At 67.5% G+C, this 56,730-nt stretch carries 53 protein-coding genes (2 of these 53 cut by a window edge); 26 read left to right on the top strand and 27 right to left on the bottom strand.

The features are described from left to right. A protein-coding gene (locus ACVKN3_RS15300) for a hypothetical protein (protein WP_354516010.1) crosses the window boundary here: on the bottom strand, positions 1-2,706 show its 5' portion. 2,700 nt of this gene lie to the left of the window's left edge; the window shows 2,706 of its 5,406 coding nt (coding positions 1-2,706); its start codon is at positions 2,704-2,706; its stop codon lies off the left edge, out of view. Positions 2,707-3,121: 415 nt separating this feature from the next. On the opposite strand from ACVKN3_RS15300, the gene ACVKN3_RS15295 reads away from it, so the two are divergent. The 3 genes from ACVKN3_RS15295 (at position 3,122) to ppa (ending at position 8,033) form a co-directional block, all read left to right on the top strand. Continuing rightward, positions 3,122-5,170: a sodium-translocating pyrophosphatase gene (locus ACVKN3_RS15295; protein ID WP_036139549.1), complete on the top strand. Its 2,049-nt coding sequence runs from the start codon at positions 3,122-3,124 to the stop codon at positions 5,168-5,170. A gap of 106 nt (positions 5,171-5,276) precedes the next feature. Further along, positions 5,277-7,403 (top strand): prolyl oligopeptidase family serine peptidase, encoded by a 2,127-nt coding sequence (locus tag ACVKN3_RS15290; protein ID WP_354516011.1) that lies wholly within the window; start codon positions 5,277-5,279, stop codon positions 7,401-7,403. A gap of 96 nt (positions 7,404-7,499) precedes the next feature. Continuing rightward, on the top strand, positions 7,500-8,033 hold the full coding sequence (gene ppa, locus ACVKN3_RS15285; RefSeq protein ID WP_285403028.1) for an inorganic diphosphatase: 534 nt from the start codon (positions 7,500-7,502) through the stop codon (positions 8,031-8,033). 215 nt (positions 8,034-8,248) lie between these two features. Here ppa and ACVKN3_RS15280 read toward each other — a convergent pair whose 3' ends face one another. The 3 genes from ACVKN3_RS15280 to ACVKN3_RS15270 all read right to left on the bottom strand — a co-directional run bounded on the left by ACVKN3_RS15280 (position 8,249) and on the right by ACVKN3_RS15270 (position 10,720). Then, complete coding sequence (locus ACVKN3_RS15280) at positions 8,249-9,268, bottom strand: DUF2333 family protein (protein ID WP_285403026.1); 1,020 nt, start codon at positions 9,266-9,268, stop codon at positions 8,249-8,251. A gap of 66 nt (positions 9,269-9,334) precedes the next feature. Next, positions 9,335-9,925: a ferritin-like domain-containing protein gene (locus tag ACVKN3_RS15275; RefSeq protein WP_036139540.1), complete on the bottom strand. Its 591-nt coding sequence runs from the start codon at positions 9,923-9,925 to the stop codon at positions 9,335-9,337. Positions 9,926-10,054: 129 nt separating this feature from the next. After that, a complete protein-coding gene (locus tag ACVKN3_RS15270; RefSeq protein ID WP_285403022.1) occupies positions 10,055-10,720 on the bottom strand; it encodes a TetR/AcrR family transcriptional regulator in 666 nt (221 codons plus the stop codon). 363 nt (positions 10,721-11,083) lie between these two features. On the opposite strand from ACVKN3_RS15270, the gene ACVKN3_RS15265 reads away from it, so the two are divergent. From ACVKN3_RS15265 to ACVKN3_RS15245, 5 genes are all read left to right on the top strand, one after another. Further along, the gene (locus tag ACVKN3_RS15265) at positions 11,084-11,743 is read left to right on the top strand and encodes a protein-L-isoaspartate O-methyltransferase family protein (protein ID WP_354516014.1); all 660 of its coding nucleotides are present in this window, start codon (positions 11,084-11,086) and stop codon (positions 11,741-11,743) included. A gap of 34 nt (positions 11,744-11,777) precedes the next feature. Further along, complete coding sequence (locus tag ACVKN3_RS15260; protein WP_285403018.1) at positions 11,778-13,136, top strand: TolC family outer membrane protein; 1,359 nt, start codon at positions 11,778-11,780, stop codon at positions 13,134-13,136. A gap of 126 nt (positions 13,137-13,262) precedes the next feature. Further along, positions 13,263-13,556 carry a hypothetical protein gene (locus tag ACVKN3_RS15255; protein WP_036139530.1) on the top strand — a complete coding sequence of 98 codons (294 nt, stop codon included), beginning with the start codon at positions 13,263-13,265 and terminating at the stop codon, positions 13,554-13,556. A 511-nt stretch (positions 13,557-14,067) separates the two neighbouring features. After that, positions 14,068-14,670: a hypothetical protein gene (locus tag ACVKN3_RS15250; RefSeq protein ID WP_036139528.1), complete on the top strand. Its 603-nt coding sequence runs from the start codon at positions 14,068-14,070 to the stop codon at positions 14,668-14,670. Between the two features lie 26 nt (positions 14,671-14,696). Further along, positions 14,697-14,972, top strand: a complete 276-nt coding sequence (locus tag ACVKN3_RS15245; protein WP_354516017.1) for a hypothetical protein — start codon at positions 14,697-14,699, stop codon at positions 14,970-14,972. A 63-nt stretch (positions 14,973-15,035) separates the two neighbouring features. On the opposite strand, the gene waaA is transcribed toward ACVKN3_RS15245, so the two are convergent. Further along, complete coding sequence (waaA, locus tag ACVKN3_RS15240) at positions 15,036-16,301, bottom strand: lipid IV(A) 3-deoxy-D-manno-octulosonic acid transferase (RefSeq protein WP_036143834.1); 1,266 nt, start codon at positions 16,299-16,301, stop codon at positions 15,036-15,038. 79 nt (positions 16,302-16,380) lie between these two features. On the opposite strand from waaA, the gene lpxL reads away from it, so the two are divergent. After that, on the top strand, positions 16,381-17,298 hold the full coding sequence (gene lpxL / locus ACVKN3_RS15235; protein ID WP_081916379.1) for an LpxL/LpxP family Kdo(2)-lipid IV(A) lauroyl/palmitoleoyl acyltransferase: 918 nt from the start codon (positions 16,381-16,383) through the stop codon (positions 17,296-17,298). 132 nt (positions 17,299-17,430) lie between these two features. Continuing rightward, a complete protein-coding gene (locus ACVKN3_RS15230; protein ID WP_285403012.1) occupies positions 17,431-18,348 on the top strand; it encodes a VirK/YbjX family protein in 918 nt (305 codons plus the stop codon). Here the strand turns inward: ACVKN3_RS15230 and ACVKN3_RS15225 are convergent. The 6 genes from ACVKN3_RS15225 to ACVKN3_RS15200 form a co-directional block, all read right to left on the bottom strand. After that, positions 18,292-19,089, bottom strand: a complete 798-nt coding sequence (locus ACVKN3_RS15225) for a glycosyltransferase family 2 protein (RefSeq protein WP_354516020.1) — start codon at positions 19,087-19,089, stop codon at positions 18,292-18,294. The genes ACVKN3_RS15230 and ACVKN3_RS15225 overlap by 57 nt on opposite strands. Beyond that, a complete protein-coding gene (locus ACVKN3_RS15220; protein ID WP_354516022.1) occupies positions 19,079-20,368 on the bottom strand; it encodes an O-antigen ligase family protein in 1,290 nt (429 codons plus the stop codon). Before ACVKN3_RS15220 ends, ACVKN3_RS15225 begins: the two co-directional genes overlap by 11 nt. Further along, entirely contained in the window at positions 20,365-21,504 is a 1,140-nt protein-coding gene (locus ACVKN3_RS15215; protein ID WP_036139518.1) for a glycosyltransferase, read from the bottom strand. The genes ACVKN3_RS15220 and ACVKN3_RS15215 overlap by 4 nt, the downstream gene beginning before the upstream one ends. Before the next feature lie 61 nt (positions 21,505-21,565). Continuing rightward, on the bottom strand, positions 21,566-21,772 hold the full coding sequence (locus tag ACVKN3_RS15210; protein WP_036139517.1) for a zinc-finger domain-containing protein: 207 nt from the start codon (positions 21,770-21,772) through the stop codon (positions 21,566-21,568). Positions 21,773-21,881: 109 nt separating this feature from the next. Further along, positions 21,882-22,472 (bottom strand): YceI family protein, encoded by a 591-nt coding sequence (locus tag ACVKN3_RS15205; RefSeq protein WP_036139514.1) that lies wholly within the window; start codon positions 22,470-22,472, stop codon positions 21,882-21,884. Positions 22,473-22,541: 69 nt separating this feature from the next. After that, positions 22,542-23,135: a malonic semialdehyde reductase gene (locus ACVKN3_RS15200; RefSeq protein ID WP_285403003.1), complete on the bottom strand. Its 594-nt coding sequence runs from the start codon at positions 23,133-23,135 to the stop codon at positions 22,542-22,544. Positions 23,136-23,232: 97 nt separating this feature from the next. Between ACVKN3_RS15200 and ACVKN3_RS15195 the strand changes: the two genes are divergently transcribed. Then, positions 23,233-24,231 carry a mitochondrial fission ELM1 family protein gene (locus ACVKN3_RS15195; protein WP_354516025.1) on the top strand — a complete coding sequence of 333 codons (999 nt, stop codon included), beginning with the start codon at positions 23,233-23,235 and terminating at the stop codon, positions 24,229-24,231. On the opposite strand, the gene ACVKN3_RS15190 is transcribed toward ACVKN3_RS15195, so the two are convergent. The 5 genes from ACVKN3_RS15190 to rpoZ form a co-directional block, all read right to left on the bottom strand. Further along, positions 24,228-26,822, bottom strand: a complete 2,595-nt coding sequence (locus tag ACVKN3_RS15190; RefSeq protein WP_354516027.1) for a glycoside hydrolase family 31 protein — start codon at positions 26,820-26,822, stop codon at positions 24,228-24,230. The two genes, ACVKN3_RS15195 and ACVKN3_RS15190, sit on opposite strands and share 4 nt — an antisense overlap. 44 nt (positions 26,823-26,866) lie before the next feature. Further along, entirely contained in the window at positions 26,867-28,987 is a 2,121-nt protein-coding gene (recG, locus tag ACVKN3_RS15185) for an ATP-dependent DNA helicase RecG (RefSeq protein ID WP_354516029.1), read from the bottom strand. Between the two features lie 16 nt (positions 28,988-29,003). Continuing rightward, a complete protein-coding gene (locus ACVKN3_RS15180; RefSeq protein WP_285402994.1) occupies positions 29,004-29,387 on the bottom strand; it encodes a RidA family protein in 384 nt (127 codons plus the stop codon). Between the two features lie 250 nt (positions 29,388-29,637). Beyond that, positions 29,638-31,824, bottom strand: a complete 2,187-nt coding sequence (locus tag ACVKN3_RS15175) for a RelA/SpoT family protein (RefSeq protein ID WP_354516031.1) — start codon at positions 31,822-31,824, stop codon at positions 29,638-29,640. A gap of 111 nt (positions 31,825-31,935) precedes the next feature. Continuing rightward, positions 31,936-32,226, bottom strand: coding sequence for a DNA-directed RNA polymerase subunit omega (gene rpoZ, locus ACVKN3_RS15170; protein ID WP_036139505.1), 291 nt, complete (start codon positions 32,224-32,226; stop codon positions 31,936-31,938). Positions 32,227-32,411: 185 nt separating this feature from the next. Here rpoZ and ACVKN3_RS15165 point away from each other — a divergent pair, with 185 nt between their 5' ends. Further along, on the top strand, positions 32,412-33,233 hold the full coding sequence (locus ACVKN3_RS15165) for an MlaA family lipoprotein (protein WP_285402990.1): 822 nt from the start codon (positions 32,412-32,414) through the stop codon (positions 33,231-33,233). Positions 33,234-33,576: 343 nt separating this feature from the next. Here the strand turns inward: ACVKN3_RS15165 and ACVKN3_RS15160 are convergent, their stop codons facing one another. The 8 genes from ACVKN3_RS15160 to ACVKN3_RS15125 form a co-directional block, all read right to left on the bottom strand. Next, positions 33,577-33,873, bottom strand: coding sequence for an STAS domain-containing protein (locus tag ACVKN3_RS15160; protein ID WP_354516034.1), 297 nt, complete (start codon positions 33,871-33,873; stop codon positions 33,577-33,579). After that, positions 33,870-34,547: an MlaC/ttg2D family ABC transporter substrate-binding protein gene (locus ACVKN3_RS15155; RefSeq protein WP_285402986.1), complete on the bottom strand. Its 678-nt coding sequence runs from the start codon at positions 34,545-34,547 to the stop codon at positions 33,870-33,872. Before ACVKN3_RS15155 ends, ACVKN3_RS15160 begins: the two co-directional genes overlap by 4 nt. 20 nt (positions 34,548-34,567) lie before the next feature. Beyond that, the gene (mlaD, locus tag ACVKN3_RS15150) at positions 34,568-35,443 is read right to left on the bottom strand and encodes an outer membrane lipid asymmetry maintenance protein MlaD (RefSeq protein ID WP_354516036.1); all 876 of its coding nucleotides are present in this window, start codon (positions 35,441-35,443) and stop codon (positions 34,568-34,570) included. A gap of 58 nt (positions 35,444-35,501) precedes the next feature. Beyond that, positions 35,502-36,269, bottom strand: coding sequence for a lipid asymmetry maintenance ABC transporter permease subunit MlaE (gene mlaE, locus ACVKN3_RS15145; RefSeq protein WP_036139495.1), 768 nt, complete (start codon positions 36,267-36,269; stop codon positions 35,502-35,504). Next, positions 36,266-37,078 carry an ABC transporter ATP-binding protein gene (locus ACVKN3_RS15140; RefSeq protein WP_285402983.1) on the bottom strand — a complete coding sequence of 271 codons (813 nt, stop codon included), beginning with the start codon at positions 37,076-37,078 and terminating at the stop codon, positions 36,266-36,268. Before ACVKN3_RS15140 ends, mlaE begins: the two co-directional genes overlap by 4 nt. Then, entirely contained in the window at positions 37,075-37,692 is a 618-nt protein-coding gene (gene gmk / locus ACVKN3_RS15135; RefSeq protein ID WP_285402982.1) for a guanylate kinase, read from the bottom strand. Before gmk ends, ACVKN3_RS15140 begins: the two co-directional genes overlap by 4 nt. A gap of 229 nt (positions 37,693-37,921) precedes the next feature. Beyond that, a complete protein-coding gene (locus ACVKN3_RS15130) occupies positions 37,922-38,842 on the bottom strand; it encodes a M14 family metallopeptidase (protein ID WP_354516039.1) in 921 nt (306 codons plus the stop codon). Positions 38,843-38,917: 75 nt separating this feature from the next. After that, positions 38,918-39,628 carry a 4'-phosphopantetheinyl transferase family protein gene (locus ACVKN3_RS15125; protein ID WP_285402978.1) on the bottom strand — a complete coding sequence of 237 codons (711 nt, stop codon included), beginning with the start codon at positions 39,626-39,628 and terminating at the stop codon, positions 38,918-38,920. A gap of 47 nt (positions 39,629-39,675) precedes the next feature. Between ACVKN3_RS15125 and ACVKN3_RS15120 the strand changes: the two genes are divergently transcribed. Both ACVKN3_RS15120 and ACVKN3_RS15115 read left to right on the top strand, forming a co-directional pair. Further along, complete coding sequence (locus ACVKN3_RS15120) at positions 39,676-41,502, top strand: aminodeoxychorismate synthase component I (RefSeq protein ID WP_354516041.1); 1,827 nt, start codon at positions 39,676-39,678, stop codon at positions 41,500-41,502. A gap of 102 nt (positions 41,503-41,604) precedes the next feature. Further along, positions 41,605-42,498, top strand: coding sequence for an MBL fold metallo-hydrolase (locus ACVKN3_RS15115; protein WP_354516168.1), 894 nt, complete (start codon positions 41,605-41,607; stop codon positions 42,496-42,498). A 95-nt stretch (positions 42,499-42,593) separates the two neighbouring features. Here ACVKN3_RS15115 and ACVKN3_RS15110 read toward each other — a convergent pair whose 3' ends face one another. After that, positions 42,594-43,457, bottom strand: coding sequence for a YicC/YloC family endoribonuclease (locus ACVKN3_RS15110; protein WP_036139473.1), 864 nt, complete (start codon positions 43,455-43,457; stop codon positions 42,594-42,596). 75 nt (positions 43,458-43,532) lie between these two features. On the opposite strand from ACVKN3_RS15110, the gene rph reads away from it, so the two are divergent. From rph to pepQ, 8 genes are all read left to right on the top strand, one after another. Next, positions 43,533-44,264, top strand: coding sequence for a ribonuclease PH (gene rph / locus ACVKN3_RS15105; RefSeq protein ID WP_036139471.1), 732 nt, complete (start codon positions 43,533-43,535; stop codon positions 44,262-44,264). Then, positions 44,261-44,773, top strand: coding sequence for a GNAT family N-acetyltransferase (locus ACVKN3_RS15100; RefSeq protein ID WP_354516044.1), 513 nt, complete (start codon positions 44,261-44,263; stop codon positions 44,771-44,773). Before rph ends, ACVKN3_RS15100 begins: the two co-directional genes overlap by 4 nt. 3 nt (positions 44,774-44,776) lie before the next feature. Further along, the gene (rdgB, locus tag ACVKN3_RS15095) at positions 44,777-45,370 is read left to right on the top strand and encodes an RdgB/HAM1 family non-canonical purine NTP pyrophosphatase (RefSeq protein ID WP_285402958.1); all 594 of its coding nucleotides are present in this window, start codon (positions 44,777-44,779) and stop codon (positions 45,368-45,370) included. Beyond that, positions 45,367-46,524, top strand: a complete 1,158-nt coding sequence (gene hemW / locus ACVKN3_RS15090; RefSeq protein WP_354516046.1) for a radical SAM family heme chaperone HemW — start codon at positions 45,367-45,369, stop codon at positions 46,522-46,524. The genes rdgB and hemW overlap by 4 nt, the downstream gene beginning before the upstream one ends. A 132-nt stretch (positions 46,525-46,656) precedes the next feature. Beyond that, entirely contained in the window at positions 46,657-48,882 is a 2,226-nt protein-coding gene (locus ACVKN3_RS15085; protein WP_354516048.1) for a DUF1631 family protein, read from the top strand. After that, positions 48,879-49,226: a PilZ domain-containing protein gene (locus ACVKN3_RS15080; protein ID WP_285402952.1), complete on the top strand. Its 348-nt coding sequence runs from the start codon at positions 48,879-48,881 to the stop codon at positions 49,224-49,226. The genes ACVKN3_RS15085 and ACVKN3_RS15080 overlap by 4 nt, the downstream gene beginning before the upstream one ends. A 16-nt stretch (positions 49,227-49,242) precedes the next feature. Further along, complete coding sequence (locus tag ACVKN3_RS15075; RefSeq protein ID WP_354516051.1) at positions 49,243-49,899, top strand: hypothetical protein; 657 nt, start codon at positions 49,243-49,245, stop codon at positions 49,897-49,899. Positions 49,900-49,937: 38 nt separating this feature from the next. After that, entirely contained in the window at positions 49,938-51,257 is a 1,320-nt protein-coding gene (gene pepQ / locus ACVKN3_RS15070) for a Xaa-Pro dipeptidase (RefSeq protein WP_354516053.1), read from the top strand. Between the two features lie 3 nt (positions 51,258-51,260). On the opposite strand, the gene ACVKN3_RS15065 is transcribed toward pepQ, so the two are convergent. After that, entirely contained in the window at positions 51,261-52,331 is a 1,071-nt protein-coding gene (locus ACVKN3_RS15065; RefSeq protein WP_285402946.1) for an acyltransferase family protein, read from the bottom strand. A gap of 133 nt (positions 52,332-52,464) precedes the next feature. On the opposite strand from ACVKN3_RS15065, the gene cydP reads away from it, so the two are divergent. From cydP to cydX, 4 genes are read left to right on the top strand one after another with little or no spacing between them, the layout of a single operon-like run. Continuing rightward, positions 52,465-52,683 carry a cytochrome oxidase putative small subunit CydP gene (gene cydP, locus ACVKN3_RS15060; protein ID WP_036139451.1) on the top strand — a complete coding sequence of 73 codons (219 nt, stop codon included), beginning with the start codon at positions 52,465-52,467 and terminating at the stop codon, positions 52,681-52,683. Beyond that, positions 52,683-54,251, top strand: coding sequence for a cytochrome ubiquinol oxidase subunit I (locus ACVKN3_RS15055; RefSeq protein ID WP_221174361.1), 1,569 nt, complete (start codon positions 52,683-52,685; stop codon positions 54,249-54,251). Before cydP ends, ACVKN3_RS15055 begins: the two co-directional genes overlap by 1 nt. Positions 54,252-54,261: 10 nt before the next feature. Beyond that, positions 54,262-55,392, top strand: a complete 1,131-nt coding sequence (gene cydB / locus ACVKN3_RS15050) for a cytochrome d ubiquinol oxidase subunit II (protein ID WP_354516056.1) — start codon at positions 54,262-54,264, stop codon at positions 55,390-55,392. Positions 55,393-55,407: 15 nt separating this feature from the next. After that, positions 55,408-55,545, top strand: coding sequence for a cytochrome bd-I oxidase subunit CydX (cydX, locus tag ACVKN3_RS15045; RefSeq protein ID WP_285402941.1), 138 nt, complete (start codon positions 55,408-55,410; stop codon positions 55,543-55,545). Between the two features lie 18 nt (positions 55,546-55,563). Here the strand turns inward: cydX and ACVKN3_RS15040 are convergent, their stop codons facing one another. Beyond that, positions 55,564-56,730, bottom strand: partial view of an aminopeptidase P N-terminal domain-containing protein gene (locus tag ACVKN3_RS15040; RefSeq protein WP_354516058.1) — the 3' portion only. Its footprint extends 126 nt past the window's final position; the window shows 1,167 of its 1,293 coding nt (coding positions 127-1,293); the start codon falls outside the window, past its right edge; its stop codon occupies positions 55,564-55,566.

Raw genomic sequence — 56,730 nt, 5'->3', positions numbered from 1 at the left:
GGGTGTATCGAACACCTGAAAATGAGTGAACGTCGCGTTGCCCTTGGCATCCGTCACCTGACGTGCCCCGCCGGTCAGGTACAAGGTGGTGGTGACGAGGTTACCGTCCTGGTCGTACTGGGTGCTGGAGGTCGGGCGCCCCAAGGCGTCATAAGCCGTGGTCGTGCCTTGGGTGATGCTATCGCGGTCGGGCGTACCTGCGACCGGATAGGACACAAAGCTCTTGCGTCCCGCATTGTCGTAGCCGGTGCGCGTGGAGACGGCGAGTGCGCCGCTGGTGGCGTCCGACTGGGTCGAGATGACCGGGCGCAGCAGGACGTCAAAATCCGTCCGCTGATTCAGGTTGCCCTGTGTAGTGGTCCGCACCCAGTGGTTGCCACCCATGCCGCGCGCATCGGGGGAGAAGACGTAGCTATAGGTCTTGGGCGCCCACGCCGTACTGTCGCCGGTGGGGTAGTCGATGCGTGCGATGCGACCGATGGCGTCGTAGCCGTAGCTCGTGGTCGCGCCCGCCTGATCGGCGATCGCCGCGATCTGACCCAGGCCATCGACCGTCACCGCCTGGCTCGTTCCGTCCGGGTAGCCGATGCTGGTGGGAATGCCGCGGGTGTAGTTACCCAGTGTGGTGGTCTTGCCGTTACCGTCGGTGAAGCTGGCCAGTTGGCCTTGTGCGCTGAAGGTATAACCCATCACCTTCACCCCGAACCGGTCGCGCTCGGTCGGGGTGGCGGTGGCGCTGTCGTAGAGCATCTGGCTGACCGTCTCGCCGGTGCTCAGATTGATCGACTGGGCCGGCAGACCGATCACCCAGAGGCCGGCGTTGTCGGTGTAGGTAGACCGATCACTGACGCTGTAGCCGAAGTTGTTGGAACGGGTGACATCCTGCGGCCGCGCAAAGGCATCGAACGCGGTGGCGTTCCAGGTATACACGTCCGGCGTGGTGCTGGCCGCGGGGTCCATCGTGATCTGCTGCGTGGCCTTGGGCAGCTGCTCCTGCAGCTGCGCCGTGTTGATGCGTTCCTGTGGCGCATACCCCCACGGATGGGCATAGGCGCCGGACCGCGCGTCCTGGGCCGGCGTCGGATTGACGTAGGCGTAGGCGGTCGAGCGGCGTATCGCGGACGAGGCGCCACTGTCGTAGACGTCTTCCTTCAGCAGCTGGCTCTCGGTCCAGTCGTAGCGGTTGGAGAACGTGCTCCGCTCCAGGTGGCCATCCGGGTAGCTGACGTCGGTAGAGACCTGGGTGGCGCAGGCGGTCGTCGCGCAGTCCTGGGACCAGCTTTCATTCGCGGGCGAGTAGCTGTAGGTCCAGGAGAGGCCATTAGCAGGCAGACCGGTGCCCGAGAGCGTGCGCTGGGTGATCGCCATCCCGTAGGACGCGTTCGGTATCGCTGCCCAGGTGCTGACGCCATTGGGAATGGCGGGCAAGTTGGGGCCCGCCATGCACTCCTGGGGCACATAGGAGCGACCACGCTTGAGCGGCATGACGGTGTAGGACGCCATCAGTCCGGAAGGGTGGGTGACCGTCGCGGTATACGGTGTGTCCGCATTACCGGGTTCGGCGATGGCCGCACAGGTACCCCCGCGTCCACGCGAATCCGGCCACGCACCATTGAACGAATCGAGGTTGTAGCCCCAGCTGCTGCCATCCGGCTGCGTCACGGAGGTCAGCGTGTAGACCAGGTTCGTGGCGGACTTCACATAGCTGTACGTCCATGTCCGATTGCCTGCGTCGCCACCCTGCTCGGTAATCGTGCTCACCCGATGGCTGCTGGCACCCGTGCTGGCATCTGTCTCGTAGGTCAGGGTGACATGACGACCGTCGGACGCCGCAATGTCCGTGACGTCGTCGCCGCTGTAGGTATAGCTCACCGAGTTGCCGAACCGGTCTTCGATGCGGGTGACCAGCATCCGGCCTTCGCGACGCTTGATGAAATCTTCTGCCGAGGCAAACACATGAAACCCCGAGCGCGCGGCGAACGAACTCGATCCTAGGGGCCGGGTCAACGACGGCATGTAGCGATAAGCGATGTGATCAAGCCAGTACTTGGTGCCGTCGGGCGACACCGCGAGGAATCCCTCGATGGTGGTGTCATTGGCGGCATGCGCCAGGCAGCCTACCGCCCAGTTGCCACGGGTCACGATGGGATACGTCAGGCCCGCCACGCCAGGCGTGGTCGTATTGGCGGTGGAACGGCCCAGCAGGTCCTGGCTTCCCTGGCCGGGGATGCGCAACTGGTAGCCCTGCCACCAGGTCGCCGGCTCCCAATCCGAGCGCTTGGAGTCACCGGTCGGCGCGGCCACGCTGGGCGGCGGACCAAAGCTCGAACAAATCGCGCCCGGGCTGCCCGCTGCAACCTGCCAGCCCGTGACGTTGTTCTGCTGGGCTGTGACGGTGGATATCTGCGGCAGGTCGATGTCCCAGTCGCCGAAGGCACGCTCCTGAAGATCGGGCCGATCCTGGACACCGTGGAAGGTAAACGTGCGGCCGAGGGTCAGCGCTGGCCCTGTGCCGCTCAGCGATATATCGGTCTGGGCGAAGGACAGGGAGCCATCGTAGAGGCTGATCTTCTCGCCGAAGGGCGTGTCGCCCAGCGGCTGGATGTCCTCGTTGACCTTGATGAGCTTCTTGTACTCATCTTCAGGCTTGGCCGAGGTCTGTGCGCCTGCCGCGAAGGGCAGCGCCAGCGCGACGACCATCGACATCCCGAACGTCCTACGCGCCCACGAGCACACGACAGGTGCCCTCCCCTGGTTGGACCCTGTCATCGTTCTTCCCTTGGCCTTGAGCCATTACTCAGGGCGGGGACTGTAAGCGTCCGATTTTGTAGAGGTCAACACGACCTGGAGCCGTTACTGTCGTTATATGCACACCATGACGCTGCAGCGCCCCTGTGTGTGCCAACGCCTGTGAGCATAGCTGGGCATTGGTTGTAGTCCTTCCCCTACACAACGTGGCGGCATGGGCCTACACGTGGGCTGCGTTTTTCAGATCAACGCGTTCCCCGTGGCAAAGCCAAAAGCGCATACCCCTCCTTGCGCAGCGCACAACACCTTCCACCGCCTCCGGTGCCTATACTCGGCCCGGGCCCTGCCGGGCTCCCACCATGGGGAGGCTACGATGCTGCAGCAGTACGCTTTGTGGATCGCGCTGGCATGCGCGCTCGTTGCGATCGTGTATGGCGCATTCTCGGTCAGATGGGTATTGGCCCAGTCGCCCGGCAACGCTCGCATGCAGGAGATCGCCGCGGCGATCCAGGAAGGCGCCCGCGCCTATCTCAATCGCCAGTACGCCACCATCGGTGCCGTCGGCATCGTCCTCTTCCTTCTTATCGGCCTCTTCCTCGACTGGGGCACCGCGGTAGGTTTCGCACTCGGTGCCGTGCTTTCCGGGGCGACCGGCTACATCGGCATGAACGTGTCGGTTCGCGCCAACGTCCGCACCGCCGAGGCCGCCCGTAGCGGCCTTTCTTCTGCCCTGGCGGTGGCCTTCCGCGGTGGCGCGGTCACCGGCATGCTGGTGGTCGGCCTGGGCCTGCTCGGCGTGGCCGGCTATTACGGCGTGCTGTTGCATATGGGTTACGAGCGTACGCATGCGCTGCATGCACTGGTCGGCTTTGCCTTCGGCTCCTCGCTGATCTCCATCTTCGCGCGGCTGGGCGGCGGCATCTTCACCAAGGGCGCCGACGTGGGCGCGGACCTGGTCGGCAAGGTGGAAGCCGGCATTCCCGAGGACGACCCGCGCAACCCGGCGGTAATCGCGGACAACGTGGGCGACAACGTCGGCGACTGCGCGGGCATGGCGGCGGACCTGTTCGAGACCTACGCGGTGACGCTGATCGCCACGATGCTGCTGGGCGGGGTGATGGCCACCGAGGTCGGCCCGTCGGGCGTGCTCTATCCGCTGGTGCTCGGCGGTGCGTCGATCGTGGCGTCGGTGATCGGCACGTTCTTCGTCAAGAACCGCGGCGGCAAGATCATGAATGCGCTGTATGCCGGCGTGTTCGTCTCGGCGCTGCTCGCAGCGATCGCGTTCTGGCCGATCACGCAGTCGATGATGGCGGATTCGTCGTTCGGGCCGACCCGGCTGTTCGGCTGCACGATCATCGGGCTGGTGCTCACCGGCGCCATCGTGGTCATCACCGAGTACTACACTGCCACCGAGTACGGACCCGTGCGGCACGTGGCGCAATCGTCCACCACCGGTCATGCGACCAACATCATCGCGGGGCTGGGCGTGTCGATGAAGTCCACCGCGCTGCCCGTACTGGCAGTGTGCGCGGCGATCTGGGGCGCACACACCCTAGCCGGCCTCTACGGCATCGCCATCGCGGCTACCGCCATGCTCAGCATGACCGGCATGGTGGTGGCGCTGGATGCGTACGGCCCCATCACCGACAACGCTGGCGGCATCGCCGAGATGGCCGAACTGCCGGCCGAGGTGCGCGGCGTCACCGACCCGCTGGACGCCGTGGGCAACACCACCAAGGCGGTGACCAAGGGCTATGCGATCGGTTCCGCCGGCCTGGCCGCCCTGGTGCTGTTCGCCGACTACACGCACAACCTCAACCTGCATTTCGGCGGCACGGAGGTGCGCTTCGACCTGTCCAATCACTACGTGATCATTGGCCTGCTGATCGGCGGCCTGATCCCGTATCTTTTTGCGGCCATGGCGATGGAAGCGGTGGGCCGCGCGGCCGGTGCCGTGGTGGAGGAAGTGCGCCGGCAGTTCCGCGAGATCGCCGGGATCATGGAGGGCACCACGCGCCCGGATTACTCGCGGGCCGTGGACATGCTGACCCGCTCGGCGATCCGCGAAATGCTGGTGCCCTCGCTGCTGCCGGTGCTGGTACCCGTGGTGGTGATCTTCGGCTTCAAGTGGCTGGGCGGACCGGAGGCTGGGGCCCAGGCGCTGGGCGGCGTGCTGATCGGCACCATCGTCACCGGCCTGTTCGTGGCCATCTCCATGACGACCGGGGGCGGCGCCTGGGACAACGCCAAGAAGTACATCGAGGACGGCCACTTCGGCGGCAAGGGCTCCGAGGCCCACAAGGCGGCGGTCACCGGGGACACGGTGGGCGACCCTTATAAGGACACGGCAGGGCCGGCGGTCAACCCGCTGATCAAGATCATCAATATCGTGGCCTTGCTGCTGATTCCGTTGTTGTGATCGAGGGGCGAGGGCCACCCAGGCCCTCTAGCCCGAAAGTCATGGGTGGCGGGCCCCTCGGCGTGCGCTAAGGTCGGGGCCCGTTCTGCCTTACGGATACGATCCCATGCAACGACGCTGGATTGCGCTGGCCATCGCCCTTACCTTCATGGGCATGACCCAAGCCCACGATGCCCCGAAGACCCCTTCCGGCCAGGCCGCCCCGGCCGCCGGCGATGACGAAAACCTCTGGCTCGACGACATCGACGGCGCCAAGCCGCTCGCATGGGTCAAGGAGCGCAACGCCGAAACCGTGGCGAAATACGCCAAGAGCGAGACCTTCACCTCGCTGGATGCGCGCCTGCTCGAAGTGCTCGACTCCGAAGCCCGCATTCCGATGGTCTCGAAGATCGGCGATCACTTCTACAACTTCTGGCGCGACAAGGCCCACCCCAAGGGGCTGTGGCGGCGCACCACGCTGGCGGAATACCGCAAGGACAACCCGGCCTGGGAGACTGTGATCGACCTGGACGCGCTGTCCGCTTCCGAGAAGGAAAACTGGGTGTGGCACGGTGCGCAGTGCCTGCGGCCGGCCAATCGCCGCTGCCTGGTCTCGCTGTCGCGCGCCGGCGCCGACGCCGACGTGATCCGTGAGTTCGACCTCACCACGCGCAGCTTCATCAAGGACGGCTTCACCCTGCCCGAAGCCAAGACCCAGGTCGCCTGGATCGATGACGACCACCTGTTCGTCGCCACCGACTTCGGCCCGGGCTCGCTGACCGAGTCCAGTTACCCGCGCATCGTGAAGGAATGGAAGCGCGGCACGCCGCTGTCGTCCGCCACCACGGTGTACGAAGGCACCGCCAAGGACATGTCGATCTCGGCCTATCGTGACCTCACGCCCGGTTTCCAGCGCGATTTCGTGCAGCGGGCGCTGGAGTTCTACAACACCGAGACGTTCCTGCGCGGCAAGGACGGCAAGCTGGTCAAGATCGACGTGCCCAACGACGCCGAGACGGACGTGGAGCGCGAGTGGCTGCTGGTCGAGCCGCGCACGGCGTGGACCGTAGGCGGCACCACCTACCCGTCCGGTTCGCTGGTGGCCACGAAGTTCGACGACTTCATGGCCGGCAAGCGCGAGTTCACCGTGTTGTTCACGCCGGACGAGCACAGCTCGCTGTCGGGCCACTCGTGGACGCGCCATCACCTGATCCTCAACGTGATGCGCGACGTGGTCAGCCAGATCCAGATACTGACCCCGAATGCGAAAGGCCCCTGGACGAGCGAATCGCTGGGCGGCGCGCCGCCGCTGAGCACGATGGACGCCGGTGGGATCGATGCCGACGATTCGGACGAGTACTTCCTCACCGTGTCCGGCTTTCTCCAGCCGACGACGCTCTATTACGGCGTGCTCGGCCAGGGCGAACGCTCGGCCATCAAGCACAGCCCGGCGTTCTTCGACGCGTCGAAGTTCGCGGTCAGCCAGCACTTCGCCACCTCCAAGGACGGCACCAAGGTGCCCTACTTCGAGATCGCCCCGAAGGGCCTGAAAGCCGACGGTAACAACCCGACCCTGGTCTACGGCTACGGCGGTTTCGAGATCCCGCTGCAACCGGCGTATTCCGGCGGCGTCGGGCGCGCCTGGCTGGAAAAGGGCGGCGTGTATGTCATCGCCAACATCCGTGGCGGCGGCGAGTACGGCCCGCGCTGGCACCAGGCGGCCCTCAAGGCCAACCGCCCGCGTGCCTACGAGGACTTCGCGGCGGTGTCGCAGGACCTGATCGACCGCAAGATCACCAGCCCGAAGCACATGGGCATGATGGGCGGCAGCAACGGCGGCCTGCTGGCCGGCAACATGCTGACCCGCTACCCGCAGCTCTACGGTGCCGTGGTCAGCCAGGTCGCCCTGCTCGACATGAAGCGCTATACCCATATGTCGGCAGGCGCCTCGTGGATGGCCGAATTCGGCGACCCGGACAAGCCGGAAGAGTGGAAGTACATCCAGACCTTCTCGCCGTACCACAACCTGCACAAGGGCACCCACTATCCGGCCGTGCTGTTCACCACCTCCACGCGCGACGACCGCGTGGGCCCGGTGCACGCGCGCAAGATGGCCGCCCGCATGCAGGCCATGGGCCTGGATGCCTCGCTGTATGAAAACCTCGAGGGCGGCCATGGCGCGGCGGCGGACAACAAGCAGTCGGCCTTCATGAACGCACTGGCCTATACCTACCTCTGGGACCACCTGAAGTAGCCGGCCGGGGCCGCCTGACGTCGCTTTTGCGGCGCGGGCGGCTAGCCCGTATCCTATTCGGCCGCTTCCCTCCCCCATTACTCGTCAAGGAATCCCATGGGTCTGCATCTCGTTCCCGCCGGCAAGAACGTACCGGACGAAATCAACGTCATCATCGAAATCCCCAAGGATGCCGAGCCGGTCAAGTACGAAGTGGACAAGGAAAGCGGCGCGATCTTCGTCGACCGCATCCTCTCCACGCCCATGCGCTACCCCTGCAACTACGGCTACGTGCCGGGCACGCTCGGTGGCGACGGCGATCCGCTGGACGCCCTGGTGATCCTGCCGCTGTCGCTGGTGCCCGGCTCGGTGATCCGCTGCCATCCGGTCGGCATGCTCAAGATGAGCGACGAGGCAGGCGCCGACGAGAAGCTGGTGGTGGTTCCGGTGGAAAAGGTGTTCGCCGGCTACTCGCACATCAAGGACATCGCCCAGGTCTCCGGCCACTGGCTGGAGCGCATCGGCCACTTCTTCGAGCACTACAAGGACCTGGAGAAGGGCAAGTGGGTCAAGGTCGAGGGCTGGGTTGGCGCGGATGAGGCCAAGGCGGAAATCGTGGCTGGCATGGCTCGGTATAAGGCCGACCATTAAGCTCGCCTAGGCGGCTATCGCGCACATCGTGCGCTTTTGCATGTACGTTTATCGCCCACATCGTGGGCTCCTACAGCGCTCGTGTAGGAGCCCACGATGTGGGCGATAAACGTTTCGTGGCCCGACGTTGTCGCTTGATCTACGTCGACGTACATCGTTTATCGCGCACATCGTGCGCTCCTACATGGGTTTATTCGGGTTAACGGTGTATGCGGTTAGCCGCGGCCTAACAGCGTGCGCAGGTCGATGATGGCGGCGTTGGCGCGGGAGATGTAATTGGCCATCACCAGCGAGTGGTTGGCGAAGAAGCCGAACGGCGCGCCGTTGAGCACCACGGGGCTGCCCAGGTCTTTCTGCGATTCTTCCAGCTCGCGGATCACCTGCTCGAGGCTGGCGTCGGCGTTCTTGCTGCGCAGGATGGGGGCGAAATCGTGGCGGATCGCCTTGAGCTGCTCCAGCAGTGCCCAGGTATAGCCACGCGCCTCGTAGAAGTTGTCGTCGATCTTGTTCCAGGGCGTCTTGACGTACACCGCCCTGGCCGGGCCAGCCTTGCCGCCGACGTCGGCGTTGGGCGCCGCGTCCACCTTCAGCTGGCCTGCGGCGGCGGACAACCGTTGCGACAGTGAGCCGAGACGACCCGAGACCGTCTGCAGGTAATCGGCCAGGTTGTCGGCGCGGGCGTAGAAATGCGCGTTCGCATCCTCGGCGTCGCTCAGGCGGCCCAGGTAGTTTTCAAGGTCATCGACGGCCTTACCGTACTGCGACTCCGAGCTGGGCAGCAGCCAACGATCGTTCGGGCTGTTGAGCAGCGGATCGGCCTCGCCCAGGGACTTGTCTTCCGTGGATTGCGTCTGCGAGCGGCTCAGGTCGTTGCGCAGCGCACGCGAGAGATCGCGCGACGCCGTCAGCGAGCCGAATTCCCAGTTGGGCATGTTGTCCATGAACACGCCGGGCGGCATCTTGTCGTTGCTGAGGTAGCCGCCACGCTTGGTCATCAGCGTGTCGACCGACCGGATCAGCGTGTACGTGGTGACCGCGCCGGTGGCCATGGGTCGGCCGATGTCCTTCATATGGGCCGTGGTGACCGCGACCGGATCGAACTGTTCCGGCTCCTTGTCCCACCACCACATGAAGAACAGCATGACCAGCAGCAGGATCGCCACCAGGGTGGCGACCAGCAGGCCGATCGGGTTTTGCCTTCGCCGGGACGGCGCGGGAGTGGCGGTCGCATTCATGATGTCTTTCCTTATCGTCGCGAACGTGAGCGCCTAGCTTACCTAATCGATGCCGGGAGGACCGGATCAGTGCGAGGATGACTGGGACGGCTCCCAGGCCTGCACCGGCTCGCCCTTCGCGCCCAGGTTCTCCAGCAGGGTCGCCATATCCTCGGCGTGCTCTTCTTCCTGGGCCAGGATGTCTTCCATGATGCGACGCGTGGTCGGATCGTCGTCACCGATGTACTGGACGATCTCGCGGTAGCTGTCGATGGCGATGCGCTCGGCCACCAGGTCTTCCTTGATCATCTCCACCAGCGTGGTGCCTTCCACGTAATCCGCGTGGCTGCGCGAGAGCAAGCCTTCCGGATTGAAATTGGGCGTGCCGTCCAGCTGGGTGATGCGCTCGGCGATGCGGTCGGCGTGCTCCTGCTCCTCGCGCGCGTGCTCCAGGAACTCCGACTTCACGCTCTGGGAATGGATACCCGGCGCCATGTAGTAGTGGTACTTGTAGCGGAGCACGCAGACGATTTCCGTCGCGAGCGCTTCGTTGAGCAGCTTGATCACCGTTTCGCGATCGGCGCGGTAACCCGCGGTCACGGCGCCATCGTCGATGTGCTCGCGGGCGCGCTTGCGGATGTTCTCGATATCGCTGATGAACGGCTTCGTCGTGGCCATGGCCTGGTCTCCTGGGAGAGTGGGTAGGGCCACGACGGTAAGGACGTTGCTGGGAAAGCCGGGTGAAGAATGTGCGGGGTGAGAATCGTCCGCATTACGCGCACTTAGCGTCGTGCGCGCCTCACTGCGCTATGCCTTCGCCGTGCGCGGCTGATAGGCGTTGAGGAACATTTCCACGGCCGCCAATGCATTGGCATTGACCTCCTCGGCAAACTGCACCGCGCAGTCCTCGCAACCGAACAGGCGACGGATCAGCAGGTCGCCCTTAAGGAGCGCGAGGAACTGCGTGCTGGCCCGCGACACATCGGGAATCTCCAGCTGGCCGCGCGCCACGGCGCCCTCGAACAACCGCTGCATCAGCTTGTGCATGCGGGCCGGGCCTTCTTCCCAGACCAGGCGACCGAATCGCGGATTGCCGCCCGACTGGCAGTCCGAGAGGATCGCCCGGAACGTGCCGACGGTTTCGGTGTTGGTTTCCGTCGCCGCGTGCCGGCTGGCGATGTTGGTCAACGTGACGCGTATATCGGCGCCCTGGCTGAAATCGAACAGGTCGTCCGGGAGGCGTTCCTGCACGTGCGCACGGATCACTTCACGGAACAGGTTGTCCTTGTCGCCGAAGTGGCTGTACACGGTCAGCTTGGACACACCCGCCGCTGCAGCCACGGCATCCATGCTCGTGCCGGCGAAGCCACCCTGTGTGAACAGTGCCTTGGCCGCCTCGAGAATGGCCGCGCGCTTTTCCATGTCCTTGGGACGACCAGGGCCCTGCGGCTTCATTTTCGGGCTGGCGTTCATGGCTGCACCTTCACAAACTGAAAATATGACTTTATTATACGCAGCGGTTCAGTTATTTCCACTTTTCCTGCGGCGCATGCCGACAGGGGTGGAGACGACGGAAAGGCTGTCCTTCGTGTCTCGGAATGAAATGGGGTCGCCCTCGGGCGAAACCCAAGGCGTTCAGGGGCTTGCGGTCGCGGTTGTTCAGGCAGGAGCGAGCGAAGGCGCCCATGGGGGGTGACTTCCGTCAGCCCCATCCGGTGACTTCCGGCACTTAGTCGGGACACCACCGTAGCCGCAGCCTTCGATCCATTGGGAAAACGGGCGCTAAGCGCTTATCCTTTCGAACCTTTTTCAGCTTTTTGTACGGGACCCGACACCATGGCGATGAATTTCGAACAGGCACGGCAGAACATGGTCGAGAACCAGGTCCGCCCCTGGGAAGTGCTCGACGCCGACGTCCTGGAGACGCTCAAGGGCGTTCGCCGCGAGGATTTCGTCGCGCCGGCCCACCGTAACGTGGCCTTTGCCGACCTCACCCTGCCCCTGGGCCATGGCGAGGTCATGATGAAACCCGTCGTGGAAGGCCGCGTGCTGCAGGCCCTGGAACTGAAGAAGACCGACGAGGTGCTGGAAATCGGCACCGGCTCCGGCTTCCTCACCGCCTGCCTGGCCCGTCTTGCCGGCAAGGTCACCAGCATCGACATGCATGCCGACTTCGTGGACGCCGCGCGCGAGCGCCTGGCCGCCGCGATGGTCACCAATGCCACGGTCGAAACGGCCGAAGCGGTCAACGGCTACACCCCGACGGGCGTTTTCGATGCCGTCGTGATCACCGCCGCGGTGCATTCGGTGCCCGAGAAGTTCGTGCGCTGGCTGAAGCCGGGTGGGCGCATGTTCGTCGTACGCGGCGACTCCCCCGCGCAGACGGCGGTGCTCCTCACCCATGAGGGCGAGGGCCGCTTCCGTGAAGAGTCGCTGTTCGAAACGGACCTTCCCTACCTGGCGCATGCCGCGCCGGTGAAGCGCTTCGTGCTCTGACCCCCAGATTTTCCATTACCCACGAGGCGAAACCATGCGCTTGAAGCTGCTCACCGTCGCGCTGGCACTGGCCGCGATGCCTTTCGCGAGCCACGCCGAAGACCTGCTCGACGCCTACCGCCAGGCCCGGGCGAACGATCCGGTGCTGTCGCAGGCCGATTCCAACCGGCTCGCCACGGGCGAGACCGTCGTGCAGAGCCGTGCGCTGCTGCTGCCGCAGGTCAGTGCACAGCTGCAGCTGAGCCAGTCGGAGCCGAACGGGAGAGATCCCCTCGTCCTGAACGACGGCACCGTGGTCAGTAACGACATCGGTCATACCCGCACGCGCAGCTCCAGCCTTTCGGTCTCCCAGAGCGTGGTCGATTTCAGCCGCTACGCGGACCTGAAGGCCTCGAAGTCGTCGTCCGAAGCGCAGGACGCCACCTATGAGGCGGCCCTCCAGCAGTTGTCGACGCGCGTGGCCACCGCCTACTTCCAGGTACTGACCAACGACGACGCACTGACCTTCGCCAAGGCCAACGAGCAGGCGCTCGCCCGCCAGTTGGAACAGGCGCAGCAGCGTTTCGATGTCGGCCTGTCCGCCATCACCGACGTGCAGGATGCCAAGGCCCAGCACGATACCGCCGTGGCCTCGGTGATCACCGCCGAGAACACGCTGGCCGACTCGCGTGAGGCCCTGACCCAGATCACGGGCAAGCCGTCGGACAACCTGAAGAAGCTGCGTGAGCAGCTGCCGATGGACCCACCCACGCCCAACGATCCGAAGGCCTGGGTGGCCGAGGCGGTCAAGAGCAATCCGACCATCCTCGCGTCGCAGTACAACGTCGAGTCCGCGGAACACAGCATTTCCTCGGCCCGCGCCGCGCATCTACCCACACTGGATGCCACCGCCGGCTACAGCAAGAGCACCGCCTGGACCCAGAATGCGGGGACGCTTTCGTCCAGCAACACCAGCAGCAACGGCCGTGGTGGCACCACCGTCGGCCTGACCTTGAGCGTGCCTATCTTCTCCGGCGGTGCCACCCAGTCGCGCGTGCGCCAGTCGATCTACCAGCGCGATTCCGCGCAGGATTCCCTGGAAAGCTCCCGCCGCCAGGTGGTTCGCGACACGCTCAACTACTACCGCTCCGTGGTCGCCGGCATCAGCAAGGTCGAGGCCACCAAGGCGGCGGTCGAGTCGTCGGAAAGCGCGCGTGACGCCACGCAGGCCGGCTTCGAAGTCGGTACCCGCACCATCGTCGACGTGCTGATCGCGCAGCAGAACCTGACCTCCGCGCTCAGCGACTACTCTCAGGCCCGCCACCAGTTCATCCTCGACAAGCTGCTGCTGAAGCAGACCGCCGGCACGGTGGACGTCAAGGACCTCGAAGCGATCAACGCGCTGCTGCAGTAACGCATCGCAGAGGGGCCCGAAGCGACGGAACGACATACAACGTCGCCCGGGCCCTACATCGATGCGGCGCGTGGGAAAGCCATACTTTGCATGCCCATCCGGGCATGACTCAGTAAAGGACTACCCATGAAAATGCATGCAGCAGGTCTGGCCGCCTTGATGGCCTTCGTTCCCACCATCGCGCTGGCCACCGGCACGGCCACCACGTCGCACACCGACCATGTCATCTCGGTGGAAAAAGGCAACGCCGTCGAGCGCGTGGCCCGCGACATGGCGCACGCCGAACTGGAGCAGGCCTGCGCCAGCAAGGGCGGCTCCATCGTTCAGGTAACTTACAAGAGCACGCCGATCTGGGGCGGTTCCCACCCAGTCACGCGCGTGCAGGCCACGGCGGTATGCCGGGTAAGCGGCGCAGAGTGATTCGGTCATGGGCGGGCGGATTGCCCGCCCATCTTTATACGCGCGACGATGATCTGCCCCCACATCCATCCATGGACGAACATGGACCGTCTCCTCTTTAGCAAGGTCGAGGCCACCAAGGCCGCGGTCGAGTCGTCCGCCACCAGTTCATCCTCGACAAGTTGCTGCTGAAGCAGACCGCCGGCACGGTGGACGTCAAGGACCTCGAAGCGATCAACGCGCTACTGCAGTAGCAGCGCACGCACGTGCGCGACATGTGTTGAGGCCGAACCTTGGAGCTGCCGCGCCAGCTCAGGGGTCATCGAGAAACGATTCGCGCACGTGCGTGCGCTCCTACGGGTCGGTCTCAACCCAGGTCGCGTACACGGAAGAACGGGCCCTCGCGGGCCCGTTTTTTTTGTGTACCAGAGCGCCGCCTACACTCACACGCGCAATGGGCTTACAGCCGGCCGCGGGCGAGCCATAGATCATGGGCAGGCCCAACCGGGCCAAGCCACGACCAAGGACGCTCATGATCCGAACCAGCCTGTTCTCCGCCGCCGCGATACTCGCGGCATCCTCCGTTTTTGCAGAGGCGACATCGCCCTCGCCAGGCCGCGAGCCGAAAATCGTCGAGCAGGAAAGTGCCGTCGCGTTCGAATACGACGTCCGCAACAAGGGCGTGCTCGGTTCGTTCAGGCCGACCTATGAAGCCCTGTGGGCGGCCACGATGAAGAACTGCGACGCGCGGGGTGGTTATCTCGCCGAGTACCACGACGGCTTCAAGCGTAAGTATGTGGATACACGGGAAGGCGGCGTGCGCAGCAATGCCTACGCCACCTGCCGCATCGACGTGCCGGAAGAGCCGGCGCTCACCGGCAGCGAACCCACGCCCTTGGCCACCATCGCCCTGGGCACGGGCCTCGACGGGACGAAGGGACTCGTCGAAGCCTCGGGCAACAAGCGCCTGGCCTATCTCGCCGTTCGCGAAAAGGTCTTCCAGACCTGTCTCGACAACGATCGCCGCGTGCGCTTCATGAGCGTGGCGACCACGCCGAAACCAAACGGCGATACGACCGTGGAAGCCCGCTTCGCCTGCAACTCCGCCATGAACGCGTCGCCGCAGCGCGATTGAATCCCCCGTCTGAAAAGGATTTCCCCATGAAAGCACTCATCATTACCGGCCTGCTGATGGCCGGCAACGCCACCGCAGCCACCGCCGCGCCGCAGCCGTCGAACGTCACCCGCGAGTCGGTCGAGATTCTCCGCGGCCAGCTCGACGGCTTCGATCGTGTGGCGACCCAGAGACAGCTGCTCGACGTGATCGAGCGCGAGTGCGCGTCGATCGGCGGCACGGTGACGGACTACCACGTGATCGCTACCCCATCGAGCCTGGGCTTCAAGTTCGATGCCGAGGTGACCTGCCGTATCCGCTGACACGTCACCGCCCCTGGAGAGTACGGTCTGGCTCCGTTATACGGAGCCGACGCGGAGCCGCGCTTACTCCTGAAGCAGCGTATCGACCAGATCCATCACCTTGCCCACCGAGCCGCGCTCGCTGTCGAAGACATAGCGGGCGCGGTCTCCCATGTGCTCGCGCCGCTCGCGGTCACGCAACAGCGCCAGCACCTGCCCGCCCAGCGCGTCGCCGTCCTTCACCCGCTGGCCGCCGCCTTCGTCGAGCAGCGCCTGGGTGATCTCCTCGAAATTGAAGGTGTACGGCCCGACCAGCACGGGCTTGTTCAACGCCGCCGGTTCCAGCACGTTGTGCCCGCCGATGGATACCAGGCTGCCGCCGACGAAGGCCACGTCGGACGCGGCGAAGAAGCGCAGCAACTCACCCATCGAGTCGATGACGAAGCACTGCGTGGCATGCCCGGGAACGCCGTCGCCGCTGCGCGTGCCGACCTGGAAGCCCAGGCTACGCACCGAGGACTCCACGGCCTTGAACCGCTCGGGATGGCGCGGCGCGATCAGCAACAAGGCGTCCGGCAAGCGGCGCATCACGGCCAGGTGGGCCTCGAGCACGCACATTTCCTCACCCTCGTGCGTGCTGGCGGCGATCCACACCGGGCGCCCCGTGCCCCATGCTTCACGCATGGCCAGTCCGGCCTGCAGGGCTGAATCCGGCACCGGCATGTCGAACTTGAGATTGCCGCACACGGTGAGCTGGCTGGGCTCCGCGCCCAGCAGCCGGTAACGCGCGGCATCCGTGCGCGATTGCGCGGCAATGTGGCTGACGCAACGCAGCGCCCGGCGCACCAGCGAACTCATGCGCGCGTAACCGCGCAGCGAGCGCTCGGACAGCCGGGCATTGGCGATCAGCAGCGGGATGCCGTGCTTGCGGCAGGCGAAATACAGGTTGGGCCAGATCTCCGTCTCGACGATGACGGCCAGCCTCGGCCGCGTGCTGCGCAGGAAGCGCCTCACCGCAAAGGGCAGGTCGTACGGCAGGTAGACGCTGTGCACGGTGTCGCCGAACAACTGCCGTACGCGCTCGGAGCCCGTGGGGGTGACCGTGGTGACCAGCATGGGGGCGTGCGGATAGGACGCCATCAACGCCTTGACCAGGGGCTCGGCCGCGTTCACCTCGCCTACCGATACCGCGTGCACCCAGAGGCAGCCCGCCAGCCGGGGTTCGGGGAAGCGACCGAAGCGCTCGCGCCAGCGCACGTGGTAGTCGCCATAGCGCATGCCCCGCGCCATCAGGCGCAGCATCACCAGCGGGGTGAACAGGTACATCGCGAAGTTGTAGAGCACACGCAGCAGCACGCGAATCCCTGTTTGGTACGTGGCCCGTCAGTATAGCCGCGCCCATTCGTTACAATGGGCGGACATGCCTGGTATGCCCCGCCCCACCCTCACGCGTCACCTGCTCTCGCCCCGTCAATGGCCGGCGTGGGCCGGGGTGGGCTTCATCTGGCTGATCGCCCACCTGCCCTTCCGCTGGCTGATGCGGCTGGGGCGCCTGGCCGGCCGGCTCGCGCTGCACCTGAATCCGGAACGCCGGCGCATCGCCGCGACCAACATCGCCCTGTGCTTCCCCGAGCTGGACGCCGACGCGCAAAAGGCCCTGGTCCGCGCCAACCTGTGCGACGTGGGCATGATGCTGGCCGAATTCGCCCTGGGCTGGATGGGCTCGGACCGGGCCATCGCGCGCGTACCGGTGACCGTCGAGGGCCTGGAGCACCTCGAGGCCGCCCGCGCCGCCGGCCGAGGGGTCCTGCTGGTGGGGGGGCACTTCTCGCACCTGGAGCTGAGCGCCCGCCTGGTTTCCTCGCGTATCCGCATCGCCGGCATGTACCGGCGCATGGACTCCGAGGTGTTCGAGTTCGCGGTGCTGCGCGCGCGCCTGCATTACGCGGAAGCCATGTTCGACAAGGACGATATCCGCGGCAGCGTGCGCTACCTCAAGGCGGGCGGCACGCTGTGGTACGCGCCCGACCAGGACATGCGCAGCAAGGACAACGTGTTCGTGCCGTTCTTCGGCGTTCCCGCCGCCACGATCACCGCGACGCATCACCTGGCCCGGCTATCCAACGCGCTGGTCATTCCGTTCTATCACCGCCGCCTGCCGGACGATGCCGGTTACGTCATGCGCCTGGGCGCGCCGCTGGACGACTTCCCCAGCCAGGACGCGGCAAGCGACACGGCGCGCGTCAACGCACAGATCGAACAGATGGCGCGCGAAGCGCCCGAGCAGTATCTCTGGGTGCACAAGCGGTTCAAGACGCGACCGCCGGGCGCCGCAAAAATCTACTGAGACTTTCGCCGGGCTTTCGTAAGGGATAACGCCTACACACGCATCGGCTTTCTTCGCAAGGAACGAAAGCTTCGCGAAAAAACACGCGCGTAGAACGTCCGTCGTACCCTTCGGAGACGGACCTTTTTTCCCATGCAGTCGATCTTTCGCTTCGCGCGTTCCTTACGCGGCCGTGGTGCCTGGCACCGCAAGCGCTCGCACGTCGTGAATGCCGTGATCAACTACCTGGGACGCAGCCTCACGCGCTGGCGCCGTCACGACGCGTGGCTGGCCTTCCTGGAGACGCCGCCCATGGCAGGCGTCTCGTCGATCGACACCATCCTCACCGAGCGCTACCAGCACCGCTACATCCACAAGGCATGGCCGTGGCAGAAGCGCATGGACGTGTTGCGCGGGCACTACGAGTTCGCGCTGACGCATTTCCCGCGCCCGCTCTTCCACATGCTCTACCGCGAACGGACGGTGCTGCTGGGCAAGGTGACGCTGCGCAACGGCGAACCGCTGTCGCTGGTGCTGAAGGCGCCCTACCGCCGCGCGCGGGAAGGCGAGATGACCCTGTCGCTGGTGGACCACCAGGGCATGCAGCTGTCCTATGCCGCCTTCTCTTTCATGGACGACGGCAAGGCCATCGCGATCGGCTGCCTGCAGGGCGCGCCCAACCACGCCGGGCTGGAAGCCGTGCGCGAGCTGACCCGCCAGTGCCACGGCCTGCGCCCGAAGAACCTGCTGCTCTCGCTGATCCGCGCGCTGGCCGAGGCATTCGAGGTGGAGCGCGTGCTGGGCATCTCCAACGAGTCGCATGTGTTCGCCGGCATCGCGGACAAGGTCAAGGCCGACTACAACGGCTTCTGGCGTGAGTCTGGCGGTACCGAAACCGCCGACGGCTTCTACGCCATGGCGCCGCACGAGCCGGTGCGTTGCGAGACCGAAGTGGAAAGCAAGCGGCGCAGCGAGTTCCGCCGTCGCGAAGCCCTGCGGCGCGAGGCCTGCGAACTAGTCGTCGCGGCGTTCGGTTTCGAACGCGCCGTGGCCATGCCGCTGGCCGCCTGACATGCGTCGTTCGTACAGCTTGGCGTATTTCAGGAACGCGTAGAACGCGTGCACGCGGGCCGCGACGAAGCCGGCCCAGCCGCCCCGCCAGTGCCCCCGCCAGACGTAGTACCGCGCGAACGCGATGCTCGGGTACACCACCATGCGCAGGCGCAGGAACCGTGGCTGGCGGGTCAGCCGGTCGCGTACCTGCAACGACGAATACCGATTGGCCTTGTCCACGCGGCCGCCGATGTCGCGCTCGCCGTAGTGGTCGATGATGGCGTCCAGGCGCCGCACCGGCCCGTCGACACGCACGCTCTCGTGCACCTCGTGGCCGCTCATCGCGGCGCGCGTACGATCGAACAGGCGCACATAGTGATTCAGGCGCGCGCGGTCGGGCTGCCAGCGCCAGAACACCCATTCGCGGCGAAGCAGTTCGAAGCCGGCCACGTCCGGCGCGACCAGGGCGGCCTGGATACGCTCGGCGGCCAGCGCCGGCAGGGCTTCGTCGGAGTCGAGCAGGAGCACCCAGCGATGCGCGGCCAGGTCGATGGCGGCCTGCTTCTGCGCGCTGTAGCCCGCGAACGGCTGCACGTGCACACGTGCCCCGTGCGAGCGGGCGATGTCGACGGTGGCGTCGGTGGAGCCGGAGTCCAGCAGCAGGATGTCGTCGGCGAAACGCACGGAAGCCAGGCAGGCGCCGATGGTCGCGGCGTTGTCGAACGAAGTGACTACCACGGACAGCGGCTCACGCGCCACGGCGAGGCACCTCGTCGGTCGCATCGGGCAGGTCGGCGAACAGCGCCGCGCACCACACCGCGAACAGCCAGGCCGTGAGCAGCCCCCACCACGCCGAATAGAAGGCCATGTGCGTGTTGAGCGGGAAGAATATCGCGAACAGCGCGACGGTGGCCGGAAAGGCCCGCGCACGCGCCACCGGGCCGGCGCGCCACCAGGTGCATACAGCCAGCACGGTGGCAGCCAGCCAGGCCAGCAGGCCGAGGGTGCCGGTTTCCGTCGCGGCTTCCAGCAGCACCTGGTGCGGATGACAGGCGCCCTCGCCTTCGCCGCATTTCTCGGTGGTCAGGAAATGATCGCCGGGCGTGGCGACGGACGGATAGGCGACGCGGAAGCCGCGCACGCCGACGCCGTTGATCGGGTGGGCTGCGTAGAGACGCAGCGAGGTGGTCCAGATATCCAGGCGACCGGTCAGCGCGGTGTCCACCCCAGCCTCGGTACCTGTCAGGGCCGGCAACGTGTGCGCCATGCGGTCGCGGAAGCGAGGCGATACCTGCCAGGCCAGGGCACCCACCAGGGCGACGACCACGCCCATGCCGAGGCAGGCCACCGCGAACCGACGGAAGCTGCCGGCTTCGCGCCAGAGGAAGGCCAACGCCACCAGCGCGTAGCAGAGCCAGGAAGCACGCGACCCGGACAACAGCACCGGCCCCATCGCCAGCAGGAAAGCGGCCAGCAGGCCACGACGGCCCCAGCGTTCGCGCGCGGCCCACAACAGGAAGGGCGCCAGGGCGGACACTGCGGGGCCGAGCTTGAGGTTGTAGGCGCCGAAGATGCCGGACAGCCGCTCGGGATGCGACGCCCCGGCCAGGCCATAACCGGTGATCGCCTGCACCCAGGCATCGACGACCCACACCGCCACGACGACGGCCGTGGCGAACCACAGGGCGCGCACCTTGCCCGGCCGACGCATGGCGAAGCAGGTGTAGATGCCCAGTGGCGCGAAGCGAAGGATGCCGGCCACGGTGCCCCAGGTCTTGCCAGGCGCCACGGCATCGATCGCCGAGACCAGCGCCGCGCCCGCATAGGCCGCGAACAGCCAGAGGAAAAGCCATGCGCCGGGGTGGTGCCGCAGGGCCTGCGGTTCGCGCACCAGCAGCAGGATCGTGCCGACCAGGGCGAGGAACACACCCAGCTCCGCGCTGCGACCGAAGGGCAGCAGCGCGGGAATCAGCCACACGGGCAACAGCGGCGACGCCAGTCCCGCTTTCAGCAGGGCGCCGGGCCGTGACGCGCTCACGCGACCGGCGCGCCTTCGACCACTTCCGCGTACAGCGCCAGCGTGGCCGACTGCATGTCGACCAGGCGATAGCTTCGCGGCGGCGGGATGGGCGGGGCGAAGCGCAGGAGTTCCGCGGCGCGCTCGACCAGGCGCTCGCGGTCGCCGGGCGGCACGCGACCGGCCGGATAGAGCTCGGCCAGCAACTCGCCCACGCCACCGTGGGCATAGCCCAGGACCGGGCGGCACAGGGCCAGTGCCTCGACCACGGTGCGGCCGAACGACTCAGGGCGTACAGACAGTTGCAGCACCAGATCGGACAGCGCGTAGACGTCGCGCACGTCGGCACGCGCGGGCGAGATGACCACGCGGTCGTCGAGCCCACGCGCATGGATCAGCTGGCGCAGTTCGGCCACGTAGGCTTCGCGCCCCGGCTCGTCGGCGCCCAGCAGGAGCAGGCGCACGTCGATGGCGCGCTGCTGGAGGTCGGCCACCAGCTCGATCGCATCCGCATGGCCTTTCAGGCGCGTGCCGCGACCCGGCAGGGTCAGCAGCGGCGCACCGGCCAGTTGGGGGTATTGCTCGTGGAACGCGCGCTGCCAGCTGTCGTCGGGGCGGTAGCCGTAAGGGAACGCCTCGGTGTCGATGCCGCGAGGGATGACCGAGATGCGGGCGGTGTCGATATCGTTCGGGTAATGGCGCAGCACGTAGTCGCGCAGGGTCTGCGAGACCACGATGACGCGCTCGCCGCGCAGCAGCACGGCGCTGTAACGGCTGGGGCTGTTGAGTCCGTGCACCGTGGTGACGAAGTGCGGGCGGGGTTTCACGCCGCGCATCGCCCACCAGCCGATCCAGGCCGGCAGTCGCGACCGTGCATGGACGATGTCGGGCTGGACCCGGCGCAGCACGCGGCGCAGGGCGCCGACGGTGAGCAGGGTGGCCAGTGACTTGCGGCCGATCGGGAGCGTGACGTGCTCGCTACCCTCGGCCTCCAGCTGGGCGACCAGGCGACCGCCGGCCGACACCACCACCGAGCGATGTCCCGCCGCCACCAGGGCCCGGGCGATTTCGAGCGTCGAGCGCTCCGCCCCGCCCGAATGGAGCGAGGGGATCAGCTGCACGACGGTCATCGTCCGGAGCGGGGCGACGGTGGCCATGGGTGGGTCCGTTGAGGGTGGTGACGCAGGCGAAGCACGAAACGTGCCCGCAAGGGCGCGTTCAATCCTTCAGGACGTAGTTGGCACCGCAATACATGCACTTGGAGGTGCCGCCCTCGTCCTCGATCGCCAGGTAGACGCGCGGATGCGAGTTCCACAGGTACATGCCGGGCATGGGACAGGACAGCGGCAGGTCGGCGCGCGTCACTTCATAGCGGTTTTCGGCATTCGCCGGGATCAGCGGCGCGGCCGCAGGATTGGGTCGCATGGGGAAACTCCGGGCGAAACGGTGGAACCGGGATCTGCGATGGTAACAAAAAAGAAAACCCGCGCCGTCGCCGGCGCGGGTCTTTCACGGACCGCGAGGCCCGCGGGGCTTACTTCTTCTCAGCGGACGCGTCGTGGCCTTCGGTCGTGATGCGGATCTTGATCTCGTCCGACACGTTGGGCACATACGCGCCGACGCCGAAGTCGGAGCGCTTGATGGTGGCGGTGGCGTCGAAGCCGACCGACTGCACCTTCATCATCGGATGCGGGCCGACCTTGTTCAGCGTGACGTCGAGCGTGACCGGCTTGGTTACGCCGTGCGCGGTGAGGTCGCCGGTGACCTTCAGCTTGTCCTTGCCGGCCGACACGACCTTCGTGCTCTTGAAGGTGATGTTCGGGTACTTGGCGGCGTCGAGGAAGTCGGCCGACTTCAGGTGCTCGTCGAGCTTGGGCACGAAGGTATCCAGGCCGGAGAGCGGCAGGGTCACTTCCACGGTGGACTTGGTGGGAGCGGCCTCGTCGTACACCAGCGTGCCGTCGACCTGGCCGAGGTTGGCGGTCGGGTTGGAGAAGCCGAAGTGGTTCCAGCTGAACAGGACCATGGTGTGGGTCGGGTCGAGCTTGTAGGTGACCGGGGCGGCGACGGCGGTGCCGGCGGTGGCGAGCAGGCCAGCGAGGGCGACGTAACGGAGCATGCGCATGGGTGGTTCTCCAGCAGTGTGGGTACGACTAGGACGGCGGGAACGAAAGGTCACCGCGGGAAAGGGGTGTCACGCGATCTGCGCGGCTTCCTCGAAGCTGAGCCGCGGCAGGCGGTCATACAGATGCTGGCTGGCATCGCCATAGCCGATGTTCACCAGGAAATTGGACTTGACGGTGGTGCCGGCGAAGAACTCGGCATCCACGCCGGCCTGGTCGAACCCGGACATCGGGCCGCAGTCCAGGCCCAGGGCACGGGCGGCCATGATGAGGTACGCACCCTGCAGCGACCCGTTGCGCATGCCCGAGGACTGGATCATGTCTTCCTTGCCGACAAACCAGCTGCGCGCATCCGCATGTGGGAACAGCTTGGGCAGCTGGTCGTAGAACGCAAAATCGGTGGCCACGATGGCGGTGACCGGGGCCTGCATCGATTTCTCGGCGTTCGACTCGGCGAGGTAGGGCTTGAGACGCGCCTTGGCGTCGGCGGACTTGATGAACATGATGCGCATGGGCGACGAGTTGGCCGCGGTGGGACCGAACTTCGCCAGCTCGTACAACCGGTGGAGCTGGTCGTCGGTCACTTCCCTGGGCAGCCACGCGTTATAGGTGCGGGCGGTGAGGAACAACTGGTCCAGCGATGCATCGGACAGCGGAGCGCTCATGGATATCCTTGTACAGTGACGAGACGCCAAACTCTGGCATTCCGACAGTGTAAGCGCCCCGGCGCCCCGTGTGGACCGGTCGGACAAGGAACGAAGTGTGCAAAAAACGATACCAATCGCCGAGCGCGGCCCCTGCTGGGTGATCACCGACGGGGCGGCGGGCAACCGGCGACAAGCGCTGGCGCTGGCCGAAGCACTCACTCCCTCCATCCGCGAGATCGTCGTCGAACTGCGCGCGCCCTGGTCGTGGGCCGCGCCACGCCTGCTGCCACTCGGCCGGCTGGCGCTCGGTCGCCACGAGCACCACCTGCGGCCACCGTGGCCACCGCTCGTCATCGGCTGCGGCCGCGCCGCCGCCTGGGCGACACGGCAGGTCCGCCAGTGGTCGCAGGGGGCCACGCTGGCCGTGCAGGTGCTCGACCCGCGGCTGGACCCGCACCACTGGGACCTGGTGATCGCTCCGGCACACGATGGCCTGGCGGGCGACAACGTGCTCACGCCGCTGGGGTCGCTGCATCCGATCGACGATGCCTGGCTGGCCGACGGCCGTGACGCCTTTCCCTGGCTGGCCGACCTGCCCGGCCCGCGCCTGGGCGTACTGCTCGGCGGACACCGGCGTGGCGCGCCTTTCGAACGTACCGCCGTGGATGCGTTCCTGGCCGCCGTGCGCGCACGCCACGCGAAGGATGGCGGCAGCGTGCTGGTGGCGGCCTCGCGGCGCACGCCCGCCGCGCTGCTGCCGACCTTCCGCGAGGCCTTCGCCGGGCTGCCTGGGCTGGTCTGGACCGGCGACCACGACGGCGCCAACCCCTACCCCGGCATCCTGGCGTGGGCAGACCGCCTGGTGGTCACGCCGGATTCGGTGAACATGCTCTCGGAAGCCTGCGCCACGGGCGCCCCCGTGCACACGTTCACCTCGGCGCCACTGGACGCGAAGCTGGCCCGGTTCCATGCCGGGTTGCGGCAGGCCGGCCTGTTGCACGACCTGGACGCCGACACACCTGCCCGGCAGGCACCGCTGCGGGAAACCGCCCGGATCGCGGCGGACGTGCGCCGGCACCTGGGCCTGGCCCCGCTGGCCCCGCTGCCCGCCTAGCGCCCGAGACGGCTACGGAAGCCGGCGCGCAGGTCGGCCGCTACATGGGCGGCCTCCAGGGTGGCGTCCAGCGTCGCCAGCCGTCCGCGGAAGGCCGCCACTTCCGCCGCGAACCGGTCGGGGTGGTAGTCGATGAGCAGGTCGGCCTGCGCCGCGGCCGAGAGTTCGTCGGGAAGGCCGCCGAAGTCGACCCAGTGGCCTTTCAGCCAGGCGACGGCCTCGCGCACGTCACGCATCTGGCCGACCAGTCCGTCCACATCCGGCGCATCCGCGGGCCAGGTCACCTCGACCACCTGCGGCTGTGCCGCCGCGTGTTCGGGCAGCGCCACGTGCAGCGTGAGGTCGCGGCCCGTGAGTCGCCACGTGCCCGGCGCGCCATCGTCCGCGCGGGTGAGCGTCACGCCGTCGACGGTAACGCGCGAGGGCATGGCCACCGCGACGAAATCGACCGACCAGCGACGCGACGCGGGCATGCCCGGATAACTGCCGTCGCGTGCGGCGATGCGCAGGCGCATGCCGTGGGGTCGCTTCTCCGTCGCCAGCGCCGTGCGCGCGAAGGCGCTGCCACGATAGGCCTCGTCGTCGCCGGCATCTTCATACAGCTCGGCCGTGGCCTGGCCACCGGGGTACACGCGCAACGTACGTGCGCCGGTGTCGTGGGACACGCTCAGCGTGGGATCGGCGCTGGTGGGAACGATAGCGCCGGCGCGCGCGAACACGGGTGTTTCGTCCAGGCGGTAGCGTCCCTGCACCGTGCGATCGCCCCGCAACGAACGGCCCCGCACGGTATCGAACCAGGCACCCCGCGGCAGCCAGGTCTCGCGAACGGCGAAGCCGTCCGCACCCGCCGCCGCCGTGACCGGATCGACCAGCAGGTCGTCGCCGAACAGGTACTCGCCGTCGCTGCGATAGGAGCGATCGTCGTCGGGCCACGCGTAGTACAGCGGCCGGACCAGCGAGACACCGGTGTCGTATGCCTTGCGGGCCATGGTGTAGGTGTAGGGCAACAAGCGGTAGCGCGTCAGCACCGACTCGCGCAGGGCATCGAACTCGGCCGGCGCGAACCGCCAGGGCTCCTTGCGAAGGTTGGGGTTCTTGGTGGTGTGCGTGCGCATGATCGGGCTGTAGGCACCGAACTGCATCCAGCGCACATAGAGCTCCGGATCGATCCGTCGCGTGGCCGGATCGCTTTCGTCGCGGAAGGTGTGGCCGCCGAGGTCGTGGCTCCAGTAGCCGTACAGCACGTTCGATGCCGTCGCAGTGAACCGGGGCTGGAACGCCAGCGAGGCCCACGAGATGATCGAATCGCCCGAGAAACCCACCTGGTAACGATGATTACCGAGGCCGCCCCAGCGGTGGTAGATCAAGGCGCGCTTGCTGTCGGTCTGCTGCATGCGGGTGAAGAACACATGGTTGAGCCACCACGTGTTGCTCAGGCCCGGCATGGCCTTGGACTCGCGCCATTGCTGCCAGTCCAGCCACCAGAAGCTCACGCCCATGCGGTGCAGCGGATCGAGCACGGTGTCGAACAGGGCCGACATATAGGCGGCATCGGCCGCCTCGAATGGCAGCGGATGGGCGGGGTCGGCCTTCATCCGTGCCATGAACGCGGCATAGGCGTCCTCGTGCGGCAATACACCGGACGCGGGATGCAGGTTCAGGGTGACCTTCAGGCCCTGCTCGCCCAGCCAGTGCAGCAGCCGCTGCGGGTCGGGGAACAGGCTGCGGTTCCACGAGAATCCCGTCCAGCCGGGGGTCTGCCCGGCGACGTCCCGCTCGTTGCCGCCGGACGACAGGCCGGGCGTGGTATGCCAGTCCATGTCGATGACCAGCACGTCCAGCGGGATGCCATAGCGCGCGAAGTCGGCGGCCACCTGGCGCACCTCGCTGTCGCTGTAGTTCCAGTAGCGCGACCACCAGTAACCGAACGCGTAGCGCGGCGGCAGCGGCTCACGCCCGGCAACCTGCGCGAAATCGCCCAGCGCCGCCACGTAGTCGTGGCCGTAGCCGAAGAAGGTCCAGTCGGTGCAGGTGGCGCACTCGCGACGATGCACCCAGGGCAACGCCTCGCTGCCGAAGACGAAGCTGCCGGTGTCGTCGACCAGGTGCCAGCCGTCGCGTGACAGCAGGCCGTCGCCCAGGTCGAGCGGCGTGTTGTCGGACGCATGACGGTCGCCGTCCACCTGGTCCAGCGTGCGTGCCGTGCCACCGAGGTTGTGCGCTTCCTTCAGCCCGGGATGCCACGCCAGTGCGGGCGTGAGTTGCTTCGACGCGATGCTGAGGTTGTCTGCGCTGAAGGGGCCCGAGCCTTCCTTGTAGCGCAGCGTGAGCAGGGCCGTGCGGATGACCAGCCAGCCGTTGTCGTGGGACACGCTGGCGGGCACGTCGGCGCCGTTGCCGCGCGTGGCGAAGACCAGCGAAGGACGATCTTCGAACTGTGTCGACGGCGCGTATTCCATACGGATGACACGCGGGGTAAGGACCGTGAAGCGGGCCTCGCCACTGACGACCGGAGCAGCGTGCGCGGGGAGCGCCAGCATGGCGAGCAGGAGAAGGGCCGTGGACACCACGGCGGCCCGGATCACAGTCATTCGCATGCCCCCATCGAAGGAAGCTACGACTCTAGCACGCTGTTTCAGGCGTCCACATAGCGTGCCGCATCGCCCACCCAGCGCGCGATGAGGCGCTCGCAGCGCGCGGGGTGCTCGGCCATCATCGCCTCGGCCACTCGCTGCACCTCGGGCATGAGGTGGCCGTCGCGTGTGAGGTCGGCGATGCGGAACTGCAGCTGCCCGGTCTGCCGCGTGCCCAGCACTTCGCCCGGGCCGCGCAGTTCCAGGTCCTTCTCGGCGATGCGGAAGCCGTCGTTGGTCTCGCGCATCACCTGCAGGCGCTCGCGCGCCAGCCGGGACAGCGGCGTTTGGTAGAGCAGCACGCAGTTCGAGGCGATAGCGCCGCGCCCGACGCGCCCGCGCAACTGGTGCAGCTGCGCCAGGCCCAGGCGCTCGCTGTTCTCGATCACCATGAGGCTGGCGTTGGGCACGTCCACACCGACTTCAATGACGGTGGTGGCGACCAGCACGGCAAGTTCGCCGGCCTTGAACGCATCCATCACCGCCTGTTTTTCCTTCGGCTTCATGCGCCCGTGGATCAGGCCCACGGCCAGGTCCGGCAGGCCCGTGGTCAGTTCCGCGTGCGCGACCTCGGCGGCCTGCGCGTTGAGCTGTTCGGATTCCTCGATCAGCGTGCACACCCAGTACACCTGCCGCCCCTGCATGCAGGCGGCGTGGATGCGCTCCATGACCTCGTAGCGACGTTCGTTGGAGATCGCCACGGTCTGCACCGGCGTACGGCCGGGGGGCAGTTCGTCGATCGAGGACACATCGAGATCGGCGTAGGCACTCATGGCCAGCGTGCGCGGGATGGGCGTGGCGGTGAGCACCAGTTGGTGCGGAATGAGTGCGCCGTCGGCGCCCTTGTCGCGCAGGGCGAGGCGCTGGTGCACACCGAAGCGGTGCTGCTCGTCGACGATGACCAGCCCCAGCTTGTGGAACGCCACGCCCTCCTGCATCAGTGCGTGCGTGCCGACGACGACGTGCGCCTGCCCGTCCGCCGCACGAGCCAGGGCGCTCTTGCGTGCCTTGCCTTGTACCTTGCCGGCCAGCCACTCCACTTCCAGGCCGAGCGGCTCCAGCCAGGCGCGGAAGTTGCGCAGGTGCTGCTCGGCCAGCAGTTCGGTCGGCGCCATCAGGGCCACCTGGTAACCGCTTTCCACCGCGGCGACGGCGGCCAGCGCAGCGACCACGGTCTTGCCGCTGCCTACGTCACCCTGCACCAGGCGCAGCATCGGATGCGCGCGCGACAGGTCGCGTGCCACTTCCTTCGACACGCGCGCCTGCGCACCGGTAAGCGCGAACGGCAGCGCGGCCAGCAGGCGATCCTTCAGCGTGCCGGCGCTTTTCAGTGCCGGTGCCTTGCGCTCCTTCACCGCCGCGCGCATACGACGCAGGGTGAGGTGCTGGGTCAGCAATTCCTCGAAGGCCAGGCGCTGCTGCGCGGGATGCCGGCCCGCCTCGAGCTGGCGCAGGTCGACGTCCGTCGGTGGCCGGTGCACGTAGGCCAGCGCGTCGCGCAACGAGGTGAGCCCCGCCGGGCGACCGATGTCCTCGGGGATGAGTTCGAGGCGATCGTCGGTGGGCAGGTGGGCCAGCGCGCGACCGATGACACTGGCGAGGCGCCGCGGGCCCAGGCCCTCCGTGGTGGGATAGACCGGCGTGAGCCGCTCGTCCATCAGCACGGCCTCGTCGGCCTCGATGCGCTGGTATTGCGGGTGGACGATCTCCAGGCCTTGCGGGCCCTGGCGTACTTCGCCGAAGCAGAGCAACCGCGCGCCCTTGGGCAACTGGTCCACCTGCGACTTGCGGAAGTGGAAGAAGCGCAGCAGCAGCGGGCGTCCGGAATCGTCGCCGATGATCACCTTCAGCTGCGGCCGGAAGCGGAAGCCGCGCTCGACGTGCTCGACCACGCCCTCGACCTGCGCACGATCGCCCGGGCGAAGGTCGCCGATGGGCACGACGGTGGTGCGGTCCTCGTAGCGAAGCGGCAGGTGGAACCAGAGGTCCTGGACCTCGCGAAGGCCCAGCTTGCGCAAGGTCTCGGCCAGGGCCGGGCCCACGCCACCGAGCGAGGTCAGCGGCGCACGCCCGGGGTCCGCCGCCGGACTGGCGGCGGACGGGGGTGTCGCGCGTCGGGCCACGGGAACGGGGCGGGCCTTACGGCAGGACGAGGATCGCGTCGACCTCGACCTGGGCGGCCTTGGGCAGGCCCGAGACCTCGATGGTGGAACGCGCCGGGTACGGCTGCTGGAAGTATTCGGCCATCACCGCGTTCACGGCGGCGAAGTTGCCCAGGTCGGTCACGTAGATGCCCACGCGGACGATATCCGCCAGCGTGCCGCCCGCCGCCTCGGCGACCGCGACGAGGTTGTCGAACACGCGCCGCGTCTGCGCGGTGATGTCCCCGTCGACCAGGTTGCCCGTGGCGGGATCGAGCGGGATCTGGCCCGAGAAATACACGGTGTTGCCGGCACGAACGGCCTGCGAATACGGGCCAATGGCGGACGGCGCCTTGTCGGTAGCGATGGTGCTGCGGGTCATGGGGAGGGTCCTTGTGGGATCGACCGCCAGTCTATCCATGCCGTGGAATCGCCGCTAGCGAGGTGTGCCCGCACCTCGCGGTAGGAGCGCACGATGTGCGCGAAAAGCCAACAAAGCGGTGCAGAGGCAAGACCTCAAGGGCTACGCAAGCCCCATTCGCGCACATCGTGCGCTCCTACCCACGGCAATGGGGGACCGTGCGAGTGGTTGGGGACGGCGCGGGTGGTTGGGGGTGGCGCGGGTGGGGTCGTCAGAGCGGGTGGCGGTACACGCCGCTGACGACGCCGGTGCGGCGGACGCGGCGCATGACGTCGGCGAGGTGCTTGCGGCCCTTGACCTCGATGGCGAACAGCAGCGTGGCGGCGGTGCTGTCGCGCTCGATGTATTCGACGTTCTCGATGTTGGAACCGGCATCGGCGATGGCGGCGGCCACGGTGGCGAGCACGCCGGGGCGGTTGAGCACCTCGATGCGCAGTTCGGCGCGGTAGTCGCCGGCCACGTCGCGGTCCCACTCGATGGCCACGATGCGCTCGGGCGTCTTGCGGAATTCCGGTACGTTCGGGCATTCCACCCGGTGCACCACGATGCCCTTGCCCGAGGACAGGAAGCCGATGATCTCGTCGCCCGGCAACGGGTGACAACAGTTGCCGAAGCTGAGCACCCCGCGCTCGGCACCGCTGATGCGGATCTTTTCCGCGCTGTGCTGCTGCTCGGACGACGTCTGCGGGCCACCGGCGCCCGGGCCCAGCAGGCCGAGCAGTTGCACGGCGACCTGGTCGGCGAAACGGTTGCCCAGCGCGATCTCGGAAAGCAGTTCTTCCAGGCGCTTCAGCTTCGCGTCTTCGAGGAAGCGGTCCAGCGTGGCGGCCGGCACGGCGTCGAGGCTCATGCCACGCGCATCGAGCGCGCGGTCGAGCATGCGATGGCCGAAATCCACGGCGTCCTCGTGCTGCAGGTGCTTGAGGTACTGGCGAATGGCGGTACGCGCCTTGCCCGTCACCACCGCCTCGAGCCAGGCGGGGTTCGGCACGGCGGAGGGTGCGGTGATGATCTCCACCTGCTGGCCCGAGACCAGGCGCGTGCGCAGCGGCACCAGCTTCTTGTCCACGCGGGCCGCTACCGCGTGATCGCCCACGTCGGTGTGCACGGCATAGGCGAAATCCAGCGCCGTGGCGTTGCGCGGCAGCGAGAAGATCTCGCCGCGCGGCGTGAACAGGTAGACCTCGTCCGGGAACAGGTCGATCTTGACGTTTTCGAGGAATTCCGAGGCCGACGGTGTATTGGCCTGGCTATCGGCCAACGCGGACAACCACTCCCGGGCGCGAGCCTGCGCGCTGTTGGACGGACCGGAGTCGGTCTTGTAGGCCCAGTGCGCGGCCACGCCGCGTTCGGCCACCGACTCCATCTCCGAGGTGCGGATCTGGATCTCGATGGGGGCGCCGAACGGACCCAGCAACACGGTGTGCAGCGACTGGTAGCCGTTACCCTTGGGTATGGCGATGAAATCCTTGAAGCGGCCGTCCACCGGCTTGTACAAGCCGTGCACGGCGCCGAGCGCCATGTAGCAGTGCATGGCGCTGTCGGTAATGACGCGAAAGCCGTAGACGTCCATCAGCTGCGCGAACGATTTATGGTCGCCGCGCATCTTCGAATAGATACTCCACGCCGACTTGATCCGGCTGACGGCGCGGCCGGGGATCTTCTCGGCGGCCAGGCGCCCCTCGAGGGCCATCTCGATCTTCGCCATGGCCTCGCGGCGATTGCCGATGGCCGCCCGGATACGCTCGCCGATGATGCGGTGGCGATCCGGATACAACGCCTTGAAACCCAGGTCCTGCAGCTCGGCCTTGAACTTGTTCATGCCCAGGCGCTGCGCGATGGGCGCGTAGATCTCCAGCGTTTCGCGAGCGATGCGGCGACGCGAGGGGGCGTCCTTCGCCCCCAGGGTGCGCATGTTGTGCAGACGGTCGGAGAGCTTGATCAGGATGACGCGCAGGTCGCGCGCCATGGCCAGGAGCATCTTGCGGAAGCTTTCCGCATCGGCTTCCTGGCGGCTGGAAAACCGCATCTTGTCGAGCTTGGTGACGCCGTCGACCAGCTCGGCCACGGTCTCGCCGAATTCGCCGGCCAGTTCGTCCCGCGCCAGCCGGGTGTCTTCCAGGGTGTCGTGCAGGATGGCCGCGATGATCGTCTCGGCATCCAGGCCCAGTTCGGCCAGCACGTGGGCCACCGCCACCGGGTGCGTGATGTAAGGCTCGCCGGATTTACGCGTCTGCCCCTCGTGCGCGGCGGCACCGATGAGGAAGGCGCGCCGGATACGCAGCACCTGGTCGTGCGGCAGGTAGGTACCTACCCGTTCTTCGAGAGCCTGGACGTAAGGCGGCACCGGGCCGTCGTCCAGCACATCGGTCAGTTTCTTGACGGGAATGACTTCCATGGAAGGCCCTGTGCCGTCAGCCGGCACAGCCTCCCGCGCGCGGCGTCAGCGGCCGCGCGTCAGGGCGCGCAACGTTCGGATAAATGCAGGGCCGACAGCGACCCGGCATCATCAGTCATCCCCGCCCTTGGAGAGGTCGTCGTCCACTTCCGTGGCGGCCCACTCGAGGGCTTCGCGCTCGGCACGCTCGCGGGCGGCGCGGTCGATTTCGTCGATCATCTCGTCGTTGACGCGGCGGTCGGCGATTTCGCGCAGGGCGAGCACGGTCGGCTTGTCGTTGTCAGGATCGATGGTGGGCTCGGCACCCTTGGACAGCTGGCGCGCGCGCTTGGTCGCCATGAGCACCAGCTCAAAGCGGTTGTCGACTACCTCAAGGCAGTCTTCGACGGTAATTCGGGCCATTTCTAATCCTTGACAATAAAGATACTTCTGACCGGGCAGTTTAGCGGTCCGGCCCATTGGCTGGCAATGAGGGGACGGGTATCATGTGGGGTTCTGACCAGGAAGGGCGGGTAGTAGTGCAAATAATAAAACCAGGCAGTACACTAACCCATCGCCCCACCCCCGAAGCCACTCCGATGCGCCCCATGCCCCTTTTCCGGATCATCCGTCGTGCCGTCGGCCTCGCGTCGCTGGCGCTGCTTGCCGCGTGTCACATCGCGCCGCCCCGCACCGACGACCCGAACGAAAACTTCAACCGGAAGGTGTACGCCTTCAACGACAAGCTGGACAAGGCGATCATCCGCCCTGTCGCGGTAGGTTACCGGAAGATCACCAACCCGCCCGTCCGTACGGCGGTCAGTGACTTCTACACCAATATCCGCCTGCCGATCACCATCGGCAACCAGCTGCTCCAGTTCCGTCCCGGCCAGGCGGCCGTGACCACGGGTCGCTTCGTGGTGAACCTGACCATCGGCGTCCTCGGCTTCAAGGACCCGGCCAGCATGCTCGGCATGCCGCTGTACGACAGCGACTTCGGCGTCACCCTGGCCCGCTGGGGCGTCCCCGAGGGCAACTACCTGGTCATGCCGCTGATCGGCCCGACCACGGTGCGCGACGTCTGGCGCCTGCCGGTAGACAGCTACTTCTTCGACCCGCTGAGCTACCTGAGCCGCAACCACGACTTCCACAGCGGCCAGTACTACGCCCCGTCGGTCCTGTACCTCATCACGGTCCGCGCCCGCGCGATCGATGCCGAGAGCTTCCTCGCTTCGGCCTACGATCCGTACGTGTTTCTGCGCGACGCCTATCGCCAGCAGCGCCTCTACCAGATCTACGACGGCAATCCGCCCGCCGAAGCGATCGAGCAGATGCAGGGGCTGAGCGACAGCAACAAGGATTTCGACCCGGAGCAGCTTCTGGACGAACAACACAAGTGGGAACGGTCGAACGGGCAGAAGCCCAACTGATCAAGAAAGGGCCCTTCGGGGCCCTTTTTTTGGTCCTGGCTTGGGCGGTTTTCGGACGTGGGTGCGTCGGCGGCTCGGGGACTCGGGGACTCGGCGGCTCGGCGGCTCGGGAACTCGGGAACTCGGGGTAGGAGCGCACGCACGTGCGCGACATGTGTTGAGGCCGTGCCTTGACCCTCGCGCGTTAGCCCATGCGTGGACGCGACGCCTTTCGCGCACGAGCGTGCGCTCCTACACACCTATCGGGGACCTCAGCGCTTGGACGTGTGACCGGCCCGCCAAATCGCACCCATGAAAAAGGCCCCGCAGGGCCTGGATCAAACGATCATCGACACAAACAAAGCTAGAGCAACGCGTCGACGCCCGACACCCGCGCCAGCGCATGCAGGCCCTGCGGCGCACGGGCGACCGAGATCGCCCTGCCCTTCGTCCTGCCATGGGCCAGCAAGGCCAGCACCGTAGCGAGACCGGCGCTATCGGCGTGCGACACGCCACCCAGGTCCAGCACGGTATGGTTGCCGCGATCCAGCTCGGCGCGGGCGCCGTCAAGGGCCGCGGCCGCCGTGGCGAACGTGAGATCGCCGGACACCGCGAGGGTGTCCGGCGAGGGCGTCGCCAGCGAGAACGACGCCTGGCTCACTTGCCGGCGCCGCCCGTGTCTTTCTTCATGTCGTCGATGGCGCCCGCACCCTTGGTCTCGAGGTCGGTGGTCAGCTTGTCGAGGCCTTCCTTCTTGATCTCGGCATCCACCTGGTTGCGGTAGTTGGTGATGTACGAGATGCCTTCGATGATCACGTCGTAGGCCTTCCAGTCACCCGACTTCGACTTGCGGAACGCGTAGTCGACCGAGACCGACTTGCCGTCGTCGAGCATGACCTGGGTGCGGACCACGGTGCGCTTGTTGTTGAGGTCGCCGGAGGAAGGCAGCACCTTGACCTTGCCGCGCGTGTAGTTCAGCAGGCCTTCGGCGTAACGATGGGTGATCGAGTTGTAGAACGCCTTGGCGAAGCGTTCGCGCTGCTCGGGGGTGGCCTTCGAGGCGTTCTGGCCCAGCACCAGGATCGACGCATAGTCGATATCGAAGTGCGGCAGGAACGTATCGTCGATGACCGCGATCAGTTTCTCGTGATCGTTCTTGAGCTCGGCCTGATGGCCTTCGATGGCCTTGCCCAGGTCGTCGGAGATGGTCTGGACGATCTGCTCCGGGCCCTGCTGCTGGCCGGCGGAGGCCGGCGCGGCATCCTGGGCGAGCACGGGTGCTGCCACGACGCTGCCGAGGGCAAGGGCGATGGCGAGGGAAATCTGACGCAGCATGCGATGTCTCCTGGACCGGCTTACTTCTTGCCGGCGTTATCGGGGTTGGCGCCACCCTGGGGGGCACCGTTCTTGTTGTCGCTCGGCGAGCCGTTCACGAGGAACTTGCCGATCAGGTCTTCCAGCTGCAGCGCGGATTGCGTGAGCACCAGCTCGTCGCCGTCCGCGAGGTATTCCGGCGAGCCGCCCGGCTGGATCGCAACATACTGGCTACCGATCAAACCGCTTGTGAACACCGCCGCGGCCGAGTCATCCGGTATCTGGGAGTAACGCTTGTCGATCGCAAGGGTCACGGTGGCTTCCGTGGCACCCGGCTTGACCAGCACCGACGACACGCTGCCGATCGGCACACCGGCCAGCTTGACCGCCGCGCCCGGCTGCAGGCCACCGATGTTGGTGAAGTTACCGGTGACGTGGAAGGTGCCGCCCAGGCGATCCGGGGCGCTGCCGCCACCGAAGAACTTGCCGAGCATTTCTTCCAGCTGCTGGGCCGGACGGGTGAAGGCGAGCTCGCCGCCAGCCTTCAGCGGGGTCTTCGACTGGCCGTACTGCAGGCCCACGTACTGGTCGCCCAGGAGGCCGCTGGTATAGATCGTCGCGACGGAATCGTCCGGGATGTCCTTCCGGTTGTCGTCGATGGCCAGGGTGACCTTGGCTTCTTCCTTACCCGGGACCAGGTCGATCGACTCGACCGAGCCAACCCGGACACCGGCGACCTTGACCGGCGCGCGCGCCTTCAGCTGGCCGATGTTGGAGAAGCGGGTGGAGACCTCGTAGCTGGAACCGCGGTGCGCGTTGGCCACCGAGGTGGTCTGCGTGGCCAGGTAGGCCAGCGCGGCAAAACCGAGCACGATGAACAGGCCGGTGCCGACGGCATAGGAACGTCTTTGGGTCACGGCACGATCCTCGAAGGGGAAAGAAGGGAAGGGAAAGTCATGGCGGGTCTCCGGTGCCTCAGATCAGGAACGAGGTGAGGACGAAGTCCAGCGCCAGGATGGCGATGGACGAAGCGACCACCGTGCGGGTCGTCGCATAGGCGACGCCCTCGCTGGTGGGCGGCGTGGTGTAGCCCTGGAACACGGCGATCAGCGAGACCACGATGCCGAAGGCGAAGGACTTGAGCAGGACACCGTTGATGATGTCCTTGTGGACGTCGACGGAGGCGGTCATGTTCGACCAGAACGTGCCGTTGTCGATGCCCAGCCAGGTGACGCCGACCAGGTGGCCGCCGAACACGCCCATGGCGCAGAACACGACACCGAGCAGCGGCAGCGCGATCACGCCGGCGAGGAAGCGCGGCGCCACCACGTAGGCGATGGGATCGACCGCCATCATTTCCATGGCATCGAGTTGGTCGGTGGCGCGCATCAGGCCGATTTCCGCCGTCACCGAGGTGCCCGCGCGACCGGCGAACAGCAGCGCGGTGACCACCGGGCCGAGCTCGCGGTAGATGGCGATGGCCACCACGGTACCGGTGGCCGAGGTGCCGCCGAAGATCGACAGCACGTCGTACAGCTGCAGGCCGAGCACCATGCCCACGAACAGGCCGCAGGTCATGACGATGGTGAGGCTCATGGCCCCGACGAACCAGATCTGCCGGAGCGTCTCGCGGAAGTAGCGGAAGCTGCGCGGGATGGCCGCCAGTACGGTGAGCAGGAACAGGCCACTCGCGCCGATCTGGGCGAGGCTGCGGATGACGACGTTGTCGTCCCGGGTGGTCATGCCTTGTCTCCGGGGAAACCGAGCGCGGTGGCGTAATCGCCCGCGGGATACTGGAAGGGAACCGGGCCATCGATCTGCCCGCCGAAGAACTGCGCCGTCCACGGCGAGCCGTCGGTGGCCAGGGTGGCCGGGGCGCCCTGCGCCACGACCTTGCCGTTGGCGATGAGATAGACGTGGTCGGCCACCTTCTGCACCGCGGCCAGTTCGTGCGCCACCAGCACGCTGGTGATGCCGAGGGTTTCGTTGAGCGTGCGGATCAGCAGCAGCACCTGGTTGAGCGCGATGGGATCCAGGCCGACGAAGGGTTCGTCGTACAGGATCAGGGCCGGGTCGAAGACGATGGCGCGGGCCAGCGCCACGCGCCGCGCCATGCCGCCGGAGAGCTCGGTCGGCTCCAGCTTCGCCGCGCCGCGCAGGCCGACCGCCTCGAGCTTGTTCAGCACGATGTTGCGGATCAGTTCCTCGGGCAGGTCGGTGTGCTGGCGCAGGGGAAAGGCGACGTTCTCGAACACGTCGTAATCCGTAAGCAGGGCGGAATTCTGGAAGAGGTAGCCGATCCGCTCGCGCAGGCCGAACAACTTCTCGCGTGACAGCGCGGGGACATTCTGCCCGTCGACCTCCACCGTGCCGGCGTCGCCGCGCATCTGCCCGGTGATGTGCTTGAGCAGGGTGGTCTTGCCGGTGCCGCTGGGACCCATGATCGCGGTGACCTTGCCGCGCGGGATGTCCAGGTCGAGCGCGTCGAAAATGGTCTTGCCGTTGAGCACGGTGGTCAGTCCGCGGATGCGGACGATGGCGTCGTCGGTCATGGGGCCAGCAACTCCTGGATCAGCGTTTCGTGGCGGCGCGCCGCCACGGGCGCGCGCTGGCGTACGGCGCGGACGATCGACTGGAGGTCCGCCAGGGCGTCCTCGAAACGGTCGTTGACGATGATGTAGTCGAACTCGTGCGCGTGGGCGATTTCCTCGCGCGAGTTGAACAGGCGGCGCTCGATCACTTCCGGCGCGTCCGAACCGCGGCCGCGCAGGCGGCGTTCCAGTTCCACCCGCGAGGGCGGCAGGATGAACACGCTGACGCAATCCGGCTTGCCCTGGCGAACCTGCCGCGCGCCCTGCCAGTCGATCTCGAGCAGGACATCGGCGCCGTCGGCGAGTTTTTCCTCTACGACGATGCGGGAGGTGCCGTACAGGTTGCCGTGGACTTCCGCGTGTTCGAGGAAGATGCCGTCGGCGATCTCGCGCTCGAAGTCCGCGCGCTCGACGAAGAAGTAGTGACGGCCGTATTGCTCACCCACGCGCGGGGGGCGCGTGGTGTGCGAGATCGACAGGGAGATGTCCGGCTCGCGCTCCAGCAGGGCGTTGACCAGCGTCGACTTGCCTGCGCCCGAGGGAGCGGCCACCACGAACAGGGTGCCTTCGATCATCCGCGGGTGTCTCGTGGGGGGTTCATGGCCTCTCCGTGAGCCGGCAACAGGCGCTGGCCGGCATGGACCGGGGCGCGTGCCGTGGGGCAAAACGCGATTGTAGCGAAATTATGGCGTGTCCCGGCTTTCGCGAGGGCTTCGGCCGGACGAGGCCGACCTCCCGGCGCGCGTCCGGACTCTCCTACAGTCGCTGGCCAGGCCGGTCGCGGACCCGGCCAGCGGGGCGCCGTCACCCCTGGGCCAGCGCGTAATCGAAGCCGGCCCGCACCGCCGCCACCTGCGCGTCGTTGCACTGCTGCGGCGTAGCCCGCGGGCTGTCCGGGTAGACCTCGGTGGTGGTGACATAGCGGGCATCGGTGATGCCGGCACAGAGTCCGAGAACCTTCACGTCGTATTCGATGACGCCCGGCGCGACGACGGGCGAGCCGATGATCTCGCCCCGCTCATCCGCCGGGGCGATATGGGTGACCTTCGCCACCGCGTCGATCATCACCTTCTGGAAGGCCGGCTGCGGGTTGGCCACGCTATCGACCAGGTAGAACCCGTCGGGAATCTCGCCGGGCTCGTAAGCGGTGCCGTCGCGCGCGGCCAGGGCAGGACGGAACTCCGATTCGTCCGAATCGGTGGTCTCATGCAGGTCGATATGGACCAATACCTTGTCCGCCAACGGCGCCAGCAACCGGACCAGCGCCGCCGACTCCGCCGCCGGGCTGTCCAGGCGGAAGTTGCGGTTGGGGTCGATCGCGTCGGGATTCCAGCGCAGGATGCGCTCGTAGGCCCAGGGGCTGACGCAGGGAACGACCAGCAGGTTGGCCCGGCCGGTGTAGTCGGCGCCGTGGTCGCGAACGAATTGCAGGGCGCCTTCGACACCGCTGGTCTCATAGCCGTGCACGCCGCCGGTCACCAGCAGCACGGGCAAGGCGTCGTTCCAGTCACGGCTGCGGATCGCCAGCAGCGGGTAATGGCCTTCTGCATAGTCGAGCGCACCGTACTCGCCGACCTCGAAACGCTGGCGCAGCGGCTCGATCGCCCCCAGGACATCGTCGGCATAGCTGCGCTTCCTCACCTGGCGGGCGCGCCAGGTGGCGGCGTCCGCCGCGGTCCAGGGCTGGCCGGGCGTACCGACGGGATAGAAGGGGGTAACGTTCATCGTGCGCGACCTTGCGGGTTCGGGTAGCCGCCGAGTGTCCCTGTCCCCGGCCGGCAGCTCAACCCCTGCCCGCGCTCAGTCGCGTTGGCGCTCAGGCGGCCACGCGCAGGTGGTCACCACCGAACGATGGTCGAGGACGCTGAAGCCGAGCCGGACCGACGTGCCGCGCGGCAGCGACGGTGCAAGGTCTTCGGCCACATCCGCCTCGATGATGCCCTCGTCATGCGAGGCGCGCCGCAGTGTCAGTGCCGAAAAGTCGAAGATCCGTCCCACCGTCGCCGCGGTGGCCTTGAAGAAGCTCTCCTTGGCCGAAAACGCGGCCGTCAGCGCCGTCGCGCGATCGGTATGCACGACCAGGTCGACCAGCGCGGCCACCTCGGCCTCGGTCACCACCGAGACGAGGATCGCTTCGATGGCGCTGTCGGACACCACGTCTTCCAGGTCCAGCCCCACGCCGCGAAGTGGCCCCACCGGGAGGGCCACCGCGGCCGCCATGCGGGACGCATGCGTGATGCTGCCGATGAAACCCTCTGGCCAGCACGGCGCCCGCGACGCGGACGTGCCCAGGTCGCCCACGTGGACCCCCGCCGCGGCCAGCGCCGCCAGGGCGACGCGCCGGCCGGCCAGGTACTCAGCGCGCCGCTTGGGCACACTGCGTTCGATGGTGGGCGGACAGGCGATGCCGTAGGCCGCAAACAGCGCCGCATCGGACTCGGCCGGATCGAACGGCACGACGAACGCGTCCGGCAGCCCGCCGGGGTGTCGCGACAGGGATAACCTGGCCATGTCGTGCATCGATCAGTCTTCCATGTGATGGGGCAGCGGGAAACAGTATGCTGCCCGATGTGAACGATAGCCGTGGCCAGGTGATACTCGACAACGCGCGCGACGGATGGGCGGAGGTCTTCTCACGCCCGTCGCGCACGTTCGTGGCACGACAGCCGGCCGACGTGCCCGATACCCTCGCGGCCATGCAGCGCGCGCTGGCCGAGGGCCACTACCTGGCCGGTTATTTCAGCTACGAACTGGGCTATGTCCTGGAACCGCATCTCGGCGACCGGCTACCCGCCGAGCGGCAGGTGCCGCTGATCTGGTTCGGCCAATACGACGAGCCGCCGACGATCCTCCAGGGCGATGCCATCGAAGCGCTCTGGCCGCGGGATCGCGTCTACGCCTCGCCGTTGACGTTCGAATGGGACAGGAATGCTTACCGGAACCGTTTTGACGCGGTCATGGAGGCGATCCGCCGGGGCGACGCCTATCAGGTGAACCTGAGCATGCGCGCGCATTTTCGCGTGACCGGCGATGCCCGCGCGCTCTACGGACAGCTTCGCCATACGTCCGGCGGCGCGCACGGCGCGTTCATCGACGACGGCGAGCGTCAGTTGCTGGGTTTCTCCCCGGAACTGTTCTTCGCCCTCGACGCCGAAGGCACCATGACGACACGCCCCATGAAGGGCACCGTGCCGCGAGGCGCGGACGACGTCACCGATCGGGCCCAGCGCGAGGCGTTGCGGCACAGCCTGAAGAACCGCACCGAAAACCTCATGATCGTCGACCTGATCCGTAACGACCTGGGTCGACTGGCCGTGCCCGGCACGGTGGCGGTGCCCGAACTGTTCACGGTGGAAACCTACCCCACTGTCCACCAGATGACCTCCACCGTGCAGGCGACACTGCCGTCCGGCAGTCCTATCGCGAGCATGCTGGCCGCGCTGTTTCCGTGTGGCTCGATCACCGGTGCGCCGAAGATCCGCGCGATGCAGATCATCCGCGACCTGGAAGCGTCGGCGCGCGGCGCGTATTGCGGTGCCATCGGCCATTTCGCGCCCGATGGCGCAGCCCGCTTCAGCGTGGCGATTCGCACGCTGACCGTCACCGACGGCGTGGGCGAACTGGGCGTCGGCGGCGCAGTGGTCAGCGATTCCGATGCCGACCAGGAATACGACGAGTGCCTGTTGAAGGCGCGTTTCTACGAGGCCGGGCGACGCCCGATCACGCTGCTGGAAACGCTGCCCTACCAGGCCGGGAAATGGCCACGGCTGCACGGGCACCTGCGACGGATGCGCGACGGGGCGCGGGCACTGGGGCTTACCTTCGACCTGTCAGCCGCGACGACTGCACTGCGCAAGGCGACCGCCGACGCCGGGGCGACGACCCGCAAGGTGCGGCTGGTCCTGCACGACGACGGCAGCATGACCGCCGAAAGCACCGCCATGCCACCGACGCCCGATGTCATGCGCTTCGTCATTGCCAGCGGATGCCTGCGCAGCGACGACCCTCTGCGTGGTTACAAAACGGGTTGGCGCGAAACCTACGACGACGCGCTTGCCGAGGCGAAAGCCTGCGGCGCGGATGAGGCCATTTTGCTCAACGAACGCGGCGAGGTATGCGAGGGCTCGTACACCAACCTCTTCATCAAAGACGGGCACGGCCTGCTGACGCCACCGCTGCACACCGGCGCCCTGCCCGGCCGGTTGCGTGCGGCGCTGATCGCGGCCGGGCGATGCCGGGAGGCCGTGCTCACCCTCGACGACCTGGAAAGGGCCGACACGATCTACCTGGGCAATTCGCTTCGCGGCCTGGTAAAGGCGGCTCCCCTATCAGTGCAGCATGCGAGCAAAGCGCGTACGGTCGCCAGCACCCGGCGCGTCGGCTAGCCGCGACGGCCGCGCATACCAATGACTTATCCGCATCCTGCGAGGTAGCGCCTTATGACCGCCGATACGCCCGTCGATCCGAACCTGCAAAGCGCGGTGGCGATGGCTGCCGCCGCACTCGACGATCCAGCGCAGCGCCCGCGAGTCACGTCGTTCTTCGACGAGACCACCTTCACCATCAGCCATGTGGTGCAGGACCCGACGAGTCGCGCCTGCGCGATCATCGACAGCGTGCTGGATTTCGACGCGCCGAGCGGCCGAACGGCGACGACGCATGCGGAAGCCCTGGTGCGATGCGTGGTCGAGCATGACCTGCAGGTGGCGTGGATTCTCGAAACCCACGCGCACGCCGATCACCTGACCGCCGCGCCGTGGCTCCAGCGACAGACCGGTGGGCACCTGGCGATCGGTGCGCAGATCACGGCCGTCCAGCACACCTTCGGGGAGGTGTTCAATGAAGATGAGCGGTTCGTGCGCGACGGCCGCCAGTTCGATCACCTCTTCGACGACGGCGAAACCTTCACGATCGGCGCGCTGCGCGCTATGGCGCTGCATGTGCCCGGACATACGCCGGCATGCATGGCATACGTCATCGGCGACGCCGTCTTCGCGGGCGACACGTTGTTCATGCCGGACTACGGCACGGCGCGCTGCGATTTTCCCGGCGGAAATGCCCGAACACTCTATCGATCGATCCGGCGACTGATGGCGCTCCCCGATGCCACGCGCGTGTTCATGTGCCACGACTACAAGGCGCCAGGCCGCGATCATTACGCATGGGAAAGCAGCATCGGCGCCGAGCGCACCGGCAACGTGCATGTCCATGAGGGCGTGAACGAGGACGCGTTTGTGGTCATGCGTGAGGCCAGGGATGCCACGCTGGCGATGCCGCGACTCCTGCTGCCGTCGATCCAGGTCAACATGCGGGCGGGCCATTTTCCCGAGCCGGATGCGAACGGCGTGCGTTACCTTCGCACGCCGCTGGATCTGCTGTGACCGCCGCCTCGCTTGCGCCCCTGGCGTGGTACTGGCCGGGGCTGGGTGGCGGCATGGCTCTGCACCGGGCGGTCCATACCCGGTCGCGCTGATGCCTACTCGATATTCTGCACCTGCTCGCGCATCTGCTCGATCAGCACCTTCAGCTCCACCGCCGCATTGGTCGTACGCGAATCCACCGACTTCGAGCCCAGCGTGTTCGCCTCGCGGTTGAACTCCTGCATCAGGAAATCGAGGCGGCGACCCACCGGCTCCTTCAGCGCCAGCACGCGGCGGGCTTCGCCGATGTGCGTGGTCAGGCGATCCAGTTCCTCGTCCACGTCCACGCGGGTGATCTGCAGCACCAGCTCCTGCTCGAGGCGGCCCGGCTCTACCGGCTGACGGATATCGGCCAGGCGTCCTTCCAGGCGGGCGCGCAGCGCGGCCTGGATCTCGGGCAGCCACACGCGCACGTCGGCCACGATCCGCTCGATGCCGTCCAGGCGCTCCTTCAGCATCTCGCCCAGCTTTTCTCCCTCGCGGGCACGGGTGTCGTTGAGCGCCACCAGGGCGTGTTCGAGGACATCCAGCAGGGCGACCTGCAATGCGTCGGCATCGGCGTCGGGCTGTTGCAGCACGCCGGGGAAGCGCAGCAGCTCGGTGAACTCGATAGTCATGCGCGGGAAGCGCTGTTCGAAGTCCAGGGCCAGCTCGGACAGGCGCGCCAGCATGGCACCGTTGACCCGGGGGCCTTCGGCGGCGCCGGGCTCGGCGCGCAGGCGCACGGTGATATCCACCTTGCCGCGGGACAGCCGGGCACCGATCCGCTCGCGCAGGGCGCTTTCGAAGCTGCGCATGTCCTCGGGCAGCCGCGGGCTGATCTCCAGGTAGCGGTGGTTCACGGTACGCAGCTCGCAGGTGAGCGTGCCGGACGGGCCCGCGCGCTCGGCGGAGGCGTAGGCGGTCATGCTGCGGATCATGGGGGGCTCGCTTGCGCGTGGAGGAAAGGCGCAATGGTAAACTGACCCACCGCCCGCGCCCAAATCAGGCTTTCCATGACCCTTTCCCGTCCCAGCGGCCGCGCCGCCGACCAGCTGCGCGCCGTCACCATCGAGCGCCACTACACCCGCCACGCCGAGGGCTCCGTCCTGGTGTCCTTCGGTGACACCAAGGTGCTCTGCACCGCCTCGGTCGAGGAACGCGTACCACCGTGGCTGCGCGGCAAGGGCGAGGGCTGGGTCACCGCCGAGTACGGCATGTTGCCCCGCGCCACCACCGACCGTAACCAGCGCGAAGCCGCGCGCGGCGGCCAGGGTGGCCGCACCATGGAGATCCAGCGCCTGATCGGCCGCTCGCTGCGTGCCTGCGTCGATCGCGCCGCCCTGGGCGAGCGGGTCATCACGCTGGACTGCGACGTGATCCAGGCCGACGGCGGCACCCGCACCGCGGCCATCACCGGTGCCTATGTGGCCCTGGTCGATGCCGTATCCACCCTTACCCGGCGCAACGCGATCAAGCGCAATCCGATCCTCGGCGCCATCGCCGCGGTCTCGGTGGGCGTCTACAACGGCGTGCCCGTGCTCGACCTCGATTATGCCGAGGACTCCAACTGCGACACCGACATGAACGTGGTGATGAACGACGGCGGTGGCTTTATCGAGGTGCAGGGCACGGCCGAGGGCCATGCCTTCCGCCGCGACGAGATGAACCTCATGCTCGACCTGGCCGCCAAGGGCATCCAGGACCTGGTGATCGCGCAGCGCGCGGCGCTGGAGTCCACGCCATGACCGAGGTGCGCGCGGCCACCGACGCGGACCTGGATGCCATCGTCGCCATCCACACCGCGGCGTTCGGGCGCGACACGGAGGCGACCCTGGTGCGTCGGCTGGTCGACGCCGGCCGGGCCACGGTGTCGCTGGTCGCGGTCGATGAGGACGACACGGTGCTGGGCCATGTGCTGCTGTCGCCGGTGACCATCGAGGAAGGGGACGACGGCAAGGCCCTCGGACTTGCGCCGGTGGCCGTGCATCCGGACCACCAGCGCCAGGGCATCGGCCACGCGTTGATCGAGGAAGGCATCGGCGCCTGCTTCGTCCAGGATGCGCGTGCCGTGTTCGTGCTGGGTTCGCCGGCGTATTACACGAAATTCGGTTTCGGCAAGGCGTCGGCGCACGGCCTGCACGATACCTACGAGGGCGGTAACGCCTTCCAGGTGCTGCCGCTGACCGTCGACGGTCTGGCGGGCTATCGCGGACGCGTCGACTACGCGCCGGAATTCGCCGAAGGGGGGCTCTGAGCCATGCGCCTCGTGCTTGCCTCCAGCAACGCCGGCAAGGTGGTCGAACTGGAACAACTGCTCGCCGGCAGCGGCGTGGAGCTGGTGCCGCAGATCCGCCTGGGCGTCACCGACGCCGACGAAACCGGCCTGACCTTCGTCGAGAACGCCCTGCTCAAGGCACGGCATGCCGCACGCCTGACCGGCCTGCCCGCGCTGGCCGACGATTCCGGCCTCTGCGTGGATGCCCTGAACGGCGCGCCCGGCCTCTATGCCGCGCGCTATGCAGGCACCCACGGCGACAGCGCGGCCAACAACGCGAAGCTGCTGCGCGAGCTGGCCGGCATGCCGGCCGCCCGGCGCACGGCGTATTTCATCGCCGTGCTGGTGGTGCTCCGGCACGCGGACGATCCGGCCCCGCTGATCGCGGAGGGCCGCTGGCACGGGCGCATCCTCGAGGCACCACGCGGCGAGGGCGGCTTCGGCTACGACCCGCTGTTCCTTCCCGACGGCCATGACGTGAGCGCGGCGGAACTGGACTTCGCCCTGAAGAACCGCCTCAGCCACCGTGGCCAGGCACTGGACGTGCTCAAGGCGCGTTTCGCCGAACTGGCATGACACTGACTCCCCCGCCGCTGTCGCTGTACGTCCACATGCCGTGGTGCGTGCGCAAGTGCCCGTACTGCGATTTCAACTCGCATGGCGTGCGCGGAACGCCGGCCTATGGGGAGTACGTGGACGCCCTGCTGGCCGACCTCGACGCCGACCTGCGCGACATGGGCGAGGCCCTGCACGGGCGCACCGTCGGCACCGTGTTCTTCGGCGGCGGCACGCCAAGCCTGTTCTCGCCCGAACTGGTCGGTCGCTTCCTCGACGGGGCGAAGGCGCGCCTGCCCTTCGCCGCCGAGGCGGAGGTGACGCTGGAGACCAATCCCGGCACGGTGGAGCATGGCCGCTTCGACGGTTACCTCGCCGCCGGCATCAACCGCATCTCCTTCGGCGTGCAGAGCTTCGATAACGCCAAGCTGCACCGGCTGGGCCGCATCCACTCCGCGGGCGAAGCGGTGAAGGCCGTGCGCAGCGCGCAGGACGCCGGGCTGGACAACATCAACATCGACCTGATGTACGCCCTGCCGGACCAGGACCTGGCCGGCGCACTGGACGATGTCGACCAGGCGGTGGCGCTGGCACCAACGCATATCTCGCATTACCAGCTCACCCTCGAACCGAACACGGCCTTTGCCGCCAACCCGCCCCCACTGCCCGACGACGACGCGGCGTGGACGATCCAGGAGGCCTGCGAGGTGCGCCTGGCCGACGCGGGCTTCGGTCAATACGAGGTGTCGGCGTATGCCCGGCCGGGACGTCGCTGCGCGCACAACCTCAACTACTGGCGGTTCGGCGACTACCTGGGCATCGGTGCCGGTGCGCACGGCAAGATCAGCGACGTCGGTGGCGTGCGTCGGCGCTGGAAGACCCGCCTGCCGGCGGCGTACCTCGCTGCCGCTGGCCAGCCGGCGCGCATCGGTGGCGACAGCTACGTCGATGCGGACGACCTTCCCTTCGAGTACATGCTCAACGCCTTGCGCCTGATCGACGGCGTACCGATGGCGGACTTTACCGAGCGCACGGGGCTCGCCCCCGACGCCATCGCGGGCGGATTGATGCGTGCCCGCGGGCGCGGCTGGCTGGTGGACGATCCGACCGTCCTGCGGACGACCGCACTCGGCCAGCGCTTCCTCAACGACGTGATCGAAGCCTTCATGAGCTGAACGGCCGTCGCGCCCGGCCACGCCAAATCTGCCTAGTTCTTACGCCCTACGCCGAATGCACGCAGCGGTTCCGCTGGCGCCACCTCCTTCGCCAACCTAAACTTGCGCTGAAGGTCGAGGAGGACCTTACCCATGAACGCAGGCACTCCCCCGCCACACGGCAGGACGGGACCGTATCCCGTCGCCCTTTCGCCACGCGCCGAATGCGAAGCGCAGCAGGGGCTTTCGCTGTGCCTGACGTGGCTGGACGTGCCGCTGCGGGAGTCGCTGCGCGAATTCGACCGGCGTCTTTTCGCCGTGGCAGAGAGCAGCCGCAATCACCTTGAGCAGCAGGCCTGCTTCGAAAGCCGCGGCATCGTGGAGCGCGAGGGCGCCGCCTTTCGCAACCGGTTCGCCGCGCACCTGACCGAGGGGTTCCGCGGCTTGGGCCAGGTAACCGACGCCGCACCGACGCGGGGCGAATCGCTGGCCACGGGACTGAGTCTGGTCGATCCGGAAGACCAGGAGATCGACGGTGCGCTGGCCAGCATGGCCTCGCGCGGTGAAGCGCGCAGCGCCAGCAGCCTGTTCGAACTGGGCTACCGGTTGGCCGTCCTGGCCGGCACGCCGCCGCTGGAGGGTGAGGCCCTGCCCGCCGGCCCGCGCGCGCTGGCAGCGGCACTGAAAGCGGCGGTCCGGCCCCTGCCGTTGACCACCGCGCATCGCCTGATCCTTTTCCAGTCGGTGGATGCGCGCGTGCTGGCGCAGAGCGAATCCTTCTACGGCGCCCTCAACGAGCATTACCGCACGCGCGGCATCCTGCCGGGGTTTCGCGTGTATCCCAACGTGCGCGTGTCCGCGCCGCCGGCCGTCGAGCGCCGTTCCCGACCGCGTGAGGCCCCGGCGTCGCTGCCCGGTGCAGGCGTCGGCGGCGAGGCCATGCCCGGGACATCCGCGGAAGGACACATCGGTGTACTGGAAGGCCTGCGCAACCTGCTGACCACCCGCCTGCAAACCGGCCACGTGACCGGCTTCGCCGCCGGCCGTATCGCCTCGGACGACGAACTGCAGACGGCGCTGATGGCCCTGCAGGGCCACGTCAGCGATGTCACCGGTGCCGCGCAGCGCGAGATCCGCAGCGCACAGGCCCTGCGCGACGAACTCCTGGCCCAGATGGATCGCACCCGGCCGTCGGGTTCGCCGCCAGCCGAACTGTCGTCCGAGCAGGGCGACACGGTGGAACTGACCGCCCTGCTGTTCGAGAACCTGGGCCAGCAGGTGGCTGCGGCCAGCCCGGCCCGCGCCGTGCTGGGTGGCCTGCAGTGGCCCATGCTGCGCGCGGCAGTGAACGACCGCGGCTTCTTCGACCAGCCCGAGCACCCCGCGCGCCGCCTGCTGGATACCGTGGGCGAGGCCGCTCACCAGTGGCTCGACCCCGCCGACGGCGAACCGGATGCCGCGCTGATCGACCGGCTGGAACGGCTGGTCATGCAGGCCAGCCACGCCCAGGTGATCGACCCCGCATGGCGGGCCGATATCGAGCAGCAGATCGCCCTGCTGGCGCGCAAGGCGCATGTCGCCGAGCGCCGCCAGATCGAGGCGATGGAAGGGCGGGACCGGCTGGAACGGGCGCGCCAGCGCGCCACCGACATCATGGACGAGCGCATGGTGAAGGACGCCACGCCACGCGGGGTGCTGCGCATCCTGCTGGAGCGCACCTGGGCCGACGTGATCGCCCTGCATATCCTGCGGGGCGGTGAAAACGGCGAGGCGTTCCTGCACTGCCTGGGGGTCACGGACCAGTTGCTGGGCCGCCGCCCCATCGCGGACGTGCAGAAGCTGCGTGCCGACGTGGAGCGCGGCCTGGAACACCTGGGCATGCATTCAGCCGAAGCCTCGCAGGTGGCCGGCGGGCTGTTCGAACCCGCGGGGCACGACACGGCCGATACCGACCTGGCCCCCACCGAAGTCGCCCTGCGCCTCAAGCAGCGCCCGCGCCTGGGCGAAGGCACCGCGCACGGCGATGTTCTCGCGCCGGTGGCACCGACCGCACTGGACGAGGCCGCGCAGCACGTCTACGACGGCTTCGCCACCTTGCGCTTCGGCACCTGGTTCACGTTCACCCAACCCGACGGCAGCGAGTCCCGGCGCAAGCTGGCCTGGTTCTCGCCCGCCACCGGGCGCTGCCTGTTCGTCACGCCGCGCGGCGGCCGCACCGAAGACATCGACCTCACCCGGCTGGCCCGCCTGATCGCCACGAACCAGGCGCGGGAATGGAAAGAGCAACGGGTGTCCCTCATCGATCGCGCCTGGCACGCCATCGCCCGCAACCTGCGCCGCGACAGCGGCGACACCCGGCGCATGGCAGGCAACGCATGAACCGCGACTTCGAACAACGCCGAGCGCCGCGCAAGCACGCCAACTCGCCCATGCCGATCGTGGATGGGATGACCGACCGCGTGCTCGGCCAGCTGGTCAACCTGTCGGCTACGGGGCTGATGCTGTTGGGGTCCCATGCGCCGCGTAGCGGGGCGGTGCACCAGGTGACCTTCATGCTGCCGGGCATCCAGCAGGCGGAATACCGCGCGGAGATCGGCATCCAGGAGCAATGGCACGAACCGGCCGCCGCGGCGGGCCAATTCTGGTCCGGTTACCGCATCGTGGCCGCTAGCGACGACGACGTGCGCGCCATCGATGAATGGATCGGCCCTCCGGCGGACTGAACGGAAGCCTTTGTCCATGCTTTACGACGCACCGCGTGGGGGGTCACCATCGCTGCTCATGAGCGATGCCACCACCATCCTGGTCGATACCGAACTCGAACGCGACGACGCCGCGGCGGCCGCCATGGCGCTGTATCGCCGCCTGGTCGGCGACGGCAGCATCGGCGCGCTGCCCACCCACGGGGCCGACCCGTATTTCCCCTTGCTCGAGGGCAGTTTCCTCGCCGGCAGCGGGGTGCGCGCCATCGGCCTGCATGCCAGCGCGCACCGCTGGCGCGAGGACGACACCGGCGGCGCCATGCTGATCGAGGGCGGACGCGAGAACGGCATCTTCTGCCCGTACGACGGCAGCTTCCGCATCCGCTGCCCGGAATGCGACCAGCCGCTGGCCCCCGGCGACGAGGGCAGCGAAGCCCTCGAGGAAGCCCTGGCCATCTGGTGCGAATCGCCCGATTCGGCTTACGTGGCCTGCCCCGCCTGCGCGAACTGGACCCCGCTGACCCAGTGGCGGTCGCCCACCCACGATTTTGCGGTGGGGCACTTCGCCATCACGCTGTATGGTGCCCACCTGCACGCGCTGACCGGCGGTGGCGACGACCATGCCGCCACGCTGCTTCGCCACCGCCTGGGCGATCTGGCCAGCGACTACGCCGTGGTGTTCGCGCGCGCATGACGGTAGCGCTCCACCCCTTCCCATCCCCGGAGATTCCCATGAACGACGCGCTGGCCGCCCTGTATCCCCAGCACCTCGCCACGCTGCGCGAGCGCACCGACACCGCGCTAGCGCGCGGCGGCTTCGAGCATCTGGTCGTGCCGGCCGGTTGCCCGATCACGAAGTTCCTCGACGACCTGGACTACCCGTTCGTGGTCAATCCGCACTTCAAGCACTGGTTGCCGCTGCTGGACGCGCCGGGCAGCTGGCTGGTGTACACCCCGGGGGAGAAACCCAGGCTGGTGTTCCTGCAGCCGCGCGACTACTGGCATGTGGTGCCGCAAGCGCCGCAGGGCTACTGGGTAGACCAGTTCGACATCGTGGTGGTGCGCAAGCCCGCCGATGCGATCGCGGAACTTCCCTCGCCGGCCCGCAGCGCCATCATCGGCGACCGCGACTGCGGGTTCGACCAGGTGTGCGCCAACAACCCGCCGGCGGTCATCGACCACCTGCATTACCACCGCGCATACAAGACGCCCTACGAGCTGGAACTGATGCGCGAGGCGAGCCGCCGCGGCACCCGCGGGCATCGTGCCGCGGAGCATGCCTTCCGTGAGGGCGCCAGCGAGCTGGGCATCCACCAGGCCTACCTGGCGGCGGTGGGCCAGCTCGACGCCGAGCTGCCTTATGCCAGCATCGTCGGCCTCAACGAGCACGGCGCCGTGCTGCACTACACGAACTTCGATCGCCACGCGCCGGCGGAGAGCCGCTCGTTCCTGATCGACGCCGGTGCCGGCGCCTCGGGTTACGCCAGCGACATCACGCGCACCTACGCCGGCCGCGATGCCGGTGAATTCCAGGCGTTGATCGATGCCGTGGACGCCGCGCAGCAATCGTTCGTCGCCCGCGTGCGTCCCGGCCAGAGCTACCCCGACCTGCACGTGCACGCGCACCATGCGCTGGCCGGTGTGCTGCGCGATCATGGTTTCATCCGCATGAGCCCCGAGAGCGCCGTCGAGTCCGGCGTGTCGTCCGCGTTCTTTCCGCACGGGCTGGGCCATGGCATCGGCCTGCAGGTGCACGACGTGGGTGGCTTCCAGGCGGCGGAAACCGGCGGCACCATCGCCAAGCCGGAAGGCCACCCCTACCTGCGCCTGACGCGCCCACTGGAAGCGGGCATGGTGGTGACCATCGAGCCGGGCATCTACTTCATCGACATGCTGCTGGCCGAGCTGAAGGACAAGCCGTTCGCCGACGACATCGACTGGGCCCGGGTGGACGCGTTCCGCCCGTACGGTGGCATCCGCATCGAGGACGACGTGGTCTGCCGCGAAGGCGAGCCGGAAAACCTGACCCGGGATGCCTTCGCCCTGCTTTAGGCGTCACACCTTCAGGTAGATGCCGCGGCGGTCCATGCCGCGGACGATCAGCCACCACAGCGCGACGAACACGACACCCCACGCCGCCGACGGCACGTAAGGGCCGAACAGCGGCGTCATCCACCCCGCAAAGGCCACGCGGTACAGCGGTGCGGTAACGCCCAGTGCGATCAGCAGGTACACCATGAGCCCGGATCCGGCATAGGCGGCGATGGCGTTCAGGCCGAACGTCCTGCCGGGCACCCGCCAACCGCGCACGTCGACGAGGACGTGCATGAGCGCGAGGATCGCGAACGACCAGCCCGCGGCCCACAGCACGTAGCCAGGCGTCCAGAGGTTCTTGTTCCACGGCCACACCCCCTGCAGGGCCCAGCCGGCCAGCGCGCACACCACGGCCGCGCCAAGCAGGTGACGCCACGCGCCCCGGCGCAGCCAGGTACCCGCGCGTACGCCGATCAGGGTGGTGACCAGCGCCGGCAAGGTGGCCAACAGGCCTTCCGGATCGTGCCCGCGGCCGGTAACGGCATCCACGACGTAGACGAACGGCCCGAACACGGCGCTGTCGAGACGGCTCACCCAGTTCGTCCACGGCGCCATGCCGCCGGCAAGCAACACGGCCCCATAAAGCACCAGCAACGCCACGCCGACAAGGTCGCGCGCGGCGCCGCGCACGTGAATGGCCAGCAGCGCGGCCAGGGCGAAACACAGGCCGATACGCTGCAGCACGCCCGGCAGGCGCAGGTGTGCCTCGGGGATGGCGAGCCAGGCGACGACGTTGAGCAACAGGCCCAGGCCGACGATGCGCAGCGCGCGGCGTATCGCCGCACGCCGGATCGGCGGCCTGGCCGCGCCAGCCTCGATCCGCGGCACGATCGCCAGCGCGATCGACACGCCAACGATGAAGAGGAACAGCGGGAAGACGAGGTCGGTCGGCGTGAATCCGTTCCACGCGGCGTGCTCCAGCGGCCACCAGACATGGCCCCAGTCGCCGGGATCGTTGACCAGCAGCATGGCGGCCACCGTGAGCCCGCGGACGACGTCCACCGAGCCATAGCGCATGGGGGTCTGTGACATACCGGATCGGGGTTCCCGCGGGGCGTGAAGGAAGCATACGCGATCAGTCCGTTGCGACAATCGGCCACCCATCGCGGCGGCCGATGCGGGCATACGATGCCGTCAGTTCTCCAAGAATCCAGGAGTCGCAACCGTGGTTGTCGACCGCCCACCCCTCCGTCGTCGCTGGCGCGACCGGCCGCTGAAGCGCCTCGTGCTCGAGCTCGCGGTCATCATCGTCGCCAAGCTGGCCCTGCTGATGCTCATCTGGTACGTGGCCATCCGGCCGCTGCCCCGTGCGGATGTGTCGCCCGCAGGCGTCGGCCGTGCCTTCTCACCCGTCTCCGCCTCCACCCAGGAACCCCACCCATGATCGTCGACCCCGATGTCGTCGGCCTGTCGCGCTTCCAGTTCGCGCTGACAGCGCTTTATCACTTCCTCTTCGTGCCCCTCACGCTCGGGCTCGCCTTCATGCTCGCGATCATGGAGAGCGTGTACGTGATGACGCGCCGCGAGGTATGGAAACGCATGACCCAGTTCTGGGGCGTGCTGTTCGGCATCAATTTCGCCATGGGCGTGGCTACCGGCGTCACCATGGAATTCCAGTTCGGCACCAACTGGGCCTACTACTCGCATTACGTCGGCGACATCTTCGGCGCGCCGCTGGCGATCGAAGGCATGATGGCGTTCTTCCTGGAAGGCACGCTGGTCGGGCTGTTCTTCTTCGGCTGGGATCGCATCTCGCCGGTCAAGCACATGCTGGTGACCTGGTTCCTCGCCCTGGCGACCAGCCTCTCCGCGCTGTGGATCCTGATCGCGAACGCATGGATGCAGAACCCCGTGGGCGCCGCCTTCAACGCGCAGACCATGCGCATGGAGGTGACCTCGTTCTCCGAGGTGATCTTCAACCCGGTGGCCCAGGCCAAGTTCGTGCACACGGTGAGCGCGGGCTACACCATGGGTGCGATGTTCGTCCTGTCGATCAGCGCGTGGTACCTGCTGCGCGGACGCAACATCGAGTTCGCCAAACGCTCGATCACGGTGGCGGCCAGCTTCGGCCTCGCCGCGTCACTGTCGGTGGTCGTGCTGGGCGACGAGTCCGGTTATACCATTTCCGAAAACCAGAAGATGAAGATGGCCGCCATCGAGGCCATGTGGGAAACCGAACCGGCGCCCGCGTCGTTCACGCTGTTCGGCCTGCCCGACGTGAAGAACCACACCACCCATGCCGCCGTCACGGTGCCCTGGGTGATGGGCCTGATCGGCACCCGCTCCATCGACGAGCCCATCCCCGGCATCCGCAACCTCGTGGAGGATGCCAAGGTCCGCATCGGTGAGGGCATCAAGGCGTACGACGCCATGCTGGTGCTGCGCGAGAACAAGGACGATGCGCAGGCGCGGGCGATCCTGGCGGCACACGACAAGGACATGGGCTACGCGCTGCTGTTGAAACGCTTCATGGACGATCCGCGCAAGGCCACCCCGGCCGACATCCAGCGCGCCGCCGACAGCACCATTCCCAACGTGCCGGTGCTGTTCTGGTCGTTCCGCATCATGGTGGCCTGCGGCCTCTACTTCATCGGGCTGTTTGCCTATGCGTTCTGGCGCGCCAGCAAGCGCCGCCTGGATGGACGCCGCTTCCTCACCGCCGCGCTGTGGAGTTTGCCGCTGCCCTGGGTGGCCGCGGAGCTGGGCTGGGTGGTCGCTGAATACGGCCGGCAGCCCTGGGCGATCGAGGGCGTGCTGCCCACCGCGCTGGGCGCCTCGTCGCTCACCGCCGGCCAGGTGTGGATCTCGATCGGCGGCTTCGCCCTGTTCTACACCGCACTGGCCATCGTCGACGGTTACCTGATGCTGAAGTTCGCACGCAAGGGCCCGGACGGCCTGGGCATGTGGCCGCATCGTGCCGACGCCCTCCCCGCCACCGCGCAAACGGCCTGAGGTCAACACCATGTTCGACTACGACACCCTTCGCATCATCTGGTGGGCCCTGATCGGCGTGCTGCTGATCGGCTTCGCCATCATGGACGGCTTCGACTTCGGCGTGGCCGCGCTGCTGCGCGTGCTGGGCCGCGATCCGCACGAACGCAGCGTGCTGCTGGAAACCATCGAGCCCACGTGGGAAGGCAACCAGGTGTGGTTCATCCTCGGCGGCGGCGCGGTGTTCGCCGCGTGGCCGCTGCTGTACGCAGCCTCGTTCTCCGGTCTGTACGTCGCGATGTTCGTGCTGCTGGTGGCCTTCATCATCCGGCCCGTCGGCTTCAACTTCCGCGAGAAGGTGGACGACCCGCGCTGGCAACTGGTCTGGGACAGCTGCCTGATCGCCTCCGGCGTCATCGTGATGCTGGTCTGCGGCGTCGCCTTCGGCAACCTGTTCCTCGGCCTGCCCTTCCACTACGACGGCGATCTGCGGATGACCTGGGACGGCAGCTTCTTCCAGTTGTTCCGCCCGTTCGCCCTGTTGTCCGGCCTGGTCAGCCTGAGCATGCTGCTGGCCCATGGCGCGTGCTGGGCGGCGATGAAAGCCGACCATGTGATCGCCGAGCGCGCGGCGAAAATCGCCCGCATCACGTCGCTGGCCTATCTGCTGCTGTTCGCCCTGGCGGGTGTCTGGCTGGCCTATGGCATTCCAGGTTTCGCCATCTCGGGGCCCATCCCCGCCAACGGGGTGTCAAACCCGCTGGGCAAGCATGTCGTCATCGGGGGCACGTGGTTCGCCGGTTATGCGACGCACCCCGCGTTCTGGGCGGCACCCGCACTGGCACTCATCGGCGCGCTGGGCGTACAGGCCTTCGTCGGCCGGCGCGGCTTCGCCGGGTTCTTTTCCAGCTCGCTCGCGGTCGCCGGCACCATCCTGTCGGCGGGTTTCGCGCTGTTCCCGTTCCTCATGCCCTCGGCCACCTTCCCCGTGTCCAGCCTCACCGTATGGGACGCCTCGTCCAGCCGCGGCACGCTGTGGCTGATGCTCGGCGTCACGGTGGTGTTCATCCCGCTGATCCTGCTCTACACGGGCTGGGTGTATCGCGTGATGCGCGGCCGCGTCACCCTCGAACACGTGCGCAAGTCGCACAACATGTACTGAAGGAGCAACGACACCATGTGGTATTTCGCCTGGATACTCGGCCTGGGACTGGCCTGCAGCTTCGCCGTGCTCAATGCGATGTGGTACGAGGTGCACTCGGACGACGACGCGAGCCGGAAGCGCGACCCGATGCCGAAGCACGAGGGGCATTGATCCGCGTGTGCGCGGGTCTCAACGCTCCAGATCGGCCGGCGCCTTCGGCACCATCGCGGTCATCACCTCCGGCGCACCGCGGGTCACCGCCACATCGTCCTCGATGCGGATGCCGATGCCGCGCCAGCGTTCGTCGACCCGTTTGTCGTCCGGCGGGATGTAGATGCCGGGCTCGACGGTGACGACCATGCCTTCCTCGAGGATGCGGGGCTCGCCGTCGATGCGGTAGTCGCCAACGTCGTGCACGTCGAGGCCGAGCCAGTGACCCGTCTTGCTGGGGAAGTAAGTCTTGTAGCTGCCTTCGGCGATAGCACGCGCTGGGTCGCCGGGAAGGATATCGAGGGCGCACAGGCCGTGGGCGATCACGCGTACCGCGGCGTCATGCGATTCGGCGAACGAACGGCCGGGCCGCACGGCGTCGATAGCGGCCAGCTGCGCCTCGTGCACGATGTCGTAGAGCGCCCGCTGCGTCGGCGAGAAACGCCCGCCGACAGGGTATGTGCGGGTGATGTCGGACGCGTAGCAATCCACCTCGGCGCCGGCGTCGATCAACAGCAGGTCGCCGTCGCGCAACGTGGCGCGGTTAGCGTGGTAGTGCATCACGCAGGCGTTGGCGCCGCCGGCCACGGTCGGCGGGAACGCGGGAAAGGCGCCCCGTCCGCGGATGGTGCGAAGGATCTCGCCTTCGATCTCGTACTCGGCCACGCCGGGGCGCGCCATGGCCATGGCGGCGACGTGCGCCGCGCCGGCCACCTCGGCGGAGCGGCGCATCAGGGCCAGTTCGTCGCGGGACTTGAACAGGCGCATGTCGTGCAGCAGGTGGCTCAATGCCACGAGGTCCTTCGGTACCACGCCGCCGCCCCGTGCGGTGCGCAGGCGACGCATCCACGCCAGCAGACGGGCGTCGAAATCCGGCTCCTGGCCGAAGTGGCAGTACACGCGTGCCCGGCCCTCGATCATGCCGGGCAGGATGTCGTCGATATCGTCGATCGGGAACGCATCGTCCAGGCGCAGCTCGCGAGCGGCGCGATCCGTGCCCATGCGCTCGCCGTCCCAGCGCTCGCGCTCGGCATCGCGCTCGCGGCAGAACAGCACGGTTTCACCATGCGCGCGGCCCGGCAGCAGGGCCAGCACGGCATCCGGTTCGTCGAAACCGGTCAGGTAATGGAAGTCGGAATCCTGCCG

The organism is Luteibacter sp. PvP120 (genome assembly GCF_054055715.1).
Note: the sequence above shows the minus strand (reverse complement) of the source record. Positions and strands in the feature narration are given on the sequence as shown.

Bases quoted from the DNA above. Each gene is read 5' to 3' on its own strand.
- ACVKN3_RS15110 (WP_036139473.1), bottom strand. From the start codon at position 43,457: ATGATCCGCAGCATGACCGCCTACGCCTCCGCCGAGCGCGCGGGCCCG.
- ACVKN3_RS15250 (WP_036139528.1), top strand. From the start codon at position 14,068: ATGATCCGAACCAGCCTGTTCTCCGCCGCCGCGATACTCGCGGCATCC.
- ACVKN3_RS15215 (WP_036139518.1), bottom strand. From the start codon at position 21,504: ATGGCCACCGTCGCCCCGCTCCGGACGATGACCGTCGTGCAGCTGATC.
- ACVKN3_RS15230 (WP_285403012.1), top strand. From the start codon at position 17,431: ATGCAGTCGATCTTTCGCTTCGCGCGTTCCTTACGCGGCCGTGGTGCC.
- ACVKN3_RS15085 (WP_354516048.1), top strand. From the start codon at position 46,657: ATGAACGCAGGCACTCCCCCGCCACACGGCAGGACGGGACCGTATCCC.
- ACVKN3_RS15270 (WP_285403022.1), bottom strand. From the start codon at position 10,720: ATGAACGCCAGCCCGAAAATGAAGCCGCAGGGCCCTGGTCGTCCCAAG.
- ACVKN3_RS15205 (WP_036139514.1), bottom strand. From the start codon at position 22,472: ATGCGCATGCTCCGTTACGTCGCCCTCGCTGGCCTGCTCGCCACCGCC.
- ACVKN3_RS15190 (WP_354516027.1), bottom strand. From the start codon at position 26,822: ATGACTGTGATCCGGGCCGCCGTGGTGTCCACGGCCCTTCTCCTGCTC.
- ACVKN3_RS15120 (WP_354516041.1), top strand. From the start codon at position 39,676: ATGCTGCCCGATGTGAACGATAGCCGTGGCCAGGTGATACTCGACAAC.
- rph (WP_036139471.1), top strand. From the start codon at position 43,533: ATGACCCTTTCCCGTCCCAGCGGCCGCGCCGCCGACCAGCTGCGCGCC.
- ACVKN3_RS15290 (WP_354516011.1), top strand. From the start codon at position 5,277: ATGCAACGACGCTGGATTGCGCTGGCCATCGCCCTTACCTTCATGGGC.
- hemW (WP_354516046.1), top strand. From the start codon at position 45,367: ATGACACTGACTCCCCCGCCGCTGTCGCTGTACGTCCACATGCCGTGG.
- ACVKN3_RS15100 (WP_354516044.1), top strand. From the start codon at position 44,261: ATGACCGAGGTGCGCGCGGCCACCGACGCGGACCTGGATGCCATCGTC.
- mlaE (WP_036139495.1), bottom strand. From the start codon at position 36,269: ATGACCACCCGGGACGACAACGTCGTCATCCGCAGCCTCGCCCAGATC.
- cydX (WP_285402941.1), top strand. From the start codon at position 55,408: ATGTGGTATTTCGCCTGGATACTCGGCCTGGGACTGGCCTGCAGCTTC.
- ACVKN3_RS15130 (WP_354516039.1), bottom strand. From the start codon at position 38,842: ATGAACGTTACCCCCTTCTATCCCGTCGGTACGCCCGGCCAGCCCTGG.
- ACVKN3_RS15210 (WP_036139517.1), bottom strand. From the start codon at position 21,772: ATGCGACCCAATCCTGCGGCCGCGCCGCTGATCCCGGCGAATGCCGAA.
- ACVKN3_RS15075 (WP_354516051.1), top strand. From the start codon at position 49,243: ATGCTTTACGACGCACCGCGTGGGGGGTCACCATCGCTGCTCATGAGC.
- ACVKN3_RS15245 (WP_354516017.1), top strand. From the start codon at position 14,697: ATGAAAGCACTCATCATTACCGGCCTGCTGATGGCCGGCAACGCCACC.
- ppa (WP_285403028.1), top strand. From the start codon at position 7,500: ATGGGTCTGCATCTCGTTCCCGCCGGCAAGAACGTACCGGACGAAATC.
- cydB (WP_354516056.1), top strand. From the start codon at position 54,262: ATGTTCGACTACGACACCCTTCGCATCATCTGGTGGGCCCTGATCGGC.
- ACVKN3_RS15175 (WP_354516031.1), bottom strand. From the start codon at position 31,824: ATGGAAGTCATTCCCGTCAAGAAACTGACCGATGTGCTGGACGACGGC.
- pepQ (WP_354516053.1), top strand. From the start codon at position 49,938: ATGAACGACGCGCTGGCCGCCCTGTATCCCCAGCACCTCGCCACGCTG.
- ACVKN3_RS15265 (WP_354516014.1), top strand. From the start codon at position 11,084: ATGGCGATGAATTTCGAACAGGCACGGCAGAACATGGTCGAGAACCAG.
- ACVKN3_RS15255 (WP_036139530.1), top strand. From the start codon at position 13,263: ATGAAAATGCATGCAGCAGGTCTGGCCGCCTTGATGGCCTTCGTTCCC.
- ACVKN3_RS15140 (WP_285402983.1), bottom strand. From the start codon at position 37,078: ATGACCGACGACGCCATCGTCCGCATCCGCGGACTGACCACCGTGCTC.
- rpoZ (WP_036139505.1), bottom strand. From the start codon at position 32,226: ATGGCCCGAATTACCGTCGAAGACTGCCTTGAGGTAGTCGACAACCGC.
- ACVKN3_RS15295 (WP_036139549.1), top strand. From the start codon at position 3,122: ATGCTGCAGCAGTACGCTTTGTGGATCGCGCTGGCATGCGCGCTCGTT.
- ACVKN3_RS15275 (WP_036139540.1), bottom strand. From the start codon at position 9,925: ATGGCCACGACGAAGCCGTTCATCAGCGATATCGAGAACATCCGCAAG.
- ACVKN3_RS15180 (WP_285402994.1), bottom strand. From the start codon at position 29,387: ATGACCCGCAGCACCATCGCTACCGACAAGGCGCCGTCCGCCATTGGC.
- ACVKN3_RS15260 (WP_285403018.1), top strand. From the start codon at position 11,778: ATGCGCTTGAAGCTGCTCACCGTCGCGCTGGCACTGGCCGCGATGCCT.
- ACVKN3_RS15200 (WP_285403003.1), bottom strand. From the start codon at position 23,135: ATGAGCGCTCCGCTGTCCGATGCATCGCTGGACCAGTTGTTCCTCACC.
- ACVKN3_RS15165 (WP_285402990.1), top strand. From the start codon at position 32,412: ATGCCCCTTTTCCGGATCATCCGTCGTGCCGTCGGCCTCGCGTCGCTG.
- ACVKN3_RS15080 (WP_285402952.1), top strand. From the start codon at position 48,879: ATGAACCGCGACTTCGAACAACGCCGAGCGCCGCGCAAGCACGCCAAC.
- ACVKN3_RS15065 (WP_285402946.1), bottom strand. From the start codon at position 52,331: ATGTCACAGACCCCCATGCGCTATGGCTCGGTGGACGTCGTCCGCGGG.
- gmk (WP_285402982.1), bottom strand. From the start codon at position 37,692: ATGATCGAAGGCACCCTGTTCGTGGTGGCCGCTCCCTCGGGCGCAGGC.
- ACVKN3_RS15280 (WP_285403026.1), bottom strand. From the start codon at position 9,268: ATGAATGCGACCGCCACTCCCGCGCCGTCCCGGCGAAGGCAAAACCCG.
- ACVKN3_RS15125 (WP_285402978.1), bottom strand. From the start codon at position 39,628: ATGGCCAGGTTATCCCTGTCGCGACACCCCGGCGGGCTGCCGGACGCG.
- rdgB (WP_285402958.1), top strand. From the start codon at position 44,777: ATGCGCCTCGTGCTTGCCTCCAGCAACGCCGGCAAGGTGGTCGAACTG.
- lpxL (WP_081916379.1), top strand. From the start codon at position 16,381: ATGCCCCGCCCCACCCTCACGCGTCACCTGCTCTCGCCCCGTCAATGG.
- ACVKN3_RS15115 (WP_354516168.1), top strand. From the start codon at position 41,605: ATGGCTGCCGCCGCACTCGACGATCCAGCGCAGCGCCCGCGAGTCACG.
- ACVKN3_RS15155 (WP_285402986.1), bottom strand. From the start codon at position 34,547: ATGCTGCGTCAGATTTCCCTCGCCATCGCCCTTGCCCTCGGCAGCGTC.